Below are 56,191 nucleotides of genomic sequence, written 5' to 3'. Positions count from 1 at the left end.
GCAATTCGGTGGTGGCCACCACGACCGCGCTCAAGCTCGCCGACTACGTCGTCACCGAAGCCGGTTTCGGCGCGGATCTTGGCGCCGAGAAGTTCTTCGACATCAAGTGCCGCAAGGCCGGGCTGAAGCCCGATGCAGCGGTCATCGTCGCTACCGTGCGCGCCATGAAGATGAACGGCGGCGTCAAGAAGGACGATCTCGGACCGGAGAACGTGGCGGCTGTCGAGAAGGGCTGCGCCAACCTTGGCCGCCACGTCCAGAACGTCAAGAAGTTCGGCGTGCCGGTGGTGGTGGCGATCAACCACTTCGTCACCGACACCGACGCCGAGATCCAGGCGGTCAAGGACTACGTCGCAACGCTCGGTGCTGAAGCCATCCTGTGCAAGCACTGGGCGCAGGGTTCGGCCGGGATCGAGGATCTGGCGCACAAGGTGGTCGAACTGGCCGAATCCGGTTCGGCGCAATTCGCGCCGCTCTATCCCGACGAGATGCCGCTGTTCGAAAAGATCGAGACCATCGCCAAGTCGATCTACCACGCAGGCGAGGTGATCGCCGAGAAATCGGTGCGCGAGCAACTCAGGCAGTGGGAAGCGCAGGGCTACGGCAAGCTGCCGATCTGCATGGCCAAGACGCAGTACTCGTTCTCGACCGATCCCAACCTGCGCGGTGCGCCTTCGGGTCACACCGTTCCCGTACGCGAGGTCCGGCTTTCCGCCGGCGCTGGCTTCATCGTCGTCATCACCGGCGAGATCATGACCATGCCGGGTCTGCCGAGAACGCCCTCGTCGGAAAAGATCTGCCTCAACGACAAGGGCCAGATCGAAGGGCTGTTCTAGGATCTGGTCCGGGCGAACCGATCGCCCGGATTGTCCAACGTCACTGGCAGAGGCGGTACCCGCCTCTGCGTTTGGCGATGTCGAGATGAAGATGGCCGGCATGGCTGGTGTCCGAGCCCGGCCCGAGCACGGTGGTGAAATGCAGGCAGGCGCCGCCGCGCACGGCCCGCTGGAACGCCTCTTCAATGTCTCCATCGCCCTGACGCGGCGAAATGCCGATCGGCTGGCTTCCCTCAAATTCGAAATCGACGATGTCGATGGCATTGCCGATCGAGTGCTCGGACATTTTCCCGGTGGGAAGGTTGTTGCGGCGGCGGCAGACATAGGTCGAGCCGTGATTGATGCCGGTAAGCGCGACCTTTCCCGGCAAGGCCGACGTCGCAGGCAGGACAACCGTGTCGGTCCAGCGCGCCAGCGCCAGGGCGGTTGCGCATCGCAGCTGCGATGCCGGCGACAGGGCAACGCCGCGGATGATCCGGTCGATTTTGTATGGCGCTTCAATACCGCAGCCGTTTTCTCCGCTGACCGTTTCCTCGCGGGCGAAGACGGCGCCGAGCTTGCGCAGTTCGGCTTCGCAGTGGGCGAGCGCGACTTCATCGGGTTTGGGCGTTGAAATGGTAGGAAGCGGGTTGGATTTCTCGGCTCCCGCAGGCTCCACCTCTGTTGCGTCCGGATCGGTCTTTTTCTGCGGCACGGGAACAGCCTGGGCGGATGCGGCGTCGTCCGGTTTGGCCGCCGGCAACGGCGTCGAGCCCTGCTTTGTCTGCGGCCGCGGGTTTTCCTGCGGCACCGGGCCGTCCTGGGGCAGTTCCACCCCCATCAAGACGGCGATCAGCACCGGAAGGACGAGCAGGCGGCGCACCGGTCAGCTCCTGACTTCAAGCGAAACGCTCATGCCGGCGATGATCCTGCCATCGTTGAAAGGGCGGTTGCCTTGAGGTGACGGTTCACCTGTGAGGGATGTTGGACTGGCGGAGAAGTCTTCCATAGAACCGGCCACAGGACCGGCATTGGCTTTGGCGAATGTCACCGCCGCGGCGAATGTTGCGGCAGCGATTGCAAGCGTGATCTGGATGGCGTCCATCGTATCGTGGTCCCGGTTTCAACTGTGCCGGCGCGAAAGGTGAAAGCGCCCGACAGGCAGACAACGCACGAGACGCCGGAAAGATGCATCACGTTCAGGCAGGCCGCGAAATATCAGCTTACCACGCCCGGCCGGCTCACAGCGGCTGCGGACCGCGCCAGGAGGTCAGCGCCGACAACCGCGCGCTCTTCTTGAACTGGTGGCGGTCCATGCGCCGGAGGATGCCGGCGAGAAAGCGGATGGTCTCGATGATGTAAGGCCCCTTGTTGAGCATGACGCATTCGGCCCGCTGGCCCATGGCGGCATCGGTGACTTCGGCGCGCGACGGTGCGCCGCTCTTGAGCAGCGTCTCGAGCACCTGGGTTGCCCAGACCACGGGTATGTGCGCCGCCTCGCAGAGCCAGAGGATTTCCTCCTGGGCTTCAGACAGGCGCTCGGTGCCGACCTCCATGGCCAGGTCGCCGCGGGCGATCATCACCGCCACGGGATGATGCGACCCGGCCTGAACGATCAGCCTCGGCAGGTTGCGGACTGCGAGTCCGGTCTCGATCTTCAGCAGCAGCGGTTGCGGCGGGCGGTCGCCGCGATGCTGCCTGAGTGCTGCCATCATGCCGCGAACGTCTTCCGGCCGCTGCACGAAGGAACAGCCGACGATGTCGGCGTTTGCGGCGACAAAGGGAAGGTTGGCAAGGTCGGTGGGCGTCAGGTGCTCGATCTCGAGATCGATGGCCGGGAAGTTGATCCCCTTCTCGATCTTCAGCTTCTTGCCCTTGTCAGCCACCACGGTGACTTCCAGCACCGCGCCATCCTCGATCAGTTCGACAACGCGGGCGCCGATCTTGCCGTCATCGATCCATACCTGGAGCCCGGGCTGCAGCCTGGCGACGATGTCCGGAAAGGTGATGGTGATGGACGGCAAGCGGTCGGGCTTTTTCTGCGGCCTGCCCAAAAGCCTGAAACGGTCGCCGCGATAGAGCCGCTTTGCCTTGGCAGGCGTGATGCTTTCGATCCGGCATTTCGGTCCGGCGATGTCCATCAGCACCGGGCACGTCCTTTGGGCCCTGGCGGCGGCGGCGCGGATGTTGGCGATCATCGCCGCCCATACCTCGGGTCCGTCATGGGCGCAGTTGATGCGAAAGCAACTGGCGCCGGCCTCGACCAGCTGATCGACGAAGGCGGGATCGGTGGCGCCCTGCGGCGGGACAGTGACCATGATGCGGGTGTTGCGCTCGCCGGGATAGTCTCCGAAAAACCGTGCCTGGTCACGGGTGATCTGCGCCAGTCCGGCGTCGAGTGCCGCGGGCTCCGGCCATGTCGCCGGCAGGCCGGACAACCCGTCCAGCGTGGCGCTGACGGCTGCCAGAGACTGGCGGAGATGGGATTCCGAGCGTCCCAGCGATGACAGGCCGAGAACCGAGAGACTGGATTGGAGGCCCGTCAGATCGTACTGCCGGGCCGCCAGGTAGAAGGCGAGGTTTTCGGCGCCTGTCCGGAATACCGGCCGCGCGATCTCGCTCTCCCAGTCCCGGAAGATCGCGGTGCTGTCGGCATCGATCTTCTCGATGCTCTCGGCAAGCAGGCGTCGGCAGGCTTTGATGCCGGCAATGCCGGCTTCTGGGCCGACTGCTGGGCCGGCTGCCGGATCGGGCGCAGTGCCCGGTTGCGGTGAAAGGCTGGCTTGTTCGGTCACGACGGTCTTTCCTGGCCGGTGGGCAACGACTTTATTCCGGCGGGAGGCCGTTGACCCCGTGTTCTAGTGGCAAAGGATTTCACCGGGATGACAGAGGCGTTGCGTCAGATGCCGCCCGATTTGTCGGCCGGTTCATCTGCCGCGCCGGTCGCCGGCTTATCTGCATTGTCTGCCGCTTCCGCGTCAGTGTCATCGACTTCGCGCACGACCTCCAGCTGAACGCGGGTGACGAAAGCGGCGATGGCGCCGAGGATCGCAAGCCAAGGGGCTGCCAGCACCACCGCGCCGCCCGCGACCACGCCGAAGGTCAGCGGCGTTTCCAGCACGATGTCGCCGTCGGACGCCCGGATGCGCAACTGCCGGACATTGCCTTCCTTCAAGAGGTCCTTGACCTGCTGAACAAGCTGGTCGCCCAGGACCTCGATTTCCTCGGTGAAAGTTCTCTTCCCCTTGCTATCCTGCGTGTCCATGGATTTCTCCTTGTTGTGCTGTGAAGGTGATTGAGACAGTTCTTCCATAATCGCTGGCGGCAGTGAGGACCTTGATGGGGATCAATCGACCGGCAGATAACATCGCGTTCGGCAATGAAGTCGCGGCTTGCGCGCAGCCGCGACAATGGGTCGTGACAGCGGCAGCTGGGAGTCAGGGCCTGCCGAAATCGCGGCTGACCTTGCCCCAGGCGCAGTGCGGGAAATAGGGATAGCTGTCGGTGACGAAATAGACGAACTTGCCGTTGAGCGTGCCGCCGTTGCACTGGTCGAGCTTGCCAGTGCCGCCGGTGTATTGCCAGTCCTGGACATAGGTGCCGTCATGCCGTCCGCCGGGGCCGCCGTTGCGGTTTCCGGGTTTGAGGCTGTATCCCGATCTGGCTCCCGAGCCGACATAGTGGATTTCAAACCCGTCTGCGGCGAAACCGACGAGCGTGGAGTTCTTGCCACTGAGAAAGCCCGTCGGCTTGGCGTGGTAATGGTAGAGGCCGCGGTGATCGACATGGGCGTTGTTCTGGTCGAGCCCCAGCATGGCGCCGGCGCCCTTGCCGTCGAGCTTCCATCCGGAGGCCGGATTGCGGCTGAAACCGCGCGGCGAGGACGGATCGTAATAATCGGCGGTGCCGGGCCGGATCATGACGCCGTTGAGCGCAAAACCGGTCGAGCCGCGGAGTTCCGTGGCGCGGGTGGTCTTGACCGGTTTCTCCGGCACGCACACCTCAATGAACTGGGCCGCGATCCTGTGCGGATTGCCGGAATTGGGAAATCTGCCGGTGGCATGATCTGGCAGCCCGTTCGAGGTCATGCAGATCTTGCCGCGGCTTTTGGTGATGGAGACGGAGCCGGACGCCGAGTTTGCCGCGACGGCGCTTGCGGCAATTCCGGCAATGGTGATGCCGGCGATAACGAGATAGGATAGCGGACGGTCCATGATGTTCCCCTTTTCGGTTGGTCTTGATGTTCTGGACCCGTTGAAGGTGGCGGCCCGCACCTTTCCGCGCGATGACCGGAAGATTAAGCCTTTGTAAGGATCGGGCGTGCGGATTGTGCATTTGTTGGAACGAAACGGCTGCCGGGGAATTGTCCACGATGGACACGAGTAAAGTGGGGCAGGGACTGCGTGACTGAAAAACCGATTTTGCAAAAGGCGCGCGAGTGGCTTGTGCGGGGACTGAAGAACGGCAACGCCAATCGCATGCCGGTGCTGCTGCTCGGTATCGTCATGCTCGGCGTCTATGCCTTCATCCAGATCGCCGACGAAATGGCCGAGGGCGAAATCCGCAATCTCGACGAAACGCTGTTTCTGATGATGCGGGTGCCGGGGGATCCGGCCCGGCCGCTGGGGCCGGGTTGGCTGCAGGAGACAGCGCTGGAGATCACCGCAATCGGCGGATACCCGCTGATCATGCTGACGCTCGCAGCAGTGTCCGGCTTCTTCATCGTGACGCGGCGCTACGGCGCGGCCGTCTATGCGGTGCTGTCGGTGGGATCGGGTGCGCTGCTGAGCCAGACGCTCAAGCAGTATTACGCGCGTCCGCGGCCCGATCTGGTCGACCATCTCGACGCAGTTCATACCGCCAGTTTCCCGAGCGGACACGCGCTGGTGACGACCGTGGCCTACCTGACGCTGGCGGCCATCGTCATTGGCTATCTCGAAAGCGCGCGCGCCCGGGCCTATGTGCTCGGCGTCGCGGTGCTGGTTGCAGTGATGGTCGGTGTCAGCCGGGTCTATCTCGGTGTGCACTGGCCGAGCGATGTCGCCGCCGGCTGGGCGCTCGGCGCCGCCTGGGCCAGCTTTACCTGGCTGATCGTGCACATGCTGCAAAGGCGCAAGGCGAAAGGCTTGCCCTGGCAGGCCAGGGAACCTGGCCGTTGACCTGGCATGACTGGTTCAAACCGTTCGCGCGGCTCGGCTACGGCGCACGCGGCCTGGTCTACCTGGTGCTGGCCCTCTTCATCGCCAGCGCCGCGCTGACCACCGGCAGCGGCGGCGACTCAAAGGACGCGGTGCGGTTCATCACGCAGTCCACGGCAAGCGCCATCCTGACGCCGCTTCTCATCGTCAGCCTCGCCGGCTACTGCCTCTGGCGGGTTGTGCAGGCGATCTTCGATACCGATGATCACGGCATCAAGCCTGCGGGACTGGCGGTGCGTGCCGGCTTGCTGGGATCGGCAACGACCTACGGCTTTCTGATGCTCTATGCCTTTTCGCTGTGGTGGGGCGGCATGGTTTCTTCCGGAGATGGTTCCGGTGGCGGGTTCGCGCGCACGGCCGCCGGCTTTATCGGCGCCGGTCCGGTGTCGCTGATCCTGAGCGCGATATTCGTGATTGTCGGCGGTGCGCATGTCTGGAAGGCGCTCAGCCGAAGATATCGCGATCACATCGAGGCCTCGCCTCAGGCAGAGCGGTGGATCGACGTTGCCGCGATCGGCGGATTGTGCGCCCGCGGCATCATTTTCCTCGTCATTGCGTTCCTGCTGTTCCGCCACGGTCTTGCCGGGCAGGAGGGGCGGGCGAGCCTCGCCGCGGCGCTTGATTTCATCGCCGGCCTTCGGTTCGGGGCGTGGCTTTTGGGGGCGACGGGGGCAGGGTTCCTGCTGTTTGCGCTCTATTCCTTCGCAGAAGCGGCCTGGCGGCGCATCAACGTCGAAGATGCCTGAGGAAACACACCCCGGACCTCAAGGCCCGGGGTGGTACAAGGGTGGTACAAGGGTGGTTCAAGGACTGTTCGAGGCGAAACTGGCTCCTCCAAAGATTCAGACCTCGTTATGGAGCAGTCACTCCATCAGTGATGCATCGTGAACGAGGCGAAGCGTGCGAGCCGTGAGTTCCTGCTTCAGGCGTTCCCGCCTGGCTGCTTCGGGCTGGAACAGCACGGCTTCGACGACAAGACGATCAGGCGCTGTGTTGCCCTGGCGAGGGAGCGAGAGCTCATCAGTCTCGGTCAAGCCCAGCAACGCCAGCCCACGCACCGTCCCCAGTGAAAGGCATTGGCCGACCATTCCATCCATTCGACCTTGCGTGATGATGGCGGTTTGCGGTTGCCCGTCGCCGATACGGTAGCGCACGCGTGTGTTCAGGGTGACGGTTTTGGCGTCGATGTCCTCACTGAAGACCACAATCGCATTGTCGAGCTTGTGCTTGAGCAGCTCGTGTACGGAATCCGCCAATGAATGGCGACGGTCGTACATTGTCTGAAGAATGGTGATGTCTTTGCTTGTCAGGGTGCATTTCTGCTTTTTCCACATGGCGGAACTCCAACCGCGCCGGCGTCTATGGCGGCGCACAAAAGGGTCAGGGAAAACCGTCTCCCCTGCATCGGGCCGCGTTCGTTGCAGCGCCGGATGCAGGGGAGGTGATCCTGTCATGAGCAAGACCCCGATCGGGTGTTGAAAGCAGATCCGAAGGACGGTCATCGATCCTGATAGCCTTCCGGGTTCTGGGTGACTTCAATCACGGTCAGATCGTGTGCCCGGCCATTGCCGGTCAGGAAACTGATCGATTGTCCTGCCTTGAGGCCAATGAGAGCTGTGCCGACCGGTGTGGTTATCGAAATTCTTCCATCTTCGATGTCGGCATCTGCGGGGTAGACGAGTGTCACCGTCCTGCCCGGATTGCCGTCGACCACATAGGTCACGGTTGATCCCATTCTGACAAAGGCCGCACGCATGCTCCGGTCACTGACGATACGGGCGCGGTCGATTTCATTCATCAGGCACGCTGCGATGAAAGGGTTGTTTTGCTCCCAGGCCACAGCGAGGTTGCTGAGCCGATTGTAATCGCCTTCGCTGATGGTGATCCTGGGCTTGCGACGAGGCTTCGCTTGCATTGATTTGTCCACGCAATTGTATTGCCCTGGTCACGGGGGACGAGGGACGTGTTGCTACAGATTCTGGGATTGTCGCGCCGTTAGCAGCAGAGAGTTCGAAGTGTCGTCAGACCGTCCGCATACCCGCATGTTTGCCCCGCGGTCCGGGGGCGCAGGTCGCCGGACCGAGGGTCAGATTTCCGCGATGGGAAAGGCCCTGAAAAACCTGGAAACATGAGTGCGATAAAGTTTCATGCTTAAACTGTTAGACAAGATCATGACGAAGTCAAGGCAGTAGCATCGGCTCCAGAATGAGTTGAGGAGCAGGCGCTGCCGTTTCGAAGTCAGGCTGTGATCGAGGGCGTTTGCCCATGGAGAGCGTGGTATTCAGGCAGAACCCGGTTTTGTTTGCGACTGCGCATCAACGGCGAAGACGCATGAAGTATTCTTCCCCACTTGAAGCATGTCACCGCCTGCGCTAAGAGCTTTGTCATGACGATGCACGTGGCACAGAACAATTGGTGGTGGGTTCGCTTCTAGGCGGCCTTGACCACGCATGCGCGTTAGAGATCAACAAGCCGCCCGGGACCTCAAGGTCCGGCGGCTTTTTGTTTGACCCGCTGGCCCAGGATACCCCGGTCGGTTCAAATGGAGTTTGAACATGGGCACCACGGTACTTTCAGACAGCGCAGCGCAATACCAGACACGTGGCGGGGTTCTGGTCACCCGCCGGCGGCGCGAAACCCCTTACGCGGATGCCATCTCGGGCTACATCGATGCGCTCGACAGCCGGCGCGGAGCGGTGTTTTCGTCGAACTACGAGTATCCGGGCCGTTACACCCGCTGGGACACGGCGATTGTCGATCCGCCGCTGGGGATCTCCTCGCGAGAGCGGAACCTGACCATCGAAGCCTATAACGGCCGCGGCGAGGCGCTGATTTCCATTCTCGCTGGCCGTCTCCGGGGACATGCGGAATTTGCGATCACCGGCCAGGACGCGCGGAAGATCGAGATCGAGATCGCCCGGCCCGACCGGGTCTTCTCCGAGGAAGAACGCTCGCGGGCACCGACCGTGTTTTCGGTGCTGCGGGTGATCGTCGATCTGTTCCATTCGGCCGAAGACGGCAATATCGGATTCTATGGCGCGTTCGGCTACGATCTTGCCTTCCAGTTCGACCCGGTGGCGCCGAAACTGGCGCGCCCCGACGATCAGCGGGACCTGCTACTGTTCCTGCCCGACGAGATCCTGGTGGTCGACCACCATGCCGCCAAAGCCTGGATCGACCGCTATGATTTCAGCCTCGACGGCGTGAACACCGAAGGCCGGGATGCGGAGATTGCGCCCGAACCGTTCAAGCCAGCCGACCGGGTGCCGCCGCGCGGCGATCACACGCCGGGCGAATATGCCGAACTGGTCAAGCGCGCCAAGGACAGTTTTCGCCGCGGAGATCTGTTCGAGGTGGTTCCCGGACAGACCTTCTTCGAGCGCTGCGAAGCGCGGCCGTCGGAAATCAGTCGGCGGCTCAAGGCCATCAATCCGTCGCCCTATTCGTTCTTCATCAATCTGGGGAACCAGGAGTACCTGGTCGGGGCTTCGCCGGAAATGTTCGTGCGGGTCAATGGCCGGCGGATCGAGACCTGCCCGATATCCGGCACCATCAAGCGCGGCGAGGATGCGATCTCGGATTCCGAGCAGATCCTCAAGCTGCTGAATTCGAAGAAGGACGAATCCGAGCTCACCATGTGCTCGGACGTCGACCGCAACGACAAGAGCCGGGTCTGCGAGCCGGGCTCGGTGAAGGTGATCGGCCGCCGGCAGATCGAGATGTATTCGCGGCTGATCCACACCGTCGACCATATCGAGGGCCGCTTGCGCGACGGCATGGATGCGTTCGACGGGTTTCTCAGCCACGCCTGGGCAGTGACGGTGACCGGCGCCCCGAAACTGTGGGCGATGCGGTTTCTCGAAAACAACGAGAAGAGCCCGCGCGCCTGGTATGGCGGTGCAGTCGGCATGGTCAGCTTCAACGGCGACATGAATACCGGCCTGACGCTCCGCACCATCCGCATCAAGGACGGCATTGCCGAGGTGCGCGCCGGCGCCACATTGCTGTTCGATTCCAATCCCGAGGAAGAGGAAGCCGAGACCGAGCTGAAGGCGTCGGCGATGCTGTCGGCGATCCGCGATGCGAAGCTTGGCAATGCCGGCTCCGGGGCCCGCGAGACCGCGAAAGTGGGCGAGGGCACCTCGATCCTGCTGGTCGACCACGAGGATTCCTTCGTCCACACCCTGGCAAACTATTTCCGCCAGACCGGGGCCAAGGTGACCACGGTGCGCGCGCCGGTGGCCGACGAGGTGTTCGACCGGGTGTCGCCGGATCTGGTGGTGCTGTCGCCGGGACCGGGAAGCCCGAAGGATTTCGATTGTGCCGCAACCATCAAGCAGATCCGGGCGCGGGATCTTCCGGTCTTCGGTGTCTGTCTCGGCCTGCAGGCACTGGCCGAAAGCTTCGGCGGCAGCCTGCGGGAACTGGCGGTGCCGGTGCATGGCAAGCCGTCGCGAATCCGGGTATCGTCGAACGGGATCATTTTTTCAGGCTTGGCAAAGGAAGTGACGGTCGGGCGCTATCACTCGATTTTTGCCGACTACGCCACATTGCCAAAGGAATTCCGTGTTACTGCGGAGACCGATGACGGGGTGATCATGGCGTTCGAGCATGAAAGCCTGCCGATCGCGGCGGTGCAGTTTCATCCTGAATCGATCATGACGCTGGGCCAGGATGCAGGCATGCGGATGATCGAGAATGTCGTGGCGCATCTGGCGCGCCGGAAGAAGGTGGAGGCAGCATGATGCGGATGCACAAGGTGGACAGGCTGATGGTCGCTGCGGTGCTGGCGACTTCGGCGCTGTGTCTCCTGCCGGGAGTAGACGTCGCCCGGGCGCAGTCCGGCGATGAACTGAAAGCGGGCCGGGAACTGGTCGAAATCAATTGCGGCAAATGCCATGCGGTGGGCGAAGCCGACGCCAGCCCGCACGAGGCTGCGCCACCCTTCCGCAAGCTGTCCGACAGCTTCCCGATGGATGCGCTCGAGGAAGCGTTTTCCGACGGGCGGATCTATTCGGGCCATCCGGACATGCCGGAGTTCATCGCGACGCCCGAACAGGTCGAAGCGATCATCGCCTATATCGCTTCGCTGCAGGACTAGACGGCGTGCCGCAGGCCTCAAGAACCATCCGCCGGCTGGCGTTCTGGTCGATTCCGCTGGCTTTCGGCGTGATGGGACTCAAGTTCGTCGCCTGGTACCTGACCGGATCGATCGCGCTTTACTCCGATGCGCTTGAATCCATCGTCAATGTGATTGCCGCGACGGCGGCCTTCATCGCCATCGGTTACGCGCAGAAGCCCGCCGATATCTCCCACCCTTACGGCCATCACAAGGCCGAGTATTTTTCCGCCGTTCTCGAAGGCGTGCTGATCGTGGTCGCGGCGCTGCTGATCGTGCATGAGGCCGTGGGCGGACTGCTCGCGCCGCAGCGGATCGAGGCGCCGGTGCTGGGTCTGGCCGTCAATGCAAGCGCCGCGGTGATCAACGGCATCTGGGCCGCGGCGCTGCTGCGGATAGGCCGCCGCCACCGTTCACCGGCGCTGCAGGCCGATGGCCATCACATCCTGTCGGACGTGGTGACGTCGGTTGGCGTGATCTTCGGGCTCGGCCTGGCACTGGCCTTTGACCAGCCAAGACTTGACCCGCTGCTGGCGCTGATCGTCGCTTTCAATGTGCTGTGGCAGGGCTGGAAAGTGATCGCCTCCTCCGTCGACGGGCTGATGGACCGGGCCATCGATTCTGCCGATGAACTGCGCATCCATGACATCATCAAGGCCGAGGCCGCCGGCGCCATCGAGGCGCACGACATCCGTACCCGAATGGCGGGCCGGGCCTCTTTCGTCGAGTTTCATCTGGTCGTCGACGGCGACATGAGCGTGGAGGAATCGCACCGGATCTGCGACCGGCTGGAAACGGCGCTGCGCAAGGAGGTCGAAGGCATCCGCGTGATCATCCATGTCGAGCCGGGGCACAAGGCCAAGGATGAAGGTGTCGTGCTGACCTGAGGCACGCGCGGCCCGCTTGCCCGATCCGCTGCAGCGCCGCGCATCCAATTGTATGCGCAAAGGACGCTGTAGCACTTTGACATGATGCATGTTCGTTATCGCTCAATTGAATCCAATTGAGCGCGACATGCATTAGCCGGCGAACCGCTCCAGCGCCATGCAGAACACACCGGCGTCGACATTGCCGCCGGAGACCGTGACGATCACGTCCTCGCCTTCGATCTCGTCGCCATGAAACAATGCAGCCGCCAGGGCAACCACGCCTCCCGGCTCGGCGACGATCTTGAGCCGGGTGAAGGCAAGGGCTATGGCGTTGAGGACTTCGGCTTCGGTCACCACCAGTCCTGCGCCGGCAAGACGGGCGAGGATCGGAAAGGTGAGTTCGCCGGGTTGCGGCGTCAGGATCGCGTCGCAGATCGAACCCGACAGGCGCGCGTTGCGTTCGATCGTGCCCGAGCGCAGGCTGCGGGCCATGTCGTCGAAGCCTTCAGGCTCTGCCGGCCGCACGCGCAGCCCGGGGGCTTCGGCTTCCAGCGCCAGCGCCATGCCGGAGGCGAAGCCGCCGCCACCGCAGCAGACCAGGACATCGGCTTCGGCAATGCCTTGTTCCGCTGCCTGTTCGGCGATCTCCAGTCCGCAGGTTCCCTGGCCGGCGATGACCAGCGGCTCGTCGAACGGCTTGATCAGGGTCAGCCCGCGTTCGTCGGCCAGCCGTGCGGTGATCGCGTTGCGGTCTTCCGTCGCCCGGTCGTAGAGAACCACTTCGGCGCCAAGAGCCCTGGTGTTGTCGATCTTCAGCTTGGGCGCATCCGACGGCATGACGATGACCGCCGGAGCACCATGCCGGGCGGCCGCGAAAGCCACGCCCTGTCCGTGGTTGCCGCTTGAAAAGGCGATGACGCCGCGGGCCCGGTCTTCCGGCGTCATGGCCGAGACCGCCGACCAGCCGCCGCGGAACTTGAAACTGCCGGTGTGCTGCAGGCATTCAGGCTTGACCCAGACCCGCCGTCCGGCAATTTCGTCGAGAAACGGGGAATTGAGCAAAGGCGTGCGGCGGACATGACCTTCCAGCCGGTCGCGCGCCGCGCGGATCATCTCGATGTTCATGTCAGATTTTCCCGTTGTCCCTGGCGCCGGTCAGGGTAGAGGCAGCACACCTGATTCTCCAAGCGAATTGCAGGGCCATTGGCATGAAAAAGCCGCGCGGGAGGTGCTCCCGCGCGGCGTGATGACTTGAGATGCCGAAGGCCTGGATCAGGCGGCAGCCGGGCGGTGCAGCCGGCCGTTGAACATCGGGTTGCCAATGGTGCCGGACACGTTCTTGGCAATGGCGAGAACGGCGAGGTCGGCGATCGGCTCGACGATGATCACCAGCATGTAGGCGGCGCCGAAGGCGGCGATCTGCGACAGGTTCTCGGCGCCGAAGCCGTGACCGTAAAGCGCCCAGAAACCGACCCACATGACGATGCCGCCCTGGTAGCTGGTCGACAGCGCCAGCGCCTGCTTGTAGCTCACGTCCTTGTAGGCCGTGCCTGCCGGAATGATGCGACGGGCAATCAGCGACATGGCGTAGAGCGGCACCAGCAGGGTGGTGACGTTCATGCCGTATTGCGGCAGGTCGAAGGGTGCGAAGAACAGGCCCTGGACCAGGAGCCCCAGCGCCAGCCCGATGGCCGCCGGTCCTGCGCCGAACATCAGATAGAGCGTCGAACCGAGGATGAGATGGACTTCAGAGACGCCAACGGCGTGATGCGGGAAGATTTCGAAGAAGGAAAACACCAGAAGCGTGGTGGCTACCGAGCGCATGGCCAGTGCCGCGACGCCGCCATCGTTGCGGATCGTGTCCCATGACATTTTCAGGAGAAGTCCGCCGGCAGCGGCCGCGGTGGCATAGCTCAAGGCAAGTTTTGCGCCGTCGACGACGCCTGGTTCGATATGCATGTTGTATTCCTTTCCGCACCCTTCGTGCGAAGGTTGAACCCGGAAGCCGTTGTTCACGGTTTCCACTCATGTCCGGGCAGGTCTCCTGGCTCGCGCTTCATCGCCGGCATCCGCCTTCCCGGTTTCATGGTTTCCCAGTTCCCCAGTGGCATTGTGGATGCGGCTCACGCTCACAGTTGCGAGGGCAGCCACGGATCGGGCCCCTTTGCGGGTCGTCCCTACCGTGTTCCCTTTTCATCCCGAAGGCTTGGCCTTCACGGAACCCGAACATGGCGAGGTTACGTCCGGGATCGGCAAACCGCAATCGGATTTTGCGACACGGTGCGCCGTATCCTGTTGTTTCCCCGTTGGCTGCCGCAGCAACTGATTGCCGATGCGAGGCCAGGCTGATACTCACCGGCGATGAGCATCGAACACGCCGACCATCCGCATCACATCGGTCCGGGGCTTGCGACCGTCGGGATCATCCTTGCGTCGGTCGGCTTCGGGCTCGTGCCCTATTTCGCCCGTTCGCTGACCGCCGAGGGCATGGCGCCGCACGCGATTGCCTTTTTCCGCTACGCCATTGCGGCAACCGTGCTGCTGCCATTCGTGTGGCGGGCGCGGGCCAGGTGGACTGCGCTTGCATGGGGCCTGATCGCCGGCATCGCCATGGGCGTTGGCTGGGTCGGTTATGTCCGCGCCGTGGAAATCGTGCCGGTGTCGACGGCCGGCGTTCTTTACATGACCTATCCCGTGTTCACGCTGCTGATCGCCTGGCTGGTGTTCGGCGACGTGCCCGGCCGCCGCGCCATCCTGGCCTCGTTGATGATCGTCGCGGCGGCGGCGCTCGCCACATCTCCCGCCACCGTCACCGCCGATCAGCTTCCGGCGCTCGTCCTGTCGCTGGCGGCACCGCTGGGGTTCGGCTTCGGCATCAATGTGCTGGTGCACAAACTGACCGTGCTCAATCCGCTGGCGCGTCTCGCCTGCGTCAGTCTCGGCTCGGTGCTGGGGCTCATGCCGCTGATGCTGGCGACGCCCGCCGCGGCGGTGTTTCCTGTGAGCGCATCGGGCTGGGGGCTGGTGGCTGGCATCGCGCTCGGCTCGGCGCTGATCCCGCAACTGCTCTACACGGTGGCGGCGCCGGTGATCGGCACCGCGCGGACGGCGATCGCTGGGAGCATCGAACTGCCGACGATGTTCCTGGTCGGCTGGTTTGCCTTCGCCGAACCGGTCGGCGTCGCCCAGTGGATCGCCTGCGCCATCGTCATTTCGGCGATCGCGCTGACGCCGAGCAGGTCGATCCGCAGCATCGCCGCCAATGCCGCCATCGAGGGCGAGGCCGGGGGCGAAGAGGACGGATTGCGTTAAGCCTGTTTGCCGCACCGCAGCGGAATTGAGTGGATGCGCCTTGACATGGCCGCAATTGTCAGGCCTAAGGGGGCAACTGGATAGGGGCCCATTCGGCCGCTGCACGCCTCCCTCGCGATGAGCGTGTTCTGACTTCCCCTAACGTCCACCTTGAAATTTTCGCGTCGGCCAGCGGCGATGCGCCCAACCCGAACTCCTCCGATTGCGGTTTGTCCGTAGCCGGCGGGATATTTGTGATCGGGCATGGTCCGCGAATGGCAGCGCACAGGCGCTCCCCGACGTATTGCCCAAAATCTGAAAGTTATACCATGTTGTTTTCCGAACTCGGCCTGTCCAAGGCCCTTCTCGACACGCTTGACGGTCTGCATCTGACCACCCCGACGCCGATCCAGGTTCAGGCGATTCCGCTTGTTCTCGAAGGCCGCGACGTCATCGGGCTGGCGCAGACCGGCACCGGCAAGACCGCGGCGTTCTCGCTGCCGATCCTGCACCGCCTGGCGCCCGGCAAGAAAGCCGCGCCGAAGAAAGTCCGCGCGCTGATCCTTTCGCCAACCCGCGAACTCTCCGCCCAGATCGCCAAGAGCGTCAAGGATTACGGCCGCAAGCTGCACCTGACCTCGACCGTGGTGGTCGGCGGCGTGTCGATCCGCCCGCAGATCAAGGCCCTGGCCGGCGGGATCGATATCCTGATCGCCACCCCGGGCCGCCTGATGGACCTGATCGAGCAGCGCGCCGTGTCATTGAACGAGATCGAAGTCGTCGTGCTCGACGAGGCCGACCAGATGCTCGACATCGGCTTCATGCCGGCAATCAAGCGCATTCTGGCGATGACCCCGCAGAACCGCCAGACGTTGCTGTTCTCGGCGACCATGCCCAAGGAAATCCGCGAGCTCTCCTCGCGTCACCTGAAGAATCCGACGGAAGTTTCGGTGATTCCGGCCAAGAAGACCGCCGACCGCGTCGATCATTCGGTCATGCACATGCAGACGCCCGCCAAGATGGGCGCGCTGGCCGGCCTTATCCGGGCCCGCAAGGGCGAACGCGTGATCGTGTTCACCCGCACCAAGCGCGGCGCCGACAAGGCCGTCAAGCGGCTTGAAACAGACGGCATCAACGCCGCCGCCATTCACGGCAACAAGTCGCAGGGCCAGCGCGAACGCGCCCTTGCCGGCTTCCGCGCCGGCACCGTGCCGGTGCTGATCGCCACCGATATCGCCGCCCGCGGCATCGACGTGCCGGGCGTGACGCTCGTGGTCAATTACGAACTGCCGAACGTGCCGGAAGTCTATGTCCACCGCATCGGCCGTACCGCGCGCGCCGGCGCCGAAGGCACCGCCGTGACCTTCTGCGCACCGGACGAACGCTCGCTGCTGCGCGATATCGAAAAGATGCTGAAGACCGAAATCCCGGTCGAAAAGGCGCCGGAAGGCACCTATGTCGACGCGCTTGCCGATCCGGATGGCGATTTCGCGCCGCTCAACAAGACCCAGCGTCCGCGCCAGGGTCAGCGCCCGCAAGGCGCCAAGCCGCAGGGCCAGGGCCGCAGGCCTGACCAGCGTCAGGGCCAGGGCGGAAAGCCGCAAGGCCAGGGTCGTGCAGCCAATGGCCAGCAGGCCGGCAAGCCCGGCGCAAACCGGCATCACCCGGCAGCCGCCGCCAATCAGAATGGCGACCAGCCGGCAGCCAAGTCGCGCCGCCGCCGCAGCGACCGCCGTCCGCGGCCGGAGCAGGCCGGCGACAAGGCCGTTGCCCGCGGCTGACAGGCGTTCGCCTGAGGTTTGAACAGCGCTGATCCCGGATCGGCAATTGCATAGGGATAGCCAAACGGCGCTGCATTTTTTGCGGCGCCGTTTGCATGTTGGCAACCCATTCGCCGTACAGCCATTGTTTCGCACGCCGGTTCGTACTATCTGCGAGACATGCAAACACACGGAGACTGCCTTATGAGCGACGAAGAAGAAAAGACGACTGAACTGCCCCTGGGCAAGGAAGCGGAAGCAAACCTGTTCAAATCGCGCTCGATCTTTATCTACGGCGGCATCACCCAGGAACTGGCGCACAAGGTCTGCGCCCAGCTTGCAGCCCTTGCCGCGGCCAGCGACGACGACATCCGCATCTTCGTCAATTCACCGGGCGGCCATGTCGAATCGGGCGATTCGATCCATGACATGATCGGCTTCATCAAGCCCAAGGTCTGGATCATCGGCACCGGCTGGGTTGCCTCCGCTGGCGCGCTGATCTATGTCTCGGTGCCGAAGGAGCAGCGGCTGTGCCTGCCCAACACCCGCTTCCTGCTGCATCAACCGTCCGGCGGCACCCGCGGCATGGTCTCCGACATCGAGATCCAGGCGCGCGAGATCATCAAGATGAACGAGCGGCTGAACAGGATCTTCGCCAAGGCCACCGGCCAGAAGATCGAGAAGATCGCCGCCGACACCGACCGCGATTACTGGCTGTCGGCCGAAGAGGCCAAGGACTACGGCCTGGTGGGCAAGATCATCACCAATCAGAGCGAAATCTGAACCGAGTCCGCCGACTGACCTATCAGGCCCCGCCAGCGCAAGCCGGCGGGGCTTTTGCTTGACCGGGTTACTTCGATTTGAGCTTCTTGGCCTGCTTGACCATCTTGCCGAAGGCCTTGTCCTTCGAGCGGCGCTGGGCGAGGCTTGCGGTGTTGTGCTGGTCTTCGGCAACCAGCTTGCGCCAGCGTCCCAGCCGGGCGGCGTCGATGTCGCCGCGCTCGAGCGCCGCCAGAACCGCGCATCCGGGCTCGGTCGTGTGTTTGCAATCCGAGAAGCGGCATTCGAGCGACAGCGCATCGAGATCGGAGAAGACCTCCGCGACGCCTTCTTCCGCATCTGTCAGCTGCAGTTCGCGCACGCCCGGCGTGTCGAGCACGGCGCAGCCGTTGGGCAGGATGTGGAGCTGGCGGTGCGAGGTGGTGTGGCGGCCCTTGGCATCGTCCTCGCGGATCGCCTGCGTGGCGGCGACTTCGCTGACCGACAGCGAATTGGTAAGCGTTGACTTGCCAACACCGGAGGAGCCGAGAAAGGCGATGGTCTGGCCGGGCTTGCACCAGGGTGCCAGCTTCGATGCCGGTTCGTCGCTCTTGGCGTTGAGCGTCAGCACCGCGACGTCAGTGGAAATCGCCTCGGCGTCAGCGACATAGGGGGCCGGATCATCACAGAGATCGGGCTTGGTCAGCAGGATCACCGGCGTCACCCCGGCATCGAAGGCAAGTGCGATGTAGCGTTCCAGCCGGGCGACGTTGAAATCGAGATTGCAGGAGGTGACGATGAAGGCGGTGTCGATGTTGGCGGCGATCAGCTGGACGGAGCGGTCATGGCCGGCGGCGCGGCGCTTGATCAGGCTCTTGCGTTCGAGCAAGCGGCTGGCGCTCGGCAGGGTGCGGTCGAGCAGCAGCCAGTCGCCGACGGTGGCGTCGGCGCGGGGTGGGACCATCATGTCGATGCCGTCTCCGAGCACGCGCAATCCGCTGCGATGCACTTCGGTGACCCGGACGGGAGGTGTGGCGGCCATCTCCTCAATGCTGATCTGCTGGGCAAAGAAATTCTGCCAGCCGAGGCTTTTGAGCAGCGTGACCTGTTGCGTCGGGCTCTCGCCCTTGCCGGCGGGGGCAAGCGACGAGAAGTCACGCGTCATCAAGAATGGCTTTCATGCTCACGGGTCCCGAAACTCGAATGCGGATATCACCTGTAGCGCTTCAAGTGCCTCACATTGCGGCGCCCCGCGTTCTCTACAGGCTTTCATCATAGCATTCCATGCTATCGATGCGGAAACGATTCCGTCATGCCGGAAAATTTCCGGACAACAGCGAGGCCAGCTTCTTGATCCCGACACTTGAGACCGAACGGCTGCGGCTGAGAGCGCAGACCATGCAGGACTGGCCCGCCTATGCGGGCCTGATGATGTCCGAGCGCGCCGTGCACATGGAGGGGCCGCACACGATGGCGGAAGCCTGGGGGCTGTTCTGCCACGATCTCGCACAATGGCCGCTCCTGGGCTGCGGCGCGTTGATGATCGATGACCGCGAGACCGGCGAATGCCTTGGCCAGGTCGGCATCAATCACGGGCCACTGTTTCCCGAACACGAGCTTGGCTGGATGGTCTATCCGGGCGCCGAGGGCAGGGGCTATGCATTCGAGGCGGCTATCGCGATGCGTCGCTGGGCCTTCGACGTCCGCGGGCTCGAAACGCTGGTCAGCCACATCGATCCCGACAATCACCGCTCGCGCAAACTGGCCGAGCGGCTGGGCGCCGTACTGGAAATCGATCCTGACCGCCCGGGTCCGGAGGTTCTGGTCTACCGGCACAGGCGGTAACGGGCTTAATCAAAAAGCCCCCGCCGGGCTGACCGGCGAGGGCTTGATGTTCATGAGTCAGTGCTCAGCCTCGGGCTGTCAGGAAAAGTCCAGCGCGCGGTCGCCGTTCTCGTCCCTGATGCGGGTCGGCAGGCCGATGTGGTTCAGGATGTTGAGGAACGGCCTGGGGTCGAGTTCCTCGACATTGGCCATCTTCTTCACATCCCATTCGCCGCTGGCGACCAGCATGGCGGCTGCCACCGGCGGCACGCCGGCGGTGTAGGAAATGCCTTGCGAGCCGACTTCGTTGTAGGCGTCCTTGTGGTCGGCGACGTTATAGATGAAGACCTCGCGGTCCTTGCCGTCCTTCTGACCCTTGACGAAATCGCCGATGCAGGTCTTGCCGGTATATTCGGGCGCCAGCGAGGCCGGGTCGGGCAGGCAGGCCTTGACCACTTTGAGCGGCACGACTTCGTCGCCATTGGCGAGCTTGACCGGCTGCTCGGACAGCAGGCCGATCGATTTGAGCACGGTGAAGACGTTGATGTAGTGGTCGCCGAAGCCCATCCAGAAGCGCACATCGGCGCCGTCCATGTTCTTGGCCAGCGAATGCACCTCGTCATGGCCGCAGAGATAGGCCTTTGACGGGCCGACGACGGGCAGGTCGTAGGTCTTGCCGATCTCGAACATCTTGTTGGTCTGCCATGCACCGTTCTGCCAGGAATAGACCACGCCGGTGAATTCGCGGAAGTTGATTTCCGGGTCGAAATTGGTGGCGAAATACTTGCCGTGGCTGCCGGCGTTGATGTCGACGATGTCGACATCGGTGACCTTGTCGAAATAATCGTTCTTGGCCAGCGCCGCATAGGCGTTGACGACGCCCGGGTCGAAGCCGGCGCCCAAGATGACGGTAACGCCCTTCTCGGCGGCCTCATCGGCGCGCTTCCACTCGTAATTGCCGTACCAGGGCGGGGTCTCGCAGATCTTGCCGGGTTCCTCGTGGATGGCGGTGTCGATGTAGGCCGCACCCGTGTCGAGGCAGGCGCGCATCACCGACATGTTGAGGAAGGCGGTGCCGACATTGATGACGATCTGGGAATTGGTCGCCTTGATCAGCGCCTTGGTGGCCTCGATGTCCATGGCGTCAAGCGCATGGCCGGCGAGCACGCCCGGCTGTTTCATGGCGTTCTTTTCGCCGATCGAGGCGATGATGGCGTCGCATTTCGCCTTGGTGCGCGAGGCGATGTTGATGTCGCCGAGCACGTCATTGTTCTGGGCGCATTTGTGCGCGACTACCTGGGCGACGCCGCCGGCGCCGATGATGAGGACGTTCTTCTTCATGATGGGGACTAACTCCTGTGTCCAATCGTCAGATGCCTACGAGAGGCTGTGTTCGAAATCCGCGTAATCAAACTTGCGGACCGTTCTGAGGCTGCCATCCAGTTCGCGGATGGCGATTGACGGCATTTGCACGCCGTTAAACCAGTTCTTCTTGACCATTGTGTAACCGGCCGCGTCCTGGATCGAGATCCGGTCGCCGATCTTCACCTCGGTCGGGAAATCAAACTCGCCGAAGATATCGCCGGCCAGGCACGACTTTCCGCAGATCATGGTGCGGTGGTCACCCTTGTTGGGCTCGATCTTGGCGCTCTCGCGGTAGATCAGGAGGTCCAGCATGTGGGCCTCGATCGACGAGTCGACGATCGCCAGGTGCTTGCCGTTGTAGAGCGTGTCGAGCACGGTGACTTCCAGCGTCGTCGAGCGGGTGATCGAGGCTTCGCCGGGCTCGAGATAGACCTGCACGCCGTACTCGCCTGAGAAGCGCTTCAGCCGTTCGGCGAATTGCTCCAGCGGATAGTCCGCACCGGTGAAATGAATGCCGCCGCCGAGGCTGACCCATTCGGCCTTTTTCAGAAGCGGGCCGAATTTTTGCTCGATGTCGCCCAACATCCGGTCGAACAGGGCGAAATCGCCATTTTCGCAATTGTTGTGGATCATGAAGCCGGAGATCATCTCCATCACCGGTTCGACCTGTTTCAGATCCCATTCGCCGAGCCGCGAGAACGGCCGCGCCGGGTCGGCGAGATCGAAGGACGAGGAGGAGACGCCGGGATTGAGCCGCAAGCCGCGGATGATGGCTTTGGATTGATCTGAAAAGCGATTGAGCTGACTAATCGAATTGAAGATGATCTTGTCGGCGTGGGAGACCACCTCGTCAATCTCGTGATCGGCATAGGCCACGGAATAGGCGTGAGTTTCCTTGCCGAAGCGCTCGCGGCCGAGCCGCACCTCGTTCAATGACGACGAGGTGGTGCCGTCCATGTAGTCGGCCATGAAATCGAATACGCCCCAGGTGGCAAAGCACTTGAGCGCCAGAAGCGCCTTCGCGCCCGAAAGTTCGCGCAGGCGGGCGATCTTCTCCATGTTGATCAGGAGCTTCGACTTGTCGATCAGATAATAGGGTGTCTGGATCACGGTCTCGTTCATCCTGGGGCATCCTGGCTGTCATGGAAAGGCGTTCGCACGCGGTCGCGCGGACCCGGGCGTCAGGGGCAATTAGGAAAATCCGGTGTCACACGCAAGGCCGAAACGGGAATTTGGCGAAAAAGGGGGGCGTTTGCCGCATCTCGGGGACAGTTTACTTTCGGCAATCCGCTCGCCTTTGAACTCGGTGCCGAAAGCAAACTGTCCCCTCACTCCACGCCAAAGCCCCCGCGCGAAAATTTTCCGCCAGCGGGTTTGATCATTGGTAGTCCGGAGGGCCGCACGCGGGCTTTGCCTCTGGAATAGGTAAAAACGGTGGCGCAGCGCGCGCACGGCCCGAGTATCGCCGGATGATGTCCGCATCCGACAGGCGGCGCCTTGCAGCACACGGAGCCGGCTTATCCACCTGCCCCTCTTCAGGGCCCTCCGCCCGGATTGCTCCGGCCGCGGCCTGGACGGGCCGCGGGTTGTGGGTTTCGAGGTTCCGGCACGGACCCTGACGCGCAGCACCCGGCCCGTCATGTCCGCCACAGGCCCGGACCGGATGTTCCGTTTGCTGCCGCCGTAGCGGTGCGAAAACGGTTGCCGGCCCGGTGGCTGGCTTTGCACGGCCGCTTCGACCGCCCGCCAGCGGAGCCCCGATGGCCTCCGCCTCCTGCCCTGACCTGCCGCACGTTTCGGCAGATCCCGACAGGCCTTCCTCCCGCCTGGTCCGATACGTTCGCGATCCATCCGGCAGCGGGAGCACGGAAAGTGTGGCACGGGGCTGGAAGGTGGGGACGAAATCGGGGCGGGTTTTGGATGAGTGGCGCTGCGCGCAGCCTCTCCCCCTTGGTGGGGGAGAAAGCAAAATCATGAGCTTAGCGTCAGCTAAGTCATAGATTTTGCAAGAGAGGGGGCCGGATTCGACACAGAAAACTTCCCCTCACCTGAAAAATCTATGACTTGGCGCTCACGCACCAAGACCGTGATTTTTCTTCCTCTCCCACAAGGGGAGAGGGGGCGCGTGTCAGCCTTCTGCGGCGGCCCCCCACCCGGATCGCCTGCGCGGACGCTTGTATCCCCAACCTCCCCTCAAAGGGGGAGGTTGGGGGGCGTGGTTCCCTCAAACTCGTTCCTGCCGAACTTAATGCCGGCACCAAGCGTTGAAAAGTTCCAGAACGAGATCAAAGTACCTCAAGCTTAAGAGGCAACTTTCCGTTCTTGATTGTGCTGGCTTCCGAGTTGCGCGCACGTTGCGGTTAAGTGGCTTTGAGGTTCTATGTTATAGCGTGTATAAGGCTCGGTGCGTCAGCTGTTGATGGAGAAACACATGGCTTACAAGCGTTTACCGTTGACTTCACTGGTAGTGAATCCAGCTAATGACCGTCATGGTGAACTTGAAAACGAAACAGCCGCAATAGCACAACTATTTGCTTCGCAAGAACAGCATATGCGAAATTTGGCAAGAGATCTGGTCGCTAAGGGCGAAGTATTCGAGCCTCCACTTGTGTTTCCCGTTGGGGATAAATTCGTAGTAGCAGATGGCAATCGGCGCACCACGTGCCTCAAACTACTAGCTGCGCCGCGTCGAGCACCGACGGTGGAATTGCAACAGTTCTTCTCCGAGCTACGCAACCAATGGACAGGAAATTTCCCCGAGACAGTTGAGTGCCGAGTCGAGGTTGATCGTGATCGTGTGGATGACATTTTATTCCGCCGCCACACAGGTGTTCAGGGCGGTATAGGGCAAAGCAATTGGAACGATCGGATGAAGAATAATTTCGTCATCCGGACAGGGAAGGGAAGTGGGCTCAATTTAGCTGATGAGATAGAGAAGCGATTGAAGTCGGCACATATGCTTCCCAGTCGAAAAGTTCCACGGTCTAATATGAACCGCTTGCTTTCTGCAGAAACGTTACGTAATCGGCTGGGAATATCAGTTCGAAAGGGTAAACTGGAATTCGTAAGGGAAGAACAAGCGACCCTCCGTGCGCTGCAGCGCGTTGCGACAGATCTAGCGATGCGAACCGTTACTCTTGAGAACATCTGGGACGCTGAATCGAAACTTGAGTACATTGATCAGCTCGATCGTGAAGGTGTTCTCCCGACTGTTGCTCCAGTGAAAGGAGCGGTGCCCGCCTCAGCAACCGCTCTAGTTCCCGCCCGAGCACCGAAATCGACCTCCGGCAGGCCGAAATCGTGGCCGCACCTCATTCCCGATTTGGATTATGGCATTGTTTGGACTGCTCGCCTCCAACGTCACCGTGAAATTTGGGAAGAGTTGCAGTTTAGGCTGGAACTTTCGGAGCATCCAAATGCAATTTCGGTTTTGCTGCGCGTTCTGGTTGAGCTTTCTGTCGATTGCTACGTAGTACAGAATTCTCTCGGGACGGTGCATGAGAATGACAAGCTTTCTCGGAAAGCTGCTAAAGTTGCCGAACATATGCAAGAAAAAGGCAAGATAGATAAGAAGTATCTGGGAGCGATCAATAAACTTCAGCAGGGAGAAGGTCTTATTTCGATGGATACCCTGAATCGCTACGTTCACTCACCGAATTTCAGTGTTTCCCCAGAGCACCTGAAAATGTTGTGGGGTACTCTCTCTACATTCTTTGTTGTCTGTCTGACAACATAAGAGCAAAATGGATCTTTTTATGCCAAAAAAACTCCATATCTGGAAATGTTAAATACATGTACTCTGGTATAGAGAATATTCCTGGTAGAATTCTTGATGTAGCAATAGGCGCCTTAACTCAAGCCAATCAACACGCTGTTTACTATGATCCTGGCATGGATCATTGGACCGATATGTCGGTCTTGAATGCGGCGATGGCAGGGGAGCTTTTTCTAAAAGCTATTGTTGCCAAAGAGCATCCACTTCTAATATTTCGCGATCTTTTCTCATTAGATGATCCACTGAATCAAGATCTAAAAATTGAACATATAATCGAAAAAGGTAAGACGTACAATTTCGAGCACATGCCCAAATTGCTTTGGGTTTCTACGGGAGAACGAGTGCCGGACTTAGAGAATTTCGAAAAATTACGAAAGGCGCGAAATGCGATACAACACTTTTGCTCCCCGTCCGATTCGGTCGATTTGCGTCGCTTAGCGCTGGAATTCTTGTATAAAAATATTGACCCTCTAATAAATCGACATTTCGATCTCTGTGCGATTGAATTCCATGAAGATCCATCTGTAGGTTACGATTACGTCGTGAGATGCCTTATTCATCATGAATTGTTCTTTTCGATTCCGGATGATTTTGTCATTACGGAATTTGATTTGGCCGATGCGCTTTCTAAATGTAGCGCCGCGTATCGCAGTGGTCTTGTTAAGCGATTTTCTGCGAAAGGAATTGACTTGGCAAAGCTTACTTCATGAGCATAGCCGTCCGGAAATGATACTCGTTTCTAGTTTTAAGTGTGGGAGGCTTTACAATTCCGGAAAGCTCTTGCCATCCCGCCCCACCCACGGTATCTAGCTCCCATGAGCAAGACCTCACGCGCCAACCCGTCATCTTTTGCCCGCTTCGCGGCGGCAACGATGTCGCATGCGCGGCTTGGTGGCCTTCTGCTTCTCGCGCTTAGCGGCGATCGCCGGGCTCGTTGAGGAGCGTCCGGCGGTCGAAACCGCCGTCTGGCTCTCCCGCTCCTCTCTCGACTTTACATTTTTTCCTGAATGCAACATGACGGCCTGAGGCCGGTTGATGTCGCTTAATACGCGGCTCCCGGGATTGGGCCAGGAAACGAGAGACAATCATGACCGCACATACCGCATCCGGACAGAAGGGTATGCCGAAGGCAGCCGAGAAGTACCACGCTTACCCGCAGATCGATCTCGCCGACCGGACCTGGCCGTCCAAGCGCATCGAGACCGCGCCGATCTGGTGCTCGGTGGATTTGCGCGACGGCAACCAGTCGCTGATCAACCCGATGGGGCATGACCGCAAGGCGCGGATGTTCCAGCTGCTGCTCGACATGGGCTTCAAGGAAATCGAGATCGGTTTCCCGTCCGCCTCGCAGACCGATTTTGATTTCGCCCGCTGGTGCGTCGAAGAGGGCGGGGTGCCTGACGACGTGTCGCTGCAGGTCTTGGTGCAGTGCCGGCCCGAACTGATCACCCGCACCTTCGAGGCGCTGGAAGGCGCCAACCGGCCGATCGTGCATTTCTACAATTCGACGTCGGAACTGCAGCGCCGGGTGGTGTTCGAGAAGGATGTCGCCGGCATCAAGCAGATCGCGGTCGATGCGGCGAAGATGATCAAGGAGATGGCGGAGAAGGCCGGCGGCAATTTCCGCTTCGAGTACTCGCCGGAAAGTTTTACCGGCACCGAGCTCGAGGTGGCGCTGGAGATCTCCAACGCGGTGATCGGCATCATTCAGCCGACACCCGACAACAAGCTGATCCTCAATTTGCCGTCGACGGTGGAGATGGCGACGCCGAACATCTATGCCGACCAGATCGAATGGATGTGCAGGCACATCGACAACCGCGAGAACGTGCTGATCTCGCTGCATCCGCACAATGACCGCGGCACCGGCATCGCCGCCACCGAGCTGGGGCTGATGGCGGGCGCCGACCGGGTGGAAGGCACGCTGTTCGGCAATGGCGAGCGCACCGGCAATGTCGACGTGGTGGCGCTGGCGCTCAACATGTTCACCCAAGGGGTGGATCCGAAGCTCGACTGCTCGGATATCGAGCGGATCAAGGCGGTGTACGAGTATTCCAACGAGATGAAGATCCCCGAGCGGCATCCTTACGTCGGCGAACTGGTCTACACGGCGTTTTCCGGCTCGCACCAGGACGCCATCAACAAGGGCATGAAGGCGATCCGCAAGGCCAACAAGCCGGACTGGGAAGTGCCGTATTTGCCGATCGATCCGCAGGATGTCGGTCGCTCCTACGAGGCGATCATCCGCATCAACTCGCAATCGGGCAAGGGCGGCATCGCCTATATCCTGAAGGAGGATTACGGGCTCGACCTGCCGCGGGCGCTGCAGGTGGAGTTCCGCGAGGAAATCCAGCGGATCACCGACGAGGAAGGCGTGGAGCTGCCGCCGAAGCGGATCTACGAGAGCTTCATGCAGCTTTACGTCAACCAGCCCGGCGCGCGGCTCGGCTTTGTCGATCACCACACCCATACGGACCCCAGCAACAAGGGCATCCGCATCGTCTCGGCGGAAATCACCGACAATGGCGAGACCAGGCGGATCGAGGGCCGCGGCACCGGGCCGATCGACGGCTTCGTCAATGCGCTGTCGACCTATCTCGGAATCGAGCTGACGGTCGCCAACTATTCCGAGCACTCGATGCAGCACGGCTCGAACGCGGCGGCGATCTGCTACATGCAGATGGAGACGCCATCCGGCAAGCTCTACGGCGCGGGCGTCAACACCAACATCGTGGCGGCGTCGCTCGAGGCGGTGGTGTCGGCGGCCAACCGGGCGCTGGCAGCCGCCAAGGGCTGAGACAGAATGCATTGACCGCCGCGCCGCGATGAAAAGCGTTACAGCGACCTTTGCGCATCCAATTGGATGCGCGGCGCTGTAAGAAGCGCGGCGGTTTTCTGATGATCGAGGAGGAGCGCGCCGTGACCGGACTTCACATGGAATTTTCAGGCCCTGAAACCGGCACGCCGCTGGTGCTGCTGCACGGGTTTGGCGGCGACGGCTCGGCCTGGGCTGCGGTGAAGGCGGGGCTGCCCGCCACGGTGCGGGTGATCACGGTGGATCTTCCCGGCCATGGCGGCTCGCTTGGATCGGACGGCCGCGGCGGCGCCGGACGGATGGCCAAGGCCATTCTTGCCGGGCTGGATACGGCCGGGGTCGACCGGTTCCATCTCGCCGGCCATTCGATGGGCGGGGCGGTGTCGGCGCTGATCGCCATGCGGGCGCCCGACCGGGTCAAGTCGCTGACGCTGGTGGCGCCGGGCGGCATGGCCAAGGAGATCAATGCCGATCTGCTGGCGCGCTATGCCAAGGCCCGTTCGGCGGAAGAGATAGCCGCGTGTCTGAACGAGATGTCGGCGCCGGAGTTTGCGACGCCTCAGGCGGTGATCGACCATTTCACCGCAGCGCGCGCGAAGCCGGGCCAGATCGAGGCGCTGGACGAGACCTACCGGGCGATGTTCCCGAACGGTCCGGAAGAGGGGCAAGGGGTGCTGCCGGCCGACGCGCTTGCGGCGCTCGCCATGCCGGTGGCGGTGATCTGGGGCACCGGCGACACGGTGCTGCCGTGCCCGAAGCCGTCGGCGCTTCCGGCCTCGTTCGCCTTCAACGTGCTGCCCGGCCTTGGTCACATGCTGCCGGAGGAAGCGCCGGATGCGGTGGTGCGGGTGCTGCTCGGGGCGCTCGGCGCCGACGCCTGAGGTGCGCGAAGCCGCCTGATTGGCGGGGTTTCCGCGTCTTTACCACGTCGACAATCTGGGGCTGCCGCATTGTCGCCATCAATGGCGGTCTGTGGTAAGGAGTTGTTAACCAGTTCCCGGCCCCCATTTTCGCGTGGACCCATGCCATGACCGACCGACCCAAGAACCATTCCAACGACCGCCGCCTGTCGGACATCGTGCGCGACGTCAAGATCGCCGCCGCCGACCGCACCGATGTGGTGGTCGACATGCGCGACGCCGACCGCGCCCGGCTGGAACTGCTGGCCGAGGAAATCAGGCCTGTGCTGGCCGACATCGATCCGGCCGACGACCGCTTCGACTTCGGCCTTTCCAAGGGGCTGCAGCCGCGGCTGTGGATCGACGCGGTGGCGCATGTGCACATGGGACATGACCGCCGGGTGTTCCGCTTCGTCCGCGACACGCGGCTTGGCCGGGTGGTGATGTCGGACACCAGCGACATGGCGGCGACGGCCGACGCGGTCAGCCGCTATATCGCCGAACGGGTGATCGAGCGGGAACGGATCCTGGCCGGAGATTTCGAAGAACTGAAGGCTGGTGCGGCGGGACACAAGATGGCGGAGGAAGCCGCCTCGGAGGCTCCCGCCATGCCCCGTACGGAGACGCTTGCCTCGACGGAACAAGAAAGCGGAGCGGTCACCCAAGCCGAGAGCTCGTCCGCGCAACCGGTCAAGGCGACCAATGTGGCTCCGGCCGCAAGCACTGCTCAGGCAACGGCATCCACGCGCAACGGCGGCGCTGGCCTGGTGCTTGGCGCGTCCTGGTTCATTCTCGGCTGTGTGGCTGGCGCTGCCGCACTGGTGCTGGCCTTCTGGGACCGGATATCGGCGATGATCGGCTGAAGCCGGTCGGTGTAGCCTGATCAGCCGAGGCGTTCTTCCAGGGCGATCACGGCTGCCGGATTTTCCGCAAAACCGGGCCCGTCGGGGTTCAGCCGCATGCGGCGATGGATGGTTTTCCAGTCGCCCGGCCCGCCGTCGATCTCGAACAGGTTGAAGCCGGCGAGCGGCTTGCGTCCGCCCGGGCCCTGGCTTGCCGAGGCAATGCCCACCACCGGAACCATGCCGTCGCGGCCCTTGAGATGATGCAGCGTGTCGAGATGGGTGTGGCCGTGCAGCACCAGCTCGGCACCGTGCTGCTTCAGCATCCTGGCGAAGCTGGAAATGCCGCGCATCCGCTTGTGCGCGGGTGCCGCGCCGCGAACCGGCGGGTGATGGATCAGCACAACCCGGTAGAGACCGTCCTGGCGGGCCTGATCGAGCAACCGTCCCGCCGCGCGGGCCTGCTTGCGGCTGAAATCGCCGGTGGCCATGAACGGCAGCGTGGCGTTGGCCGTCGACAGCCCGATCAGCGCAACCGGGCCGCGGCGGCGGTAGCTTGGGAACAGCGCGCCATCGGGCGCCGGGGTGTCCGAGAGCAGCCATGGCCGCCATGCGGCCTTGGCCCGCGCCAGCGCGCCGGGCACATAGGCATCGTGATTGCCGGGCACCAGCGTGGTCTTGAGCGGATCGAAATGGGTCTCGAGCCAGAGGCGGGCGACCTCGATCTCCGTCCGTGTCGCCAGGTTGACCAGATCGCCGGTGATCGCCACATGGTCGGGCGCAGCCTCGCGCAAGCCGGTCAGCACATTCTCCAGCGTGTTGCCAAAAAGATGCTTGCGGCGGTTGCGATGCCAGTTCACATAGCCGGTGATCCGCTTGGACGCGAGTTCGGCCAGCGTCACGCGCGGCAGGGGACCAAGATGGATGTCGGAAATATGAGCAAGCCGGAACATGATGTGAGCAATAGCGATCCTGCCAGGGGGCCGCAAGCCGTGGCCGATGCACAGGCGCGGCCGCCGGAAATGCGCAACTGGCGGGCGCGGCTGGTCACGAGGGTGGTGCACACATGGTTCGCACTCGCCCGCGGCATGACGCTGGGCGTCCGCGCCGCGGCGTTCGACGAAGCGGGCCGGGTGTTCCTGGTGCGCCATTCCTACGTGCCCGGCTGGCACATGCCCGGCGGCGGGGTCGAGCGCGGCGAAACGCTGGGTGACGCGCTCACCAAGGAACTCAGCGAGGAAGGCAATCTCGAGATTGTCGGGCAGGCGGAGCTGTTCGCGGTCTATTTCAACCGCGGCACCAGCCGCCGCGACCATGTCGCCTTCTACCGCTGCACGGTGCGCCAGTCCGCGCCGAAGCGGGCGGACCGGGAGATCGTCGAAAGCGGGTTTTTCGCACTCGATGCGCTGCCGGACGGTGTGACGCTGGCTACGCGGCAGCGGCTCGAGGAACTTTCGGGGCGGATGCCGGTCAGCGAGACCTGGTGACCCCGTCGGAAGCCCGGAAGCCGCGGATCAGCTGCTCCGAGACGTGCCAGTACTGCGAAGCCTGCTGACAGGAACTGACATCAGTTTTCCCCGCCGCACTTGAACGGCGGCCGGGAGCGCTTAACTCTTGTCGGTTGCGCAACCAGCCTCTTCCTTCCGCCGCCAGTCTGTCTGCCGGTTCCTTTCCTTCCTTTTCGAGACGAAGATCATGGCAGCCATTCTTTCGGTTCAGAACCTATCCAAGCAATATGACGGCGGCTTTCAGGCGCTGAAGAACGTCAATCTCGACATCGACGAGGGCGAGATCCTGGCGCTGCTCGGGCCCAACGGCGCGGGCAAGACGACGCTGATCTCGATCATCTGCGGCCTGGTCAATCCGAGTTCCGGAACCGCCAAGGTCGGCGGCTTCGACGTGGTGGGCGACTACCGCCAGGCCCGCTCCCTGATCGGGCTGGTGCCGCAGGAGATCGCGCTGGAGCCGTTCCAGACTGTGATGGATGCGCTGCGCTTCACCCGCGGCCTGTTCGGCAAGCGCAACGATCCGGCGCTGCTGAAGTCGATCCTGGAAAAACTGTCGCTGTGGGACAAGAAGGACGCCAAGACGATGGAGCTGTCGGGCGGCATGAAGCGCCGGGTGCTGATCGCCAAGGCGCTGTGCCACGAGCCGCGGGTGCTGTTTCTTGACGAACCGACAGCCGGCGTCGACGTCGAACTGCGCAAGGAGATGTGGGATGTCGTCCGGCAGCTCAAGCAAGACGGCGTGACCATCATCCTGACCACCCATTACATCGAGGAAGCCGAGGCGATCGCCGACCGGGTCGGCGTCATCCGCAGTGGTGAACTGCTGCTGGTGGAAGAAAAGGAAACGCTGATGCAGCGGATGGGCCAGCGGCAGTTGCGGGTCGAACTGATGCAGCCGCTCGATGGAATTCCCGAAGCGCTGGGCCATTACGATCTCGACTACGACGCCGAGACCCAGGCGCTGGTCTATTCCTACGAGGCCAATGGCGAGCGCACCGGCATCGCCTCGCTGTTTGCGGATCTGAGCAAGGCGGGGATCATCCTGCGGGACATCGAAACGAAACAGAGCTCGCTCGAAGACATCTTCGTCGGCCTGGTGGAGGACAAGGCATGAATTTCCAGGCGGTCAGATCCATCTATTCGTTCGAAATGGCGCGGTTCTTCCGCACCCTGTCGCAGAGCCTGATTTCGCCGGTGCTGTCGACGTCGCTGTATTTCATCGTCTTCGGCGCGGCAATCGGCTCGCGCATCGACGAGATAGACGGCGTCAGCTACGGCGCCTTCATCGTGCCCGGGCTGATCATGCTCTCGGTGCTGACCCAGAGCATTTCCAATGCTTCGTTCGGGATCTATTTCCCGAAATTCCTCGGTTCGATCTACGAGCTGCACACCGCCCCGGTGTCGTTCATCGAGATCGTGCTCGGCTATGTCGGGGCGGCGGCGACCAAGTCGGCGCTGATCGGGCTGGTGATCCTGGGGACGGCGGAATTCTTCGTCGATTTCGAGATCCTGCACTGGGGCGCGATGCTGGCGTTCCTGGCGCTGACCTGCATCTCTTTCAGCCTGTTCGGCTTCATCATCGGGGTCTGGTCGAAGAATTTCGAGCAGCTGCAGATGGTGCCGCTTTTAGTGATCACGCCGCTGGTGTTCCTGGGCGGCAGCTTCTATTCGATCTCGATGCTGCCGCCGTTCTGGCAGACGGTGACGCTGTTCAACCCGGTGGTCTACCTGATCTCGGGCTTCCGCTGGGCCTTCTACGGCACGGCCGACATCAATATCGGGATCAGCCTGATGATGATCGCCGTGTTCATGCTGATCTGCCTCGCCATCATCGGCTGGACCTTCAAGACCGGCTACAAGATCAAGACCTGAAGACCCGGCAACGGATCAGATGTCGCGGACGACGTTTGCGAGCATCTCCCGGACCTTGCCGGCGACCTCGGTCAGCTTTTCGTTGGGGATGGCCTGCATCGAGGCAACCGGATCGACGGCGCTGACTTCGACAGCGCCGTTGCCCGCGTCGCGGATGATGACGTTGCAGGGAAGCATGGCGCCGATGCGCGGTTCGATGCCGATGGCCTGGTGCGCCATCGACGGATTGCAGGCGCCGAGAATGAGGTAGGACGGCATGTCCTTGTCGAGCTTCTTCTTCATCGTCGCGGCGACATCGATTTCGGTCAGCACACCGAAGCCGTGACCGGCAAGGGCCTTCCGGGTCCGGTCCGTCACGTCCTCGAATGAAGCGGCGCCGAAGGTGCGGTCGATTGTGTAGGCCATGAAGCTTCTCCTGTGATGCCTGCCGTCAGGGTTTCAATTGATATGGTATTTTCTATACGAGATATCAACGTCCGACCCTGACGGAGTGCGACAGCAGGGGCTCAGGCAGCCTTCGGCAAGGCCTCGCGGCCGTGCGGCGCGTCGAGATCAAGCGCCGGGCCGACGGGCACGATGCCGGTCGGATTGATGGTCGCGTGGCTGCCGTAATAATGGTTCTTGATGTGATCCATGTTCACGGTCGAAGCGATGCCGGGCATCTGGTAGAGTTCGCGCAGGTAACCCGACAGCGCCGGATAATCGGCGATGCGGCGGATGTTGCACTTGAAGTGGCCGACATAGACCGGATCGAACCGGACAAGCGTGGTGAACAGACGCCAGTCGGCTTCGGTCAGGCTGTCGCCGGTCAGGTAGCGGTTGAGACCGAGGCGCTCGTCCAGCATGTCGAGCGTGTCGAAAAGCTCGGTGACATGCTCCTTGTAGGCCTCCTGCGTGGTGGCAAAGCCTGCCTTGTAAACGCCGTTGTTGACCTTGTGATAGACGATCTCGTTGATCTCATCGATCTCGTCCCGAAGCTCTGCGGGATAGAAATCCGGCGCGGGCCTGGCAATCGCGTTGAAGGCCGAGTTGAACATGCGGATGATTTCCGCCGATTCATTGGAGACGACGGTGCCTGTCTTCTTGTCCCAGAGTACCGGCACGGTGACCCGGCCCGAATAGTCCGGTTTGGCTGCGACATAGACCTGCCAGAGATAGTCGGCATTGCCCAGGTGATCCCTGGTGCCGCCGTCGCGCTCATGAAATTCCCAGCCGTTCTTGCCCATGTAGGGATCGACGATGGAGACGGAGATCGCCTCTTCCAGTCCCTTGAGCTTGCGGAAGATCAGTGTCCGGTGCGCCCAGGGGCACGCCAGCGAAACATAAAGATGATAGCGGCCGGCCTCGGCGGCGAAGCCGCCTGTCCCCGACGGTCCGGGCGATCCATCGGCCGTCACCCAGTTGCGAAACGCGGATTCCGAGCGCTTGAAATGTCCGCCTGTTGATTTCGTGTCGTACCAGACGTCCTTCCAGACGCCATCTACCAGCATTCCCATAGGTGTTCTCCTTTGACCAGACACATAGGCCGCCCTTGCACAAAAGCGAAGCTTTGAGGGGTGAACGGTGCGTTTTGCATTGGACGACAGGGATTTGCTTTGCTATGGGCGAAGTGCAAAGAGGAAAACCGGATGCCTGCCACGGCCTTGCGACGACGCTGAACAGACTGCCAACGCGCTTGCCGCGCGATCCATCATGTCTTGTCGTCTCATCCGGATCTTTCTCAATGTCCATCCACGATCTTGTCTTTCTGACCGAAGACGCGTCTCATGACGCGGCCATCAACCATATCAACGAAGAAGCATTCGGTCCCGGTCGCTTTGTCCGCTCGTCCGAAAGGGTGCGGGAGCAGGGGCCGCATGACCGGAGGCTTTCGTTCGTCGCCGCCGACCGGGGTGAAGTGATCGCTTCGGTTCGGATGACACCGATCCTTGCCGGCACGGTGGCCGGCTATCTGCTGGGGCCGCTCGCGGTCCGGCCGTCGCACAAGAATCTCGGGATCGGCCGCGAGCTGGTGCGTATTGCGCTGGCTGCCGCGAAGAAGGCCGGCAGCCCGGTCGTGCTGCTGGTCGGGGATCCACCCTATTATCTGCCGCTCGGATTCAAGCCGACCAAGCCCGGCGCGCTGACGATGCCCGGGCCGTTCGACCCGCACCGGCTTCTGGCGGCCTGTCTCGGCGATGTCGATGCAATGGCGCTCGAAGGCGAAATCCGGCACATCGGCCGGATGCCGCAGGCAGGGTAGTCGCATGGAGCTGTCGCTTCGGTTGCAGCGTGTGCCCGGCCGCACGGCATCGCGCGTCTTGCGCCGGACGCGGCAATTCCGGACTGGGCCGGCGGCGGCGGGTTCTGGGCGGTCATCCGGGCGGAGGACGAAATCACCATCGTCTGCCTGCAGGAGCGGATCCCGGACGGGGCTCAATCGAGCCGCGACTGGCTGTGTCTGCGAACCATCGGGCCGTTTGCCTTCGATGCGACGGGAATCGTCAGTTCGCTGATCGCGCCGCTATCCGATGCCGGCATCGGGGTGTTCGTGGTTTGCACCTATGATGGCGAGCATTTGCTGGTCGCGGAGCCGGATATGGCGAAATCGATGGCGCTGCTGGAGGCGCGTGGGCACAGGTTCGTGGCGTGAAAGCCCCCGAGACGGGGGCGAATTTGCATGGCGATAACTGGATAGCTCATGTCGGTTTCAGAACTTTTCTGTTGCGCCGCAGCATCTGAAAGGTTGCGGTGCGGCGCGGGATGGCCTAGATAGAGCCACATGACTTATCTAGGCCAAAAAGCCGACGACCTGTCTTCTCCCGCACGTCCCTACGCGAAAATCTGCGTCATCGGTGCCGGATCCTGGGGGACCGCACTGGCCTCCGTGGCGCGCCGCGCCGGCCGCAAGACGGCGATCTGGGGACGGGACCGGGCGACGATCGACGCAATCAACGACCGCAATGAAAATCCCCGCTACCTTCCCGGTATCGATCTGCCGGAGGGGATCCGCGCGACCACCAACATGGCCGAGGCACTGGCCGGTGCGGAAGCGGTTCTGCTGGTCACACCGTCGCGGACCTTGCGGGATATCTGCACACAGATGCGCCCGCATCTCGGTGAGGGCGTGCCGATCGCGCTTTGCGCCAAGGGGATCGAGGCGGGGACCGGATATCTGCTCAGCGAGGTGGCGTCGGAGATGCTGCCGGGCCACCAGATCGGGGCTCTCTCAGGGCCGACATTCGCCACCGAGACGGCGCTCGGCCACCTGACCGCGGCGACGATCGCGTTTCCGTTTTCCTATGCCGACAGGCTGGACATGGCTTCCAGCCCGGCAGCCAGGCTGGCGCTTTCGATGGGGTCTGATTACTTCCGGCCCTACATATCCGACGATCTGGTCGGGGTGGAAGTGAGCGGCGCGGTCAAGAACGTGATTGCGATTGCCTGTGGCATGATGACGGGCGCGGGATATGCCGAGAACACACGGGCGGCGCTGATCGTGCGCGGCATGGACGAGATCAAGACGCTTGCCGACGTGTTCGGCGGCCGCCGCGAGACGGTCACCGGCCTTGCCGGCGCCGGGGATCTGACCTTGACCTGCTCATCGCAGACATCGCGCAACATGTCGCTCGGCGTGCAGCTCGGCAAAGGCATTCCCCGCGACCGGTGCTTCGACGGCAAGCCCGTGGTGGTGGAAGGTGAAGTGAACTCGCTGTCGGTGATGGACCTGGCGCGACGGATGAACATCCACATGCCGATCTGCGAGTGCGTGTACCGGATCTTGCACCAGGGCGCGGATGTGCGCGAAACCTTCGCCGAGTACTGGTCGCGCCCGATCCAGGGCGAACGGCGCGGTTTGGCGATTTCCATCGACCACCCGATCGCCATGGCAACGGAGACGACCCAATGACCATTCAAGCGCCCGAGGCGGCCCCGAAACCGGCAGCTCTGAAGGACCGGCAATTCGTGCTGGCGACCGATCTCGACGGAACCTTCCTGGGCGGGAGCGACGAGGATCGCCGGAAGCTCTACGACTGGATCGAGGCCAATCGCGAGACCGTGGGCCTGATCTTCGTCACCGGCCGCGACCCGGAATTCATCGGCGAGCTGTGTTCGAGCAATGGCGTGCCCTGGCCCGAATATGCGGTGGGCGACGTGGGAACGACGATCGCCACGGTGTCGCCCTCGGACGGCGTGGCGCCGATCCTGCATCTCGAAGAGGAGATCGCGGCGCGCTGGGACGACGCGGGCGAGAACGTCCGCTCCAGGCTCGACGGCCACCCGGGGCTGAGGCTGCAGCCGACCGATTTCCGCTACCGCGTCAGCTACGATCTCGACCACGAGACGTTCGACCGGTCCGCCTGTTCGATCGTCGAGGAGATGGGGCACCAATGGCTGATTTCCGACAACCGGTTCTTCGATGTGCTGCCCGATGGCGTGAGCAAGGGACCGTCGCTCAGGAGGCTGGTGGATTACCTGGAGCTCGATCCGGGCCGGGTTCTGTGCGCCGGCGACACGCTCAACGATCTTTCCATGCTCGAATGCGGCCTGCCGGCCGTCGCGGTGGGGAATTCGGAACCTTCTCTCGTCGAGCGCGTTCATCATCTCGAGCACCTTCATATGGCGCAGGCGCATGGCGCGGCGGGCATACTGGAGGCTATTCGTGCGTTCGATATGCACGATCTACCAAAAGGATACTGACTACATGGCCAGCGATCTTGTCATCGTTTATCACCGCCAACCCTACGAGGAAGTCGAAGAAAACGGAAAGATCGTTTTCAGAGAAAACAAAAGCCCGAACGGCATCGTCCCGACGCTGAAGGGGTTTTTCGGGCGGGTTGAAAAGGGCGCATGGGTCGCCTGGAAGCTGGCCGACGACGCTGCCAACCCGGATTTCGAACGCGTCATCGAGATCGAGGACAGCTACGGCAAGTACTCGGTCACCCGGCTGCCGCTGACGCCGGACCAGGTGTCGAGCTTCTACCATGTCACCTCGAAGGAAGCGTTCTGGCCGATCCTGCATTCGTTCAAGGAACGCTACAATTACGACCCGGTCGACTGGCCGACCTTTCGTGAAGTCAACTGGGCCTTCGCCGAGGCCGCCGCCGCGGAGGCCGCGCCCGGCGCCGTGGTCTGGGTGCACGACTACAATCTGTGGCTGGTGCCCGGATACCTGAGGAAACTCAGACCCGATGTGAAGATCTCCTTCTTCCACCACACCCCTTTCCCCGCCGCCGACATGTTCAACGTTTTGCCCTGGCGTCGCGAGATCGTCGACAGCCTGCTTGCCTGCGACGTGGTTGGATTCCACGTCCCGCGCTATGCGGTCAATTTTGTCCATGTCGCGCAAAGCCTGCTCGAAGTCGGGCCGGTAAAGCGGAAGGACGTGAACCCCGATTTTGTCTGGGAGGGTACGGCCCTGTCGGACCGGCGCGTTCCCGAGGCGGTGATGTACCAGGGACGCGAAATCCGGATTTCCAGCGCGCCGGTGGGCATCGACTGGGATTACATCCAGGAACGCGCCGCTTGCGAGGAGACCCGTGAGAGCGCCGTCGCCATCCGCTCCGAGCTCGGAGATTGCAAGCTGATCCTCTCGGTCGGACGCACCGACTACACCAAGGGCGGGGTGCAGCAGCTCGAGAGCTACGAACGGCTGTTGCAGACGCATCCCGAACTGCACGGCAAGGTCCGTCTCATGCACGTCTCCGTCGGCGCCAACCGCAACATGGCGGCCTATGAGGAGATCCAGAGCGAGATCGAGCAGGTCGCCGGCCGGATCAACGGGACCTTCGGCTCGTTCGAATGGCAGCCGGTGGCGCTGATTTCCACCGCGATCCCATTCAAGGACCTGATTGCCTATTATCAGCTGGCCGACGTCTGCTGGATCACGCCGCTGGCCGATGGCATGAACCTTGTCTGCAAGGAGTATGCGGCGGCCCGCACCGATGGCGACGGGGTGCTGGTGCTTTCGGAATTCGCAGGCGCGGCGGTCGAACTGTCGTCCGCCGTCATCACCAATCCGTTCTCCCACCGGTCGATGGACACGGCGATCGAGCAGGCGCTGGCCATGCCGGAAGAAGAGCGGCGTCAACGGATGAAGATGCTGCGCGAAACCGTCAAGCGCTACGGCATCAAGGCCTGGGCCGAGGACCAGATGAGCTATTTCGTCGGCGAGGAGCTCTCCAAGGCAAGCTGAGTGACTTTAGCCACCTGACAGCTCTCCAGACAAATGGACTACCCAACTGCCGCGAGGATCAGCGACCCTCGCGGAACCAGGTTGCGCCGAGCGCCAGGATCATCAGCGCAAGACCCAGAAACCCGCCAAACAGCGGCACCGACCGCACACCCTTGAGCACGCTTTCGTTGCTGGCGCGCAGCCCCATGCGCTCGCCGGCATCGATGCGCGCGGACCGCGTCGGCAGGATCTGCGGCAGATCGCTGGCCGTGGCATTGACGCGTCGCGTCAGCCCGCCGCTTTCCGCCGACAGCGGCGCAATCACATCGGTGGTGGAAACGGTCGCCCGGAACTCGGGTGCGTCGACAGCGCCGACATGGGCGAGCGCGCGCAGATCGCCCGAGGTGACTTCCACCAGGCCGGGCTGATCGAGAACCATTTCGGAGCGGAACAATCCGTCACCGGCCGGCGCGAGGATCACCTCCCGGGTCTCGCCCGAGGGAAGCTCGATGGTGGCCGGGTCGGTGGTGTCGCCCATGGTCTGCCGTTCGATCACCAGCGTGCGGCCAGTGGCGGCGGCGCGCAGGGCTTCTTCCTCGAGCGACGGCTCCTTCATCAGCCAGTGGGCGATGCGCCGGTAGAGCGAGACATGCGGTCCGCCGCCTTCGAACCCACGCGCCCAGAGCCATCCGTGATCGGACAGGAGCATCGCCACGCGGCCTTCGCCATAGCGGTTGAGCACCAGCAGCGGCTCGTTGTCGGCACCGCGCATGACCACGTCACCCGCAGTGTCGCGAACGCCTACGGTGCGGAACCAGCGGCCCCAATCGGGCGGCTCGTTCAGGCCGCCGGGCAGGGCGCGGGTGACCGGGTGGCGCCGGCCATCGTTCGACAGCCGCGGATAGTAGCCCGCGTCCGTTACCGCACCGGTCGGCATGGCCGGAAGAGCCGGCGCCAGCGGGGTTTCGGCGATCGATTCCACTCCGGAGAGTTCCGGACCCGCGGCAACCAGAAGCGCGCCGCCATCTTCGACATAACGGGCGATGTAGTCGTAATAGAGCACCGGCAGCACGCCACGGTTCTGGTAACGGTCGAAGATGATCAGGTCGAATTCGTCGATCTTCTCGACAAACAGCTCGCGCGTCGGGAAGGCGATCAGCGAGAGTTCGGAGATCGGCGTGCCGTCCTGCTTTTCCGGCGGGCGCAGGATGGTGAAATGCACCAGATCGACCGAAGCGTCGGACTTGAGCAGGTTGCGCCAGGCGCGCTCGCCGGCATGCGGCGCGCCGGAAACCAGCAGCACCCGCAGGTTTTCGCGAATCCCCTCGATCAGCGTGACGGTGTGGTTGTTGGCGGTGGTGACTTCTCCATCCAGATCGTCGACGGAGAACTCGACGATGTTCTCGCCGCCGCGCGGCAGGTTGAGATAGAACGGGGTTTCCTCGCCGGCATTGGCAGTTTCCGTCGCGATCTCCTCGCCGTTCACCCGGACGGTGACATTGACCGGGCCGCCGGGCGAGGCGGCGCCATCCTCGCTGACACGGTAGACGATTTCCTGGTCTTCGCCGACGATGCCGAAGCGGGGGCTGCGGACGATGTCGACCCGCCGGTCCCGCTCGTCAGCATCGCCGACGATCAGGCCGTGCAGCGGTGCATCGAGACCGAGTGCGGAGAGGGAGCCGGGCACGTCGTGGACCTGCCCGTCGGTGATCATCACCGCACCGGCAAGCCGGGAACTCGGCACATCGCGGATGCCCGACGCCAGCGCCTCGAACAGGCGGGTGGAGGGCGACTGCGCGTCGGGGTCGGTGGCGGCCTCAATGATGCGGGTTTCGAAGGCCGGGTAGCGGGCGATCCGCTCGGTTAGCGCCTTCAGCGCCGCGTCGGTGCGGGCGGTGCGGTCGGCATTCATCTGGCTCGGGCTGCGGTCGACAACGATGGCGACCACGCTCGAGACCGGTTCACGGTCCTCGAAATTGGCGACGGGGTTGGCCAGCGCCAGCACGAGGGCGGCGAGCGCCAGCGCGCGAAGCGCGGCTCCGCGCATCCGCTTGGCAATGGCCCAACCGACCAGCAACAGCGCCACGAGGGCAATGGCCAGGATCGCCGGCAGCGGCAGGAACGGGTCAAACGCCAGGCTCATCTCATTGCCCCAATCGTTCGAGAAGGGCGGGGATGTGAACCTGGTCCGCCTTGTAGTTGCCGGTCAGCATGTACATGACGATGTTGACGCCGGCACGGAAGGCATATTCGCGCTGCCAGGGATCGGGCGGAACGGTCGAGAACATCGGGAAGCCCTGCTCGTCCACGGCCCAGGCGGCGGCCATGTCGTTGCCGGTGATCAGGATCGAGGACACGCCGTCGCCGGTGCGCGCCGGGCGCTCTGCCGGGTTGTCGGTCTCCGGGATGGCTTCCACCCAGAGCGGACCGTCGGAATAGCGGCCCGGAAACGTGTCGAGCAGGAAAAAGGACTTGGTCAGCACGTGATCGGCCGGGACGGGTTCAAGCGGCGGAATGTCGAGATTGGCGAGGATCTGCTGCAATCTCAGGGTCAGCACGCTTGAACCGCCGCCGAGGTCGACGATCCGGTCGCGGGTGTCGAACAGCACCGTGCCGCCGCTCTTCATGTAGGCGTCGATGCGGCTGATGGCGCCTGGCGACGGCATGTCGGCATCCTCGCTCATCGGCCAGTAGATCAGCGGATAGAGTGCCAGCTGGTCGGTCTCGATGTCGACGCCGACGGCCGTTCCCGGTTCCAGCGCGGTGCGGCTGAAGAGATAGCGCGACAGGCTGTCGAGACCGAGCCTGCTGATGTTGTCGGTCTCGTCATCACCGGTGATGACATAGGCGAGGCGGGTCCGGTCGAGGCTTTCGAGCAGATCGGCATCGCCGGGCTGGGAGTCCTGGGCATGGCCGGATCCGGGTGCGGCGAACACCGCCAGCGAAAGGCCGGCGACCAGGATCATCGCGGTCGCGGAAGACGGCCTGACGCCGCGGCGGCGGAAGGCGCCGTTCAGCACCAGCACAATGAGCGTATCGGCCAGCAGGGCGATCAGTGCGGCTGCAAACAGCCAGGGCCTGAAATCGACGGCGCTGTCGCCAGTGATCGCCGAGCGGGTGACCGGCACCTCGAACTCCGGGATTGCGATCGGTGCGAGGGTTTCGCCGGAATTGAACAGGTTGAGCGCGACAAACCCGTCCTCGCCGCCATAGAGGCCCGGCGGATTGTCGGGGCCTGCCGCCGGCACCTTGCCGCCGGTCAGGTCGAGCGGCCTGGCGTCGCCGCTTGCCGGAAGCAGGGCCGCGTTGGCGTCGAGCAGCCGCCAGGGCGGCAGGATGCCGGATCCGGCCTCGCCGCCGCCGGCGACGGCGCGGGAGAGCTGCACGACGCGGCGCAGCATGTCGACGAAGTGGCCCGAGATCGGCAGGTTGGACCAGCTTGCCTCGGCGGTGACATGGAACAGCACGATCCGCCCCGCGCCGCGATCGGCCGCGGTGACCAGCGGTGTGCCGTCGGCAAGGCTTGCCCAGGTGCGCGCGGCCAGATCGGAGGTTGGCTCGGCGAGGACCTGGCGGCGCACGGTGATGTCACGCGGCGTCGGCAGGCCGGCAAACGGGCCGGTTGCGGGGTAGTCGGCGAGCGGCTGCGGCTCGATCCAGGAGAGCGCGCCGCCGAGCTCGCGTTCGCCCTTGCGCAACAGCACGGGCAGGAGCCTGCTGTCTGCAGGAGCCGCGGCAAGGCGAGGGCCGGCGAAGCGGATCAGCGTTCCGCCGCGGTCGACCCATTCACTGAGCGACGTGCTGACATCGTCGGGCAGGGTGCCGATGTCGGACATGACGATCACGGCCGGAGACTGCGCCAGCAGCTTGGGGATGGACGCGGACATTTCCTCGCTGTCGGCCTCGATCAGGTCGGCATAGGGGGAGAGCGCGCGATTGATGTAGTAGAGCGGCGAGAGCAGCGGCTGGGCAATGTCGGCGGCTTCCCCGGAGATCAGCGCCACGCGGCGGCGGCGGAAGCTGTCGTCGAGCAGGCGGACCGAGCCCGCGGTGTCGATCCCGGTCACGTCGAGACGGGCGATGTCGTTGCGGATCTCGAAGGGAGCAGAGATGGTCCCGGTGGCTTCCGCGGCGCCAGCCTCGAAACGGATCTCGCCGGCCGCGATCTCGCGGCCCTTGCTGTCGCTGGCTCTGAGGCCGAAGCTCTCTTCTTGTGCTGCGTCGAGACGGCTCGCGGTGACGGTGAGCGCTTCGGCGCCATTGTCGGCCCCGGTCAGCGCCAGGGCTTTGGCTTCCGTTGCTCCGATGATCCGGACAGCGGAGGCTTCGAGCGCGGAGAGGCGGTTGAGAGCGTCTGCGGCGTCTGCTGTCTCGATGCCATCGGTGACATAGGCAATGGTGCCGGGGCGGGTCTGGCCGAGTGCCGCGACAAGTGCGGTCACGGATGCGGCTCGTTCCGGGCGCAGTGGTTGCGGCCTGGCCGCGCGCAACTGGTCGCGCGCCCGCTCGAAAGTGGCCGGCGTGGCGTCGTGGCGGCGGTTGGCGGTGAAGACAATGGCGACCGGGATGTCGAGATCCTCGGCCTCGTTGATCAGCATCTCCGCGGCCTCCACCCGTGCGTCCCAGTCGGGTGCGCTGGCCCAGCCATTGTCGATGACCAGCGCCAGCGGGCCGTCCGACGACAGTCCACGGTCGTGCGGATTGAGCACCGGTTCGGCCAGCGCCAGGATGATCAGTGCCGCGATCAGCAGGCGCAGCGCAGTCAGCCACCAGGGGCTGCGCGACGGGGTCTCCTCGGGCTTGAGGACGCGGGCAAGGATGGCGAGCGGCGCAAAGGGTTCGGCCTGCGGGCGCGGCGGGGTCAGGCGTAACAGCCACCAGATCACCGGCAGGGCCAGGAGCCCGAACAGGATCGCCGGCGCGCCGAAGGCAAATGGAAGGCCTGCCATCATGAGAATGCCGCCTTCTTGGTTGCCGGAATGCCCGACAGATGGCCGTGCGCCGCGGCAAGCGCTTCGGAGGCCAGCCGGTCGGTGCGGTGGGCAAGAAAGCTCCAGCCCATCTTTCGCACGCCCTGCGCCAGGGACTCGCGGCGGGCGATCCATTCCTTGCGGTAATCGGCAGCAATGGTTTCGGCGCGTCCGGCGACCAGTTTCTGGCCGGTTTCCGGATCGCGGAATTCGGTGCGTCCGGAATAGGGAAATGTCTCTTCGGCTGGATCGGCGACCTCGATGACATGTCCGCGCACACCGCGCCGGGCCGCGGGACCAATGCAGTTGTCCAGGGTTTCGTCGGCATCGAGGAAATCACCGATCAGGACAACATCGCTCATCCGGCCGATCCGACCGAGATCGGGCAACCTGGTCTGGACCGGGGCGTGGGCCAGCGCCAGCGCCAGCCGCTCGGCGGCATTCCTGGAGGCGACAGGTTCCATGACGCCGGGACAGCCGATGCGTTCGCCTGATCGCGAGAGGATTTCGGCCAGTGCCAGCATCAGCACCAGCGCGCGGCTCTCCTTGGAGACGATGGCGACGTCGGACTTGTAGAGCATCGAGGGCGACTGGTCGGCCCACAGCCAGATGGTGTGGGCGGCTTCCCACTCGCGGTCGCGGACATAGAGATTGTCATCGCGCGCCGAGCGGCGCCAGTCGATGCGCGAGAGCGATTCACCGTCGACATAGGGCCTGAACTGCCAGAAGGTTTCGCCGATGCCGCGTTTGCGGCGGCCGTGCCAGCCGGCAATCACGGTGTTGGCGACGCGCCGCGCCTCGGCCAGGCAATCGGGCAGAAGCGCCGCGCGCTGGCGGGCGCGGGCAAGGACGTCGAGCCGCTCGGTCGGTCGGGTCAGCTGGCCGATCGGGGCCATCGGCTCACCCGGCTTTCGGGGTTACGAGACCGGCAATGACGTCGCGGATGCCGATCCCTTCGGCGCGGGCTGAGAAGGTCAGGGCCATGCGGTGCTGCAGGATCGGCTCGGCCAGTGCGCGGACATCGTCGACCGAGGGAGCGAGCCTGCCGTCGTAAAGCGCGCGGGCGCGGGCGCAGAGCATCATCGCCTGGCCGGCGCGCGGGCCGGGGCCCCAGGAGACGGTTTCGTCGATCTTCGAATTGCCATGACCGGGACGGGCGGCGCGGACGAGCTCGAGGATCGCGTCGACCACCGATTCAGGCACCGGCATCTGGCGGATCAGCGCCTGGATCTGCGTCAATCGCTCCATGGTGACGGCGGGCCGGGCCGAGGCCTCCTGGGCTCCGGTGGTTTCGAGCAGGATGCGGCGTTCGGCAGCCATTTCGGGGTAAGGCACGTCAACCTGCATGAGGAAGCGGTCGAGCTGTGCCTCGGGCAGCGGATAGGTGCCTTCCTGCTCGAGCGGGTTCTGCGTCGCCAGCACGTGGAAGGGACGCGGCAGGTCGTGGGCAGCGCCGGCGACGGTGACATGATACTCCTGCATGGCCTGCAGAAGCGCGGACTGGGTGCGCGGCGAGGCACGGTTGATTTCATCAGCCATCAGCAATTGCGTGAATACCGGGCCGGGAACGAAGCGGAAGGAGCGGCGGCCCTTTTCGTCCTGGTCCATAACTTCCGAGCCGAGAATATCGGAGGGCATCAGGTCGGGGGTGAACTGGATGCGGTTCGAATTCAGCCCGAGAACGGTGCCGAGGGTGGTGACCAGCTTGGTCTTGGCGAGACCCGGGACCCCGACGAGAAGCGCATGGCCGCCGGAAAGGACGGCCAGCAATGTCTGCTCGACCACACTCTCCTGGCCGAAAATGACATCCGAGACTGCCTGCCTGATGGCCGAGATATCGGCCAGCGCCTGCTCCGCGGCTGCGATGACAGCCTTGTCGTCAATCGGCTTTGCGCCAGTGTCGATGCGTCCCATGGGTGTCTCCGCGCGTTCTGGTTCGTGGCTCGCCAACAGCTTATTCTAAGCCGAAAGGCTGACAAGTGCCGTTCAGATGACTATCTGGTTACCTGTAATCATAGCTGGACAGGACAATGGCAAAAACAAGGACCGATGCGAAAACAGATGCCGGCGATCTCGCCGCGCTGATTTCGCGCGCCCAGGCCGACCGCAATGCCGGCAAGGATGGTTTGCCGCCGGTCGAGCGCTGGAATCCGCCCTATTGCGGCGATATCGACATGGAAATCCGTGCCGACGGCACCTGGTTCTACATGGGCACACCGATCGGGCGACCGGCGCTGGTGCGGCTTTTTTCCACGGTGCTGCGCGTCGACGAGGACGGCAAGACCTATCTCGTCACGCCTGTGGAAAAGATCGGCATCCGCGTCGTGGACGCGCCTTTTCTGGCTGTGGAGATGACCGTGAGCGACGAAGAGGGGACCCAGGTGCTGACTTTCCGGACCAATGTCGGCGATGTTGTGCGCGCCGGGCCGGACAACCCGTTGCGATTCGTCGTCACCGGCGAGACCGATCAGCTCAAGCCCTATCTTCTGGTTCGGGGCCGGCTCGAAGCGCTGGTCAACCGGGCGGTGACCTATGACCTGCTGGCGCTCGGGGAGGAAATCGAGATTGATGGCGAGGCGATGTACGCCATCCGCTCGGCCGGGGCGGTGTTTCCGGTCATGCCGATGGACAGGCTGGAGGCGGGTGCTTGACGGATACGGTTTTTATGGCGCCGCAGGGTTTCGACGCCGAGGGATTTCGACTGCGGGCGCAGCGGCATGATCCGGAGCATGCGTTCGGTCCGGAGCCGGCGCATCTGGGGCATGGCGATCATGTGCTCAATCCGGGACTGGTTTCAGGGCTGGCTGGCGTCAAGCTGCGCGACGCCGCCGTACTGGTGCCGGTCACCGATGACGGGCCGGACGCTCGGGTGATCCTTACGCGCCGCGCCACCGCCATGCGCCGGCATTCGGGACAGGTGGCGTTCCCGGGTGGTTCCGTCGATCCCGAGGACGAGAGCGAGGAAATCGCCGCCATGCGGGAGGCGGAAGAGGAAATCGGGCTCGACCGCCGGTTTGTCGAACCGGTCGGGCGTCTACCGGTCTACATGACCACCACGGGCTTCCGGATCACGCCGGTGCTTGCCGTGATCAAGCCGGGCTATTCGCTTACGGCCAACCCGGTCGAGGTCGACGAGGTGTTCGAAACGCCGCTGTCCTTCCTGATGAATCCGGCCAATCACCGGCGCGAAAGCCGCGTCTGGGAAGGCATCGAACGCCACTACTACGTGATGCCCTACGGTGAACACCACATCTGGGGCGTCACCGCCGGCATCATCCGGACCATGTATGAAAGGCTCTATGCATGAGCACTGCGGCAAGCGTTGCTGATGAGAACTGGTTTCAGGAACCGGCGCTTGCCCGGATCTTTGCGCTCCTGAACCAGGACGGCGAGGAGGTCCGGGTGGTCGGCGGCGCGGTGCGCAATTCGCTAATGGGCCTGCCGGTGACCGATACGGACCTGGCGACAAGCTGGGCGCCTGAAAAGGTCGTGGCGCGGGCCGAGGCGGCAGGCATCAAGGCGGTGCCGACCGGCATAGATCACGGCACGGTGACGCTGGTCATCGATGGCCGCGGGTACGAGATCACCACGCTCCGGCATGACGCCGAGACCGACGGCAGGCGGGCCAAGGTGGTGTTTGGCAATGACTGGCAGATCGACGCTGAGCGGCGGGATTTCACCATCAATGCGCTTTACGCCGATGCAAGCGGCAATGTCATCGATCTGATCGGCGGACTGGAGGACATCGCCAACCGCACCGTGCGGTTCATCGGCGACGCCGACGCGCGGATTGCCGAGGACTATCTCAGGGTGCTGCGCTATTTCCGTTTCTTCGCGCACTACGGTGCCGGCCGGCCCGACGCGGCGGCGCTGAAGGCCTGCGCCCGGGCGCGCGACAAGCTCGGCAAGCTCTCGCCGGAGCGGGTCTGGAAGGAACTCAAGACGCTCTTCAAGGCGCAGGACCCGGGCCGGGCGCTGTTGTGGATGCGTCAGTCCGGAGTGCTCTCCGCCGTGCTGCCCGAGAGCGAGAAGTGGGGCATCGATAGCATCGGCGGGCTGATCGCCACCGAAGTCGCTCTCGATTGGGAGCCGGATCCGATGTTGCGCCTGATGGCCATGGTGCCGCCGGATGCGGAGCGCATGCGCGGGCTTTCCTCGCGGCTGAAGATGTCGCGGGCGGAGGCCGACCGGCTGGTCAAGTGGTCCGAGGCGCCGGTCATCGCACCGACGCTGGCGATCACCGCGCTCGACCGGCTGCTCTACCGCCATGGCGCGGTTCCGCTCATTGACCGGATCCGGCTGTCGCTGGTCTCGGCGCGCAGCCGCATCGAAACCGATCCGTCAGCACTCACCGATGCGGCCGGTCACAGCCGTCACCTGGCGCGCGCGCTCGGCTGGGAAAAACCGGTGTTCCCCGTTGCCGGCGCGGATCTGATTGCCCGGGGCGTCAACCCCGGTCCGCAGATGGGCGCACGTCTGGCCGCGCTCGAGCAGAGATGGGTCGAGAGCAATTTCAGCCTCGACAAGTCAGCCCTTCTCGACGCGCAGGATTGAGCCCTGCCGGGACGGCGAGGGCCCTCTCCGGATCAGGCCGCGTCGGTCTCGTCTAGCATGCGTTCCTTGATCTGCTCGACGATCGACGGACGGATGGTGGTCTCGCCGTGGGTTTCCCGCAGATGGTCGATGGCACGTGAGACGATCTCCGCCTCGCTGTCCGCCCGTGTGTGCCAGTCGCAACCGGGAACGAGAGATCCGCAATGGAAGGTTTTCATGGCTGTCTCCTCTTTTCGATGTCGAAAACCAAGAATCCGCCTATGCCGGCGCACCGGCCGACGGAGTGGCATGATAGCTTAAAAGCGGCCCGGATGCACCCCGGTCCGGATCACGATTGCCGATGCAGCACAACCGGAAGCGGCAATGCCGGGATCGACGCTTTTGTCTTGTGTTCCGCTCGGCGGGGACCGCAATCGCCCGCCCCACGATCGAGCCGTCCGGGCCGGACGTCGCCAATCCTTTGAAAGTGTTAACCTTGTTTCGCTAGCAATGAACCCAACGATGTCGTCTCCTGCAGCAGGATTCCGGGATGATTGTGGGTTTGAGTTCGTTCGAGGCCGTTCTGGATCGCGTGAGCCAAGAACGGGAAGACACCCCAGCAGACAGATCCGGGTCCTGGACAGCTATGCGCGGTTGGAATTCGAGCTTTGTTTGCGCGAGTTTCAGGACGCAGCCCTGGCCGAGCAGGGAACAACGCGGTGCCGCACATTCCGCCGTTCCCATCGACGCATCAACGCCGGCGCCGAGGCCAAAGCCAGCCGTTCACAATGATACACCCACGCCTGCGCCGAAGCCGAAACCCGCCATCGACACGTCGCTGTTCAAACGGCTCAGCCCCGCGGACGTGGCGAAGGACATCAATCTGCTGGCCTCGGACACGCCGGCGGAGCTGCAATCGAAACGGCGGCGTTTCGCCCGGCTCAATCATCCCGACCGGACGCCGGCGGAATGGCGGGAGGCCGCGACCACGCGCATGAAGATCGCCAACCATCTGGTCGACGAGGCATTGCGCGCGGTTGCCGCGCGGCGCAACCGGCCGGGCGTGGCGGCCTGATCCCGGCTTGCTTTACGGATACATCACCACCGGCGGCAGTGAAGACAGGATCGAGGCGACGTTGCCGCCGGTCTTCAGACCGAAAATGGTGCCGCGGTCGTAGAGCAGGTTGAACTCGACATAGCGGCCGCGGCGGATCAGCTGCTCGGTGCGTTCGGCATCGGTCCAGGGCTTGTTGAAGTTCGACCGGACGAGCTTCGGGTAGACCACGTTGAAAGCCCGACCGACGTCCTGGGTGAAGGCGAAATTGGCGTCCCACATGCCATGGTCTTCACCGCCGTGCAGCCAGTCGTAGAAGATGCCGCCGATGCCGCGCGGCTCGTCCCGGTGCGGCAGGTAGAAATACTCATCACACCAGGCTTTGAACTTCGGATAGTCGGCGACGGCGTGACGGTTGCAGGCAATCTCCATGGCGCGGTGGAACAGCTGCGCGTCGGGATCGGTCTGGGTGCGGCGGTTGTCGAGCACCGGGGTCAAGTCGGCGCCGCCGCCGAACCACTGGCTGGTGGTCACCACCATGCGGGTGTTCATGTGCACGGTCGGCACATGCGGGTTGGTGGGGTGGGCAATCAACGAGATGCCGGAGGCCCAGAACCGCGGATCTTCCTCGGCGCCGGGGATCTGGGCGCGGAATTCGGGCGAAAATTCGCCGTAGACGGTGGAGGTGTGGACGCCGACCTTCTCGAACAGCCGGCCCTTCATGATCGACATGGTGCCGCCACCGCCGGCCCCCTCGTCGCGCTGCCATGGCGTGCGCTCGAAACGTCCCGGTTCGCCGGTCGACTGCGGATTGTCGACTTCATCCTCAAGCGCCTCGAAGCTCAGGCAGATCTGGTCGCGCAACTGCTCAAACCACTGGCGTGCTTTTATCTTCTTGTCCTCGATGTCGTCGGGCAGGCCGGCTGGCAGGCTTGGGCGTTGCATTGGGGCTCCTCGGTTTGGTTTTGGTTCCGTCTTAGCAGCAGATCCCAGGATATGTAACCGCAGCATTGCATCCCGATTGTGGCAGATTTCACGGGACTCGCCGGGAACCCGCTTTTGAGCTAAAGTGGGCCAGCCATGATGGCAAAGGAAGGCCCATGAACCGGTATCAGCAACGCCCGCCTCTCGACGGGCTGCGCCGCGAGATCGCCCGTGCGCGCAAGGAAAAATCCGAAGGAAGAAAATCGGGCAGCTTCGTGCGCGAAACCTACCGGTTGAGCCGGGGCGAAGCGCGAGAAAAGGCACGGGAGTGGTTTTCCGCCTGGCCGAAAGCCGCCTACTGGACGGAAGTCGAGAGTTGGCGGGCCTTGCCGGGCGAGGGTGACGAGATCGAGTTCACCATGCGTCGGTTGCCGACGGCCGACTGATTGCTGCGGGCCGAACAATGCGGCCGATTATTCCGCTGAAGACTCTATCGATTTCTGTACCACCAGCCTCGGACCCGTGCCGGTCCGGCCTGCCCTGTCATCCGGATTGTAGAGCTTGCAGGCGTCGAGCGAGAGACAGCCGCAGCCGATGCAGCCGTCGAGCCGGTCGCGCAGCCGTTCGAGCATGCCGATACGGGCGTCGAGCCGGGCGCGGAAGCCGCGGCTGATCTTTTCCCAATCACGTTTGGTGGGCGTGCGCTCGAGCGGCAGCTGCTTGAGCTGGGCGCGGATCTCCTCAAGCGAAAATCCCATCTGCTGGGCGATCAGGATGAAGGACAGGCGCCTGATGTCGGAGCGGATGAACATCCGCTTTCCGCCTGGCGTGCGGCGCGCCGAAACCAGTCCCTCGTCGTCGTAGTAGCGGATCGCCGAGACGGCGAGACCGGTGCGGCTTGCCACTTCCCCGATGGTTAGAAGCCCCTGAGTGCGGATCGTAGCCATAATGGAAAAACCTCTTGACCTCAAGTTCACTTGAGAAAGTAGCATGATCTCCATGACAGGCAAGAAGACAAGATTGAGGAGGCTTTCATGACCAGATCCACGCTCGAACATGTCAATTTCACCGTCGCCGATGCGGCCGCCACCGCCAAATGGCTGTGCGATGTGTTCGGCTGGAAAATCCGCTGGCAGGGGCCTTCCATCAATGACGGAAGGTCGATTCATGTTGGAACGGACGACGACTACCTGGCGCTCTACACGCCGAAATCGACGCGGCCACGCGGCGGCAATGAGCGCGACGGCATCGGCAATCTCAACCATGTCGGTATCGTCGTCGACGATCTCGATGCGGTCGAGGCCAAAGTGAAGGCGCTGGGCTATCCGACCCACAGCCATGCCGATTACGAGCCGGGGCGCCGGTTCTATTTCGATGACGAGAACGGCATCGAGTTCGAGGTGGTCAGTTATGACTGACTTTGTTCTTGCCTACAGCCCGAACCGGCGATTGATCTCGCCGGCGATGATGGCGACGCTCATGGCGAGGTTGAGGCTGCGCCGGCCTTCGATCATCGGAATGGTCAGACGCGCATCGGCAGCGTCATGGACCCTGTCGGGCACGCCGGCGCTTTCGCGGCCGAACAGCACCACGTCCTGGGCGGTGAGGGTGTGGTCCGCGTCATCGATATAAGGCGTGGCGGATTTCGTGGTCATCAGCACGAGGCGGCGCTTTTCCGCCTGCCGCCATGTCTCGAACTCCTCCCAGCCGTCGTGACGGGTGAGGGTGGCCATCTCGATGTAATCCATGCCGGCGCGCTTGAGAGAGCGGTCGGTCATGTCGAAGCCGGCCGGGCCGATGATGTGGACGCCGATACCCAGGCAGGCGCCGAGCCTGAGGATCGAGCCGGTGTTGCCGGGAATGTCGGGCTGGTAAAGCGCGATCAGGGGCTTTCGGTTGGCGGCGGTTTCTGTGGTCATTTTATCACAATATCAAGCAAGGACAGGCCGAGGACGGACAAAGCGTTTGCGGTGATCTGGCACATCAGCCGAATCTGACTTAGAACAGACCATCTTCAACGCGAACCTGACGGAGGCTGTAATGCGCATCATCTATATCAGCTTTCCGATAGTGGCCATGGGCTACTGAACAGACAGGTCTTTCGCGGTTTCAGTTTTCATTTCCGGCTTTTGCGCCCTTTCCGACGGGCAAATGACGTTATCGCGTGATCCTGGCCTGCATTTCGATCCTGCCGGCGCATCGCATACGCGCCGCTTGCGGCACTTTTCAAGGAGACATCCATGTTTGGATGGTTTGAACGACGACTGAACCCCTATCCTGAAGCGGTTCCAACCGCGCCGCCGGAAGGACTGGTGGCTTTCTGCTGGCACTATTCGCGGGAAGCCGCCCCCTGGCTGCTTGCGCTGTCCGCCGTGACCGCGCTGATTGCCGTCGGTGAAGTCATGCTTTTTGGCTTCCTGGGCTCGATTGTCGACTGGCTTTCCAATACCGACCCGCAAGGATTCCTGCAGCGCGAATGGTTGCGGCTGGTGCTGATGGGCGCGGTGCTGCTTGTCGGCCTGCCGGTCGCGGTGATGCTGCATTCGCTGATTGTTCACCAGACGCTTCTGGGCAACTACCCGATGATCGCGCGCTGGCAGATGCACCGCTACCTGCTGCGCCAGAGCCTGAGCTTCTTTTCCAACGAGTTCGCCGGCCGGGTCGCCACCAAGGTGATGCAGACATCGCTGTCGATCCGGGAATCGGTGATGAAGCTGCTCGATGTGTTTGTCTTTGTCTCGGTCTACTTCATCGCCATGATCGGCATGGTGGCGAGCGCCGAGTGGCGGCTGGTGCTGCCTCTGCTGGTCTGGCTGGGCATCTACATCTGCCTGATCATGTATTTCGTGCCGAAGCTCAAGCGGATTTCGGCCGACCAGGCCGACGCGCGTTCGGCGATGACGGGCCGGGTGGTTGACAGCTACACCAACATCTCGACGGTGAAGCTGTTTTCCCACGCCGGCCGCGAAGAGGCGTATGCGCAGGAGAGCATGGACATGTTTCTCGAGGCGGTGCACCGGCAGATGCGCCAGGTGACGCTGTTTGAATCGCTGGTCTACTTCAACAATTGCGTCCTGGTGTTCGTGGTTTCCGCGATGTCGATCGGGTTCTGGCTGACGGGCATTGTGTCGGTGGGCTCCATCGCCGTCGTCATCGGGCTTTCGCTCAGGATCAACGGCATGTCGCAGTGGATCATGTGGGAGGTCTCGGGCTTTTTCGAAAATATCGGCGTGGTCCAGGATGGGATGGACATGATGGTCAAGCCGCATGATGTCGTCGACCGGCCCGGCGCCGGCGAAATCGTCGCCAGGAAGGGCGGGATCGAGTTCGAGAATGTCCGCTTCCACTACGGCAAGCAGAGCGGCGTGATCGAGAACCTGTCGCTGAAGATCGCGCCCGGCGAGAAGATCGGGCTTGTCGGCCGCTCGGGCGCGGGCAAGACGACCCTCGTCAGCCTGCTGCTGAGGTTCTACAATCTGGAAAGCGGGCGGGTGCTGATCGATGGCCATGACGTTTCCCAGGTCAGCCAGGACAGCCTGCGCGGTCAGGTGGGCATGGTCAGCCAGGACACCTCGCTCTTGCACCGCTCGGTGCGTGACAACATCGCCTATGGAAAGCCCGACGCCACCGAGGCGGAAATCCTCGACGCGGTGCGCAAGGCCAATGCGCTGGAATTCATCGAGGGGCTGGAGGATCTTGCCGGCCGCACCGGGCTCGACGCCCATGTCGGCGAACGCGGTGTCAAGCTTTCCGGCGGCCAGCGCCAGCGCATTGCCATCGCCCGGGTGTTTCTGAAGGATGCGCCGATCCTGGTGCTCGACGAAGCCACATCGGCGCTCGATTCCGAGGTCGAGGCGGCGATCCAGGAGAACCTGTTCGCGCTGATGGAAAACAAGACGGTGATCGCGATTGCGCACCGGCTGTCGACGATTGCGCAAATGGACCGGTTGGTGGTGCTCGACCATGGCGAGATCGTCGAAACCGGCACGCATGACGAACTGATCAAGTCGGGCGGCATCTATGCCGATCTGTGGTCGCGGCAGTCGGGCGGCTTCATCGACGTGGACGCCGACGCGACGGCGGCGGAATAGGAGCATGGTGATATTGCCAAACCCCGCTCCGGCTCTATTCTGTCGCCCATGATCTTCAGACCGCTGCTTGACCTTTTCGAAGGCTGGATCGATCCGTTTGTCCGGCGTTCGAGCTACCGGCCGCCGAAGTCGACGCGCTCGTTCCTGTGGCACTATGTCGGGCAGGCGAAGGGCGCATTTGCGGCGATGCTGGCGCTTGGCGGCCTGGTGGCGCTGCTCGAGGCGGCGCTGTTCTATTTCGTCGGGCAGCTGGTCGATGTTCTCGACGCCTCGGAACCGGCGGCGGGCTGGGGCGGGCTGATCGGCGAGCATGGCGCGACGCTGGCCTTCATGCTGTTCGTGGTGGTGGTGGCGCGGTTTGTCGTGGTGACGATTGCGGCGCTGGTCGAGGAGCAGGCGGTGGTGCCGGGATTCTTCAACCTGGTGCGCTGGCAGGCCTATTCGCACGTGTCGCGGCAGAATCTCGGCTTCTTCCAGAACGATTTCGCCGGTCGCATCGTCACCAAGGTCTGGTCGGCGGGCCAGGCCACCGGCGACTTCATGGTGTCGCTGTTGCAGGTGGTGTGGTTCATCATGATCTACACCGTGACCACCATGGCGCTGGTGGCGCAGCTTGACTGGCGGCTGTCGGCGCTGGTGCTCGCATGGATCGTGGTCTTCGGCTTCCTGGCGCGGTTCTTCGTGCCGCGTATCCGCCGCCACGCGCGGGCAAGTGCGGAAGCCTCGGCGATGCTCACGGGGCGCATCACCGACAGCTATTCCAATATCCAGACGCTCAAGCTCTATGCCCGCGACGCCGACAACGACCGCTATATCCGCGAGGGCTTTGACCAGTTCATTGCCACCATCATGCCGTTTACCCGGCACCTGACCGGGGTCCGGGCGTCGCTGGCAGCGCTTTCCGGAATGATGATCGCGGTGATCGCGGCCTTCGCCATCGATCTGTGGCTGGCGGGCGCAATCTCGGTCGGTGCGGTGGCGTTCACGCTGTCGCTGGTGCTCAGGCTCAACATGCTGCTGGGACGGATGATGACCCAGCTCAACGGGCTGATGCGCAATCTCGGCACCTTGCAGAACTCCGCCGAACTGGTGGCGCGGCCGATCGGGCTGTCGGATCGGGCGGACGCTGCCGAGCTTGTCGTTCACAAGGCCGGGATCCGGTTCGACAGGGCGTGCTTCGGCTACCATTCCGGCCGGCCGGTGATCGACGATCTGTCGCTCGCGATCGAGCCGGGCGAGAAGCTCGGGCTGGTCGGACGCTCCGGTGCGGGCAAGTCGACATTCGTCAACCTGCTGCTGCGCTTTTATGATCTCGATTCCGGGCGCATCGAGATCGATGGCCAGGATATTTCCGGGGTGACCCAGGAATCGCTGCGCCACTCGATCGGCATGGTGACGCAGGATACTTCGCTGCTGCACCGGTCGATCCGCGAGAACATCGTGTTCGGGCGTCCCGATGCTGACGATGCGGAAATCCTGGAGGCGGCGCGCCGGGCCGAGGCGTTGGATTTCATCAGGGATCTCCAGGACCAGCGCGGCCGCAAGGGGCTCGATGCCCATGTCGGCGACCGCGGCGTCAAATTGTCCGGCGGCCAGCGCCAGCGAATCGCCATTGCCCGGGTGATGCTGAAGAATGCACCGATCCTGGTACTCGACGAGGCGACATCGGCGCTCGATTCCGAAGTCGAGGCCGCGATCCAGGAGAACCTGGACGAGCTGATGGACGGCAAGACGGTCATCGCCATCGCGCACAG

At 63.2% G+C, this 56,191-nt stretch carries 54 protein-coding genes and 1 riboswitch (2 of these 55 only partly in view); of the genes, 31 read left to right on the top strand and 23 right to left on the bottom strand.

What is annotated here, in order from left to right; translation table 11 throughout:
* A protein-coding gene (locus tag O4H62_RS15215) for a formate--tetrahydrofolate ligase (RefSeq protein ID WP_269389095.1) crosses the window boundary here: on the top strand, positions 1 to 836 show its final stretch. It extends 844 nt beyond the left edge of the window; only the last 836 of its 1,680 coding nucleotides appear in the window; the start codon falls outside the window, past its left edge; the stop codon is at positions 834 to 836.
* A gap of 40 nt (positions 837 to 876) precedes the next feature.
* Here the strand turns inward: O4H62_RS15215 and O4H62_RS15210 are convergent, their stop codons facing one another.
* From O4H62_RS15210 to O4H62_RS15190, 5 genes are all read right to left on the bottom strand, one after another.
* Positions 877 to 1,698, bottom strand: coding sequence for an extensin family protein (locus O4H62_RS15210; RefSeq protein WP_269389093.1), 822 nt, complete (start codon positions 1,696 to 1,698; stop codon positions 877 to 879).
* 3 nt (positions 1,699 to 1,701) lie between these two features.
* Complete coding sequence (locus O4H62_RS15205; RefSeq protein ID WP_269389091.1) at positions 1,702 to 1,920, bottom strand: hypothetical protein; 219 nt, start codon at positions 1,918 to 1,920, stop codon at positions 1,702 to 1,704.
* Between the two features lie 136 nt (positions 1,921 to 2,056).
* Positions 2,057 to 3,610 carry a pyruvate kinase gene (locus O4H62_RS15200; protein WP_269389090.1) on the bottom strand — a complete coding sequence of 518 codons (1,554 nt, stop codon included), beginning with the start codon at positions 3,608 to 3,610 and terminating at the stop codon, positions 2,057 to 2,059.
* A 104-nt stretch (positions 3,611 to 3,714) separates the two neighbouring features.
* Positions 3,715 to 4,080, bottom strand: a complete 366-nt coding sequence (locus O4H62_RS15195) for a DUF4342 domain-containing protein (RefSeq protein ID WP_269389089.1) — start codon at positions 4,078 to 4,080, stop codon at positions 3,715 to 3,717.
* A 172-nt stretch (positions 4,081 to 4,252) separates the two neighbouring features.
* Complete coding sequence (locus O4H62_RS15190) at positions 4,253 to 5,029, bottom strand: YHYH protein (RefSeq protein ID WP_269389087.1); 777 nt, start codon at positions 5,027 to 5,029, stop codon at positions 4,253 to 4,255.
* 189 nt (positions 5,030 to 5,218) lie between these two features.
* Here O4H62_RS15190 and O4H62_RS15185 point away from each other — a divergent pair, with 189 nt between their 5' ends.
* Together O4H62_RS15185 and O4H62_RS15180 are read left to right on the top strand one after the other, a co-directional pair.
* Positions 5,219 to 5,974: a phosphatase PAP2 family protein gene (locus tag O4H62_RS15185; RefSeq protein ID WP_269389085.1), complete on the top strand. Its 756-nt coding sequence runs from the start codon at positions 5,219 to 5,221 to the stop codon at positions 5,972 to 5,974.
* Positions 5,971 to 6,759 carry a DUF1206 domain-containing protein gene (locus O4H62_RS15180; RefSeq protein ID WP_269389083.1) on the top strand — a complete coding sequence of 263 codons (789 nt, stop codon included), beginning with the start codon at positions 5,971 to 5,973 and terminating at the stop codon, positions 6,757 to 6,759. The genes O4H62_RS15185 and O4H62_RS15180 overlap by 4 nt, the downstream gene beginning before the upstream one ends.
* Positions 6,760 to 6,876: 117 nt before the next feature.
* Here the strand turns inward: O4H62_RS15180 and O4H62_RS15175 are convergent, their stop codons facing one another.
* Both O4H62_RS15175 and rnk read right to left on the bottom strand, forming a co-directional pair.
* Positions 6,877 to 7,347, bottom strand: a complete 471-nt coding sequence (locus O4H62_RS15175) for a nucleoside-diphosphate kinase (protein ID WP_269389082.1) — start codon at positions 7,345 to 7,347, stop codon at positions 6,877 to 6,879.
* A 164-nt stretch (positions 7,348 to 7,511) separates the two neighbouring features.
* Positions 7,512 to 7,928 (bottom strand): nucleoside diphosphate kinase regulator, encoded by a 417-nt coding sequence (gene rnk, locus O4H62_RS15170; RefSeq protein ID WP_269389080.1) that lies wholly within the window; start codon positions 7,926 to 7,928, stop codon positions 7,512 to 7,514.
* A 640-nt stretch (positions 7,929 to 8,568) separates the two neighbouring features.
* Here rnk and O4H62_RS15165 point away from each other — a divergent pair.
* The 3 genes from O4H62_RS15165 to O4H62_RS15155 are packed head-to-tail and all read left to right on the top strand — an operon-like array spanning position 8,569 to position 12,019.
* Positions 8,569 to 10,758 (top strand): anthranilate synthase, encoded by a 2,190-nt coding sequence (locus O4H62_RS15165; protein WP_269389078.1) that lies wholly within the window; start codon positions 8,569 to 8,571, stop codon positions 10,756 to 10,758.
* The gene (locus O4H62_RS15160) at positions 10,755 to 11,114 is read left to right on the top strand and encodes a c-type cytochrome (protein WP_269389076.1); all 360 of its coding nucleotides are present in this window, start codon (positions 10,755 to 10,757) and stop codon (positions 11,112 to 11,114) included. Before O4H62_RS15165 ends, O4H62_RS15160 begins: the two co-directional genes overlap by 4 nt.
* Positions 11,115 to 11,119: 5 nt before the next feature.
* Positions 11,120 to 12,019, top strand: a complete 900-nt coding sequence (locus tag O4H62_RS15155; RefSeq protein WP_269389075.1) for a cation diffusion facilitator family transporter — start codon at positions 11,120 to 11,122, stop codon at positions 12,017 to 12,019.
* A 132-nt stretch (positions 12,020 to 12,151) separates the two neighbouring features.
* Here the strand turns inward: O4H62_RS15155 and O4H62_RS15150 are convergent, their stop codons facing one another.
* Positions 12,152 to 13,126, bottom strand: a complete 975-nt coding sequence (locus tag O4H62_RS15150; protein WP_269389074.1) for a threonine ammonia-lyase — start codon at positions 13,124 to 13,126, stop codon at positions 12,152 to 12,154.
* A 147-nt stretch (positions 13,127 to 13,273) separates the two neighbouring features.
* Entirely contained in the window at positions 13,274 to 13,960 is a 687-nt protein-coding gene (locus O4H62_RS15145; RefSeq protein ID WP_269389073.1) for an energy-coupling factor ABC transporter permease, read from the bottom strand.
* A gap of 58 nt (positions 13,961 to 14,018) precedes the next feature.
* Positions 14,019 to 14,242, bottom strand: a riboswitch (cobalamin riboswitch).
* A gap of 120 nt (positions 14,243 to 14,362) precedes the next feature.
* On the opposite strand from O4H62_RS15145, the gene O4H62_RS15140 reads away from it, so the two are divergent.
* From O4H62_RS15140 to O4H62_RS15130, 3 genes are all read left to right on the top strand, one after another.
* On the top strand, positions 14,363 to 15,313 hold the full coding sequence (locus tag O4H62_RS15140; protein WP_269389071.1) for a DMT family transporter: 951 nt from the start codon (positions 14,363 to 14,365) through the stop codon (positions 15,311 to 15,313).
* Between the two features lie 308 nt (positions 15,314 to 15,621).
* Positions 15,622 to 17,073: a DEAD/DEAH box helicase gene (locus O4H62_RS15135; protein WP_269389070.1), complete on the top strand. Its 1,452-nt coding sequence runs from the start codon at positions 15,622 to 15,624 to the stop codon at positions 17,071 to 17,073.
* 183 nt (positions 17,074 to 17,256) lie between these two features.
* A complete protein-coding gene (locus tag O4H62_RS15130) occupies positions 17,257 to 17,835 on the top strand; it encodes an ATP-dependent Clp protease proteolytic subunit (protein ID WP_269389069.1) in 579 nt (192 codons plus the stop codon).
* A 67-nt stretch (positions 17,836 to 17,902) separates the two neighbouring features.
* Here the strand turns inward: O4H62_RS15130 and rsgA are convergent, their stop codons facing one another.
* A complete protein-coding gene (gene rsgA / locus O4H62_RS15125) occupies positions 17,903 to 18,976 on the bottom strand; it encodes a ribosome small subunit-dependent GTPase A (RefSeq protein WP_269389067.1) in 1,074 nt (357 codons plus the stop codon).
* A gap of 185 nt (positions 18,977 to 19,161) precedes the next feature.
* Between rsgA and O4H62_RS15120 the strand changes: the two genes are divergently transcribed.
* Positions 19,162 to 19,656, top strand: a complete 495-nt coding sequence (locus O4H62_RS15120) for a GNAT family N-acetyltransferase (protein WP_269389064.1) — start codon at positions 19,162 to 19,164, stop codon at positions 19,654 to 19,656.
* A gap of 78 nt (positions 19,657 to 19,734) precedes the next feature.
* Here O4H62_RS15120 and O4H62_RS15115 read toward each other — a convergent pair whose 3' ends face one another.
* Positions 19,735 to 20,976 (bottom strand): saccharopine dehydrogenase family protein, encoded by a 1,242-nt coding sequence (locus O4H62_RS15115; RefSeq protein ID WP_269389062.1) that lies wholly within the window; start codon positions 20,974 to 20,976, stop codon positions 19,735 to 19,737.
* A gap of 36 nt (positions 20,977 to 21,012) precedes the next feature.
* Positions 21,013 to 22,110: a carboxynorspermidine decarboxylase gene (locus O4H62_RS15110; protein WP_269389483.1), complete on the bottom strand. Its 1,098-nt coding sequence runs from the start codon at positions 22,108 to 22,110 to the stop codon at positions 21,013 to 21,015.
* A gap of 1,321 nt (positions 22,111 to 23,431) precedes the next feature.
* Between O4H62_RS15110 and O4H62_RS15105 the strand changes: the two genes are divergently transcribed.
* The 5 genes from O4H62_RS15105 (at position 23,432) to O4H62_RS15085 (ending at position 29,352) form a co-directional block, all read left to right on the top strand.
* The gene (locus tag O4H62_RS15105) at positions 23,432 to 24,736 is read left to right on the top strand and encodes a hypothetical protein (protein WP_269389061.1); all 1,305 of its coding nucleotides are present in this window, start codon (positions 23,432 to 23,434) and stop codon (positions 24,734 to 24,736) included.
* 56 nt (positions 24,737 to 24,792) lie between these two features.
* The gene (locus tag O4H62_RS15100; protein ID WP_269389060.1) at positions 24,793 to 25,485 is read left to right on the top strand and encodes a hypothetical protein; all 693 of its coding nucleotides are present in this window, start codon (positions 24,793 to 24,795) and stop codon (positions 25,483 to 25,485) included.
* 377 nt (positions 25,486 to 25,862) lie between these two features.
* Positions 25,863 to 27,572, top strand: coding sequence for a 2-isopropylmalate synthase (gene leuA / locus O4H62_RS15095; RefSeq protein WP_269389058.1), 1,710 nt, complete (start codon positions 25,863 to 25,865; stop codon positions 27,570 to 27,572).
* 122 nt (positions 27,573 to 27,694) lie between these two features.
* Positions 27,695 to 28,471, top strand: coding sequence for an alpha/beta fold hydrolase (locus O4H62_RS15090; RefSeq protein WP_269389056.1), 777 nt, complete (start codon positions 27,695 to 27,697; stop codon positions 28,469 to 28,471).
* A gap of 146 nt (positions 28,472 to 28,617) precedes the next feature.
* Positions 28,618 to 29,352 carry a hypothetical protein gene (locus O4H62_RS15085; protein WP_269389055.1) on the top strand — a complete coding sequence of 245 codons (735 nt, stop codon included), beginning with the start codon at positions 28,618 to 28,620 and terminating at the stop codon, positions 29,350 to 29,352.
* 20 nt (positions 29,353 to 29,372) lie between these two features.
* Here O4H62_RS15085 and O4H62_RS15080 read toward each other — a convergent pair whose 3' ends face one another.
* On the bottom strand, positions 29,373 to 30,284 hold the full coding sequence (locus tag O4H62_RS15080; RefSeq protein ID WP_269389053.1) for a metallophosphoesterase family protein: 912 nt from the start codon (positions 30,282 to 30,284) through the stop codon (positions 29,373 to 29,375).
* Between the two features lie 69 nt (positions 30,285 to 30,353).
* Here O4H62_RS15080 and O4H62_RS15075 point away from each other — a divergent pair, with 69 nt between their 5' ends.
* The 3 genes from O4H62_RS15075 to O4H62_RS15065 all read left to right on the top strand — a co-directional run bounded on the left by O4H62_RS15075 (position 30,354) and on the right by O4H62_RS15065 (position 32,711).
* Entirely contained in the window at positions 30,354 to 30,818 is a 465-nt protein-coding gene (locus O4H62_RS15075; protein ID WP_269389481.1) for an NUDIX domain-containing protein, read from the top strand.
* A 208-nt stretch (positions 30,819 to 31,026) separates the two neighbouring features.
* Positions 31,027 to 31,953, top strand: coding sequence for an ABC transporter ATP-binding protein (locus tag O4H62_RS15070; protein WP_269389051.1), 927 nt, complete (start codon positions 31,027 to 31,029; stop codon positions 31,951 to 31,953).
* Positions 31,950 to 32,711 carry an ABC transporter permease gene (locus tag O4H62_RS15065; protein ID WP_269389049.1) on the top strand — a complete coding sequence of 254 codons (762 nt, stop codon included), beginning with the start codon at positions 31,950 to 31,952 and terminating at the stop codon, positions 32,709 to 32,711. The genes O4H62_RS15070 and O4H62_RS15065 overlap by 4 nt, the downstream gene beginning before the upstream one ends.
* Positions 32,712 to 32,726: 15 nt before the next feature.
* On the opposite strand, the gene O4H62_RS15060 is transcribed toward O4H62_RS15065, so the two are convergent.
* Both O4H62_RS15060 and O4H62_RS15055 read right to left on the bottom strand, forming a co-directional pair.
* A complete protein-coding gene (locus O4H62_RS15060; protein WP_269389047.1) occupies positions 32,727 to 33,116 on the bottom strand; it encodes a DUF302 domain-containing protein in 390 nt (129 codons plus the stop codon).
* A 101-nt stretch (positions 33,117 to 33,217) separates the two neighbouring features.
* On the bottom strand, positions 33,218 to 34,207 hold the full coding sequence (locus tag O4H62_RS15055; RefSeq protein WP_269389045.1) for a glutathione S-transferase family protein: 990 nt from the start codon (positions 34,205 to 34,207) through the stop codon (positions 33,218 to 33,220).
* A gap of 227 nt (positions 34,208 to 34,434) precedes the next feature.
* Here O4H62_RS15055 and O4H62_RS15050 point away from each other — a divergent pair, with 227 nt between their 5' ends.
* The 5 genes from O4H62_RS15050 (at position 34,435) to ggpS (ending at position 38,886) form a co-directional block, all read left to right on the top strand.
* Positions 34,435 to 34,953: a GNAT family N-acetyltransferase gene (locus tag O4H62_RS15050; RefSeq protein ID WP_269389043.1), complete on the top strand. Its 519-nt coding sequence runs from the start codon at positions 34,435 to 34,437 to the stop codon at positions 34,951 to 34,953.
* A gap of 48 nt (positions 34,954 to 35,001) precedes the next feature.
* Positions 35,002 to 35,343, top strand: coding sequence for an ACT domain-containing protein (locus O4H62_RS15045; RefSeq protein WP_331284468.1), 342 nt, complete (start codon positions 35,002 to 35,004; stop codon positions 35,341 to 35,343).
* 129 nt (positions 35,344 to 35,472) lie between these two features.
* The gene (locus tag O4H62_RS15040) at positions 35,473 to 36,600 is read left to right on the top strand and encodes an NAD(P)H-dependent glycerol-3-phosphate dehydrogenase (RefSeq protein ID WP_269389041.1); all 1,128 of its coding nucleotides are present in this window, start codon (positions 35,473 to 35,475) and stop codon (positions 36,598 to 36,600) included.
* Positions 36,597 to 37,391, top strand: coding sequence for an HAD family hydrolase (locus O4H62_RS15035; protein WP_269389039.1), 795 nt, complete (start codon positions 36,597 to 36,599; stop codon positions 37,389 to 37,391). The genes O4H62_RS15040 and O4H62_RS15035 overlap by 4 nt, the downstream gene beginning before the upstream one ends.
* Before the next feature lie 4 nt (positions 37,392 to 37,395).
* Complete coding sequence (gene ggpS, locus O4H62_RS15030) at positions 37,396 to 38,886, top strand: glucosylglycerol-phosphate synthase (RefSeq protein ID WP_269389038.1); 1,491 nt, start codon at positions 37,396 to 37,398, stop codon at positions 38,884 to 38,886.
* Positions 38,887 to 38,944: 58 nt separating this feature from the next.
* Here the strand turns inward: ggpS and O4H62_RS15025 are convergent, their stop codons facing one another.
* From O4H62_RS15025 to O4H62_RS15010, 4 genes are read right to left on the bottom strand one after another with little or no spacing between them, the layout of a single operon-like run.
* Entirely contained in the window at positions 38,945 to 41,008 is a 2,064-nt protein-coding gene (locus O4H62_RS15025) for a hypothetical protein (protein ID WP_269389036.1), read from the bottom strand.
* A 1-nt stretch (position 41,009) separates the two neighbouring features.
* The gene (locus O4H62_RS15020; protein WP_269389034.1) at positions 41,010 to 43,817 is read right to left on the bottom strand and encodes a DUF4159 domain-containing protein; all 2,808 of its coding nucleotides are present in this window, start codon (positions 43,815 to 43,817) and stop codon (positions 41,010 to 41,012) included.
* The gene (locus O4H62_RS15015; protein ID WP_269389032.1) at positions 43,814 to 44,731 is read right to left on the bottom strand and encodes a DUF58 domain-containing protein; all 918 of its coding nucleotides are present in this window, start codon (positions 44,729 to 44,731) and stop codon (positions 43,814 to 43,816) included. Before O4H62_RS15015 ends, O4H62_RS15020 begins: the two co-directional genes overlap by 4 nt.
* A 4-nt stretch (positions 44,732 to 44,735) precedes the next feature.
* The gene (locus tag O4H62_RS15010; RefSeq protein ID WP_269389031.1) at positions 44,736 to 45,749 is read right to left on the bottom strand and encodes an AAA family ATPase; all 1,014 of its coding nucleotides are present in this window, start codon (positions 45,747 to 45,749) and stop codon (positions 44,736 to 44,738) included.
* A 116-nt stretch (positions 45,750 to 45,865) separates the two neighbouring features.
* On the opposite strand from O4H62_RS15010, the gene O4H62_RS15005 reads away from it, so the two are divergent.
* The 3 genes from O4H62_RS15005 to O4H62_RS14995 are packed head-to-tail and all read left to right on the top strand — an operon-like array spanning position 45,866 to position 48,389.
* On the top strand, positions 45,866 to 46,486 hold the full coding sequence (locus O4H62_RS15005) for a DUF1285 domain-containing protein (protein WP_269389028.1): 621 nt from the start codon (positions 45,866 to 45,868) through the stop codon (positions 46,484 to 46,486).
* 14 nt (positions 46,487 to 46,500) lie between these two features.
* Positions 46,501 to 47,142, top strand: a complete 642-nt coding sequence (locus tag O4H62_RS15000) for a CoA pyrophosphatase (RefSeq protein ID WP_269389477.1) — start codon at positions 46,501 to 46,503, stop codon at positions 47,140 to 47,142.
* Positions 47,139 to 48,389, top strand: coding sequence for a CCA tRNA nucleotidyltransferase (locus O4H62_RS14995; RefSeq protein ID WP_269389027.1), 1,251 nt, complete (start codon positions 47,139 to 47,141; stop codon positions 48,387 to 48,389). The genes O4H62_RS15000 and O4H62_RS14995 overlap by 4 nt, the downstream gene beginning before the upstream one ends.
* A gap of 32 nt (positions 48,390 to 48,421) precedes the next feature.
* Here O4H62_RS14995 and O4H62_RS14990 read toward each other — a convergent pair whose 3' ends face one another.
* Positions 48,422 to 48,607, bottom strand: a complete 186-nt coding sequence (locus O4H62_RS14990) for a DUF1059 domain-containing protein (protein ID WP_269389026.1) — start codon at positions 48,605 to 48,607, stop codon at positions 48,422 to 48,424.
* 626 nt (positions 48,608 to 49,233) lie between these two features.
* Here O4H62_RS14990 and O4H62_RS14985 point away from each other — a divergent pair.
* Positions 49,234 to 49,443, top strand: a complete 210-nt coding sequence (locus O4H62_RS14985) for a hypothetical protein (protein WP_269389025.1) — start codon at positions 49,234 to 49,236, stop codon at positions 49,441 to 49,443.
* A gap of 12 nt (positions 49,444 to 49,455) precedes the next feature.
* Here O4H62_RS14985 and hemF read toward each other — a convergent pair whose 3' ends face one another.
* Positions 49,456 to 50,367, bottom strand: a complete 912-nt coding sequence (gene hemF / locus O4H62_RS14980; RefSeq protein ID WP_269389023.1) for an oxygen-dependent coproporphyrinogen oxidase — start codon at positions 50,365 to 50,367, stop codon at positions 49,456 to 49,458.
* A 155-nt stretch (positions 50,368 to 50,522) separates the two neighbouring features.
* On the opposite strand from hemF, the gene O4H62_RS14975 reads away from it, so the two are divergent.
* Positions 50,523 to 50,792 carry a hypothetical protein gene (locus O4H62_RS14975; RefSeq protein ID WP_269389022.1) on the top strand — a complete coding sequence of 90 codons (270 nt, stop codon included), beginning with the start codon at positions 50,523 to 50,525 and terminating at the stop codon, positions 50,790 to 50,792.
* Positions 50,793 to 50,819: 27 nt separating this feature from the next.
* On the opposite strand, the gene soxR is transcribed toward O4H62_RS14975, so the two are convergent.
* On the bottom strand, positions 50,820 to 51,293 hold the full coding sequence (gene soxR / locus O4H62_RS14970; protein WP_269389020.1) for a redox-sensitive transcriptional activator SoxR: 474 nt from the start codon (positions 51,291 to 51,293) through the stop codon (positions 50,820 to 50,822).
* Between the two features lie 87 nt (positions 51,294 to 51,380).
* Between soxR and O4H62_RS14965 the strand changes: the two genes are divergently transcribed.
* Positions 51,381 to 51,764 (top strand): VOC family protein, encoded by a 384-nt coding sequence (locus O4H62_RS14965; RefSeq protein WP_269389019.1) that lies wholly within the window; start codon positions 51,381 to 51,383, stop codon positions 51,762 to 51,764.
* A 12-nt stretch (positions 51,765 to 51,776) separates the two neighbouring features.
* Here the strand turns inward: O4H62_RS14965 and O4H62_RS14960 are convergent, their stop codons facing one another.
* Positions 51,777 to 52,265, bottom strand: coding sequence for a tRNA (cytidine(34)-2'-O)-methyltransferase (locus O4H62_RS14960; protein ID WP_269389018.1), 489 nt, complete (start codon positions 52,263 to 52,265; stop codon positions 51,777 to 51,779).
* Between the two features lie 321 nt (positions 52,266 to 52,586).
* On the opposite strand from O4H62_RS14960, the gene O4H62_RS14955 reads away from it, so the two are divergent.
* Both O4H62_RS14955 and O4H62_RS14950 read left to right on the top strand, forming a co-directional pair.
* Positions 52,587 to 54,437 carry an ABC transporter ATP-binding protein gene (locus O4H62_RS14955; RefSeq protein WP_269389016.1) on the top strand — a complete coding sequence of 617 codons (1,851 nt, stop codon included), beginning with the start codon at positions 52,587 to 52,589 and terminating at the stop codon, positions 54,435 to 54,437.
* Between the two features lie 48 nt (positions 54,438 to 54,485).
* Positions 54,486 to 56,191 carry the 5' portion of an ABC transporter ATP-binding protein gene (locus O4H62_RS14950; RefSeq protein WP_269389015.1) on the top strand. 163 nt of this gene lie beyond the right edge of the window, so the window shows 1,706 of its 1,869 coding nt (coding positions 1-1,706); its start codon is at positions 54,486 to 54,488; the stop codon falls past the right edge of the window.

The organism is Parahoeflea alexandrii (genome assembly GCF_027214025.1).
GTDB lineage: Bacteria > Pseudomonadota > Alphaproteobacteria > Rhizobiales > Rhizobiaceae > Hoeflea > Hoeflea alexandrii_A.
This window is presented reverse-complemented; position numbering and strand designations above follow the sequence as displayed.

Coding starts and splice junctions, on each gene's coding strand:
- O4H62_RS15205 (WP_269389091.1), bottom strand. CDS start 1,920: ATGGACGCCATCCAGATCACGCTTGCAATCGCTGCCGCAACATTCGCC.
- O4H62_RS15195 (WP_269389089.1), bottom strand. CDS start 4,080: ATGGACACGCAGGATAGCAAGGGGAAGAGAACTTTCACCGAGGAAATC.
- O4H62_RS15190 (WP_269389087.1), bottom strand. CDS start 5,029: ATGGACCGTCCGCTATCCTATCTCGTTATCGCCGGCATCACCATTGCC.
- O4H62_RS15175 (WP_269389082.1), bottom strand. CDS start 7,347: ATGTGGAAAAAGCAGAAATGCACCCTGACAAGCAAAGACATCACCATT.
- rnk (WP_269389080.1), bottom strand. CDS start 7,928: ATGCAAGCGAAGCCTCGTCGCAAGCCCAGGATCACCATCAGCGAAGGC.
- O4H62_RS15165 (WP_269389078.1), top strand. CDS start 8,569: ATGGGCACCACGGTACTTTCAGACAGCGCAGCGCAATACCAGACACGT.
- O4H62_RS15160 (WP_269389076.1), top strand. CDS start 10,755: ATGATGCGGATGCACAAGGTGGACAGGCTGATGGTCGCTGCGGTGCTG.
- O4H62_RS15150 (WP_269389074.1), bottom strand. CDS start 13,126: ATGAACATCGAGATGATCCGCGCGGCGCGCGACCGGCTGGAAGGTCAT.
- O4H62_RS15145 (WP_269389073.1), bottom strand. CDS start 13,960: ATGCATATCGAACCAGGCGTCGTCGACGGCGCAAAACTTGCCTTGAGC.
- O4H62_RS15140 (WP_269389071.1), top strand. CDS start 14,363: ATGAGCATCGAACACGCCGACCATCCGCATCACATCGGTCCGGGGCTT.
- O4H62_RS15135 (WP_269389070.1), top strand. CDS start 15,622: ATGTTGTTTTCCGAACTCGGCCTGTCCAAGGCCCTTCTCGACACGCTT.
- O4H62_RS15130 (WP_269389069.1), top strand. CDS start 17,257: ATGAGCGACGAAGAAGAAAAGACGACTGAACTGCCCCTGGGCAAGGAA.
- rsgA (WP_269389067.1), bottom strand. CDS start 18,976: ATGACGCGTGACTTCTCGTCGCTTGCCCCCGCCGGCAAGGGCGAGAGC.
- O4H62_RS15115 (WP_269389062.1), bottom strand. CDS start 20,976: ATGAAGAAGAACGTCCTCATCATCGGCGCCGGCGGCGTCGCCCAGGTA.
- O4H62_RS15105 (WP_269389061.1), top strand. CDS start 23,432: ATGGCTTACAAGCGTTTACCGTTGACTTCACTGGTAGTGAATCCAGCT.
- O4H62_RS15100 (WP_269389060.1), top strand. CDS start 24,793: ATGTACTCTGGTATAGAGAATATTCCTGGTAGAATTCTTGATGTAGCA.
- leuA (WP_269389058.1), top strand. CDS start 25,863: ATGACCGCACATACCGCATCCGGACAGAAGGGTATGCCGAAGGCAGCC.
- O4H62_RS15085 (WP_269389055.1), top strand. CDS start 28,618: ATGACCGACCGACCCAAGAACCATTCCAACGACCGCCGCCTGTCGGAC.
- O4H62_RS15080 (WP_269389053.1), bottom strand. CDS start 30,284: ATGTTCCGGCTTGCTCATATTTCCGACATCCATCTTGGTCCCCTGCCG.
- O4H62_RS15075 (WP_269389481.1), top strand. CDS start 30,354: ATGCGCAACTGGCGGGCGCGGCTGGTCACGAGGGTGGTGCACACATGG.
- O4H62_RS15070 (WP_269389051.1), top strand. CDS start 31,027: ATGGCAGCCATTCTTTCGGTTCAGAACCTATCCAAGCAATATGACGGC.
- O4H62_RS15065 (WP_269389049.1), top strand. CDS start 31,950: ATGAATTTCCAGGCGGTCAGATCCATCTATTCGTTCGAAATGGCGCGG.
- O4H62_RS15060 (WP_269389047.1), bottom strand. CDS start 33,116: ATGGCCTACACAATCGACCGCACCTTCGGCGCCGCTTCATTCGAGGAC.
- O4H62_RS15055 (WP_269389045.1), bottom strand. CDS start 34,207: ATGGGAATGCTGGTAGATGGCGTCTGGAAGGACGTCTGGTACGACACG.
- O4H62_RS15050 (WP_269389043.1), top strand. CDS start 34,435: ATGTCCATCCACGATCTTGTCTTTCTGACCGAAGACGCGTCTCATGAC.
- O4H62_RS15040 (WP_269389041.1), top strand. CDS start 35,473: ATGACTTATCTAGGCCAAAAAGCCGACGACCTGTCTTCTCCCGCACGT.
- O4H62_RS15035 (WP_269389039.1), top strand. CDS start 36,597: ATGACCATTCAAGCGCCCGAGGCGGCCCCGAAACCGGCAGCTCTGAAG.
- ggpS (WP_269389038.1), top strand. CDS start 37,396: ATGGCCAGCGATCTTGTCATCGTTTATCACCGCCAACCCTACGAGGAA.
- O4H62_RS15025 (WP_269389036.1), bottom strand. CDS start 41,008: ATGAGCCTGGCGTTTGACCCGTTCCTGCCGCTGCCGGCGATCCTGGCC.
- O4H62_RS15020 (WP_269389034.1), bottom strand. CDS start 43,817: ATGATGGCAGGCCTTCCATTTGCCTTCGGCGCGCCGGCGATCCTGTTC.
- O4H62_RS15015 (WP_269389032.1), bottom strand. CDS start 44,731: ATGGCCCCGATCGGCCAGCTGACCCGACCGACCGAGCGGCTCGACGTC.
- O4H62_RS15010 (WP_269389031.1), bottom strand. CDS start 45,749: ATGGGACGCATCGACACTGGCGCAAAGCCGATTGACGACAAGGCTGTC.
- O4H62_RS15005 (WP_269389028.1), top strand. CDS start 45,866: ATGGCAAAAACAAGGACCGATGCGAAAACAGATGCCGGCGATCTCGCC.
- O4H62_RS15000 (WP_269389477.1), top strand. CDS start 46,501: ATGGCGCCGCAGGGTTTCGACGCCGAGGGATTTCGACTGCGGGCGCAG.
- O4H62_RS14995 (WP_269389027.1), top strand. CDS start 47,139: ATGAGCACTGCGGCAAGCGTTGCTGATGAGAACTGGTTTCAGGAACCG.
- O4H62_RS14990 (WP_269389026.1), bottom strand. CDS start 48,607: ATGAAAACCTTCCATTGCGGATCTCTCGTTCCCGGTTGCGACTGGCAC.
- hemF (WP_269389023.1), bottom strand. CDS start 50,367: ATGCAACGCCCAAGCCTGCCAGCCGGCCTGCCCGACGACATCGAGGAC.
- O4H62_RS14975 (WP_269389022.1), top strand. CDS start 50,523: ATGAACCGGTATCAGCAACGCCCGCCTCTCGACGGGCTGCGCCGCGAG.
- soxR (WP_269389020.1), bottom strand. CDS start 51,293: ATGGCTACGATCCGCACTCAGGGGCTTCTAACCATCGGGGAAGTGGCA.
- O4H62_RS14965 (WP_269389019.1), top strand. CDS start 51,381: ATGACCAGATCCACGCTCGAACATGTCAATTTCACCGTCGCCGATGCG.
- O4H62_RS14960 (WP_269389018.1), bottom strand. CDS start 52,265: ATGACCACAGAAACCGCCGCCAACCGAAAGCCCCTGATCGCGCTTTAC.
- O4H62_RS14955 (WP_269389016.1), top strand. CDS start 52,587: ATGTTTGGATGGTTTGAACGACGACTGAACCCCTATCCTGAAGCGGTT.